Source organism: Pseudomonas viridiflava (assembly GCF_001642795.1).
GTDB lineage: Bacteria > Pseudomonadota > Gammaproteobacteria > Pseudomonadales > Pseudomonadaceae > Aquipseudomonas > Aquipseudomonas viridiflava.
The window spans coordinates 1-57,671 of record NZ_LKEH01000017.1 but is presented as its reverse complement, the minus strand read 5'-3'; the positions used below and the strand labels follow the sequence as shown (position 1 = coordinate 57,671).

Genomic DNA, 57,671 nt, shown 5'->3' with positions numbered 1-57,671 from the left:
TGTTGCTGATTCTGGTGGCAAGCATCTGGCTGGTACTCGGCACCCAAAGCGGCAGCCAGTGGGCACTGGCCCGCGTGCCAGGCCTGCAACTGGAGAACTTTCAAGGCCGGCTGGGCGGGCAGTGGAGCGCCGACCGGTTGCTCTGGCTGCAAGGTGAGGACCGCGTCGAGGTCCAGGCGCCGTCATTCGACTGGACGCCGGGTTGCCTGCTCAAGATGACGCTCTGCATTGATCGACTGAACGCCGAGAAAGTCATGCTGCACTTTGCCCCCGGCACCGAGCCAGCCAAAGAAGGCCCCATCACGTTACCCAATCTCACGTTACCGCTGGCTATTCAGCTCAAGGATGTCCAGCTTGGCAGTCTGCAACTCGACGGCATCGAACAATTGCGCGACCTCAGGCTTGCTGCGCACTGGACGGCTCAGGGGTTGCAGATCGACAGTGCGCATCTGCAACGTGACGAACTGGTGCTGGATCTCAACGGCCTGCTCGACCCTGCTGGCGACTGGCCGCTGACCCTTGACGGGCAATTGCAATTGCCGCCGCAGGACGGCAAACCCTGGACGCTGGCCGTGGATATTCAGGGCGATCTGCTCAAGACCCTGCACCTCAAAGCCGACAGCAGCGGGTACCTGACGGGGGGTCTGAGTGGAGAGTTGCAACCGCTCGCCGAACATTTGCCTGCTCGCCTGAAACTGACCTCGGATCGTTTCAGGCCCAGCGCCGGATTGCCGGAAACGATACAGCTCGATCAATTGCTACTGACCGCCGAAGGTAATCTGGACAGTGGTTATCAGATCAACGGAACGGCCAGCCTGCCTGCTGAAAAAAGCCCCATGACTCTTGTGCTGCAAGGGCTGGCAGATGCCAAGGGCGCCACCATTGACGCGCTGAATCTCGCCGCCAGCGAGCAACAGCGCCTGTTGCTCAATGGCAAGCTGAACTGGGAAACCGGTTTCAGCGCAGACGCTTCCGTCGACTGGCTCGATTTCCCGTGGCAGCGGCTTTACCCGCTTGAAGCGGAGCCTCAAGTGGCGCTGCATGCATTCAAGGGTGATGTGTCCTACACCGACGGCAAGTACCTGGGGAATTTCAATGCCGGTCTCAAGGGGCCGGCCGGCGCGTTTACCGTCGTCAGCCCGTTCAGTGGCGACCTGCAGCGGATCTATCTGCCGCAACTGGAAATGGTAGCCGGGCAGGGCAAGGCCAGCGGTCATCTGAACCTGCAATTCGCCGATGGCATGGGCTGGGACACGGCACTCGACCTGAGCGCGCTGGATCCCTCGTTCTGGGTGGCTGAACTGCCCGGCACGCTGGCCGGTCCGTTGCGCAGCAAGGGGCACTTCAAAAACGAGCAACTGGAGCTGACCGCCGATCTGGATCTGAAAGGTCGCCTGCGCGGGCAACCCGCGGTGTTGCAGGCCAAGGCCGACGGTCGGGGTCAGCAATGGAATCTGGCCGGTCTGAGCATGCGCCTAGGTGACAATCGGATCGAGGGGCGCGGCAGTCTTGATCAGCGCCTGCAGGGCCAACTGGATCTGAATCTGCCGCGACTGGGCCAGCTGTGGCCACGCCTGCAGGGCCAGGCGAAAGGTCGCCTGGATCTGGCGGGCACCTTGAAGGCGCCGCAGGGCCAGCTCAATCTGCAAGGCAGCCAGCTCGCGTTTCAGGACAACCGTCTGCAAAGTCTGGTTGCCAGCGCTAAACTCGACCCGGCGCAACGCGCGACGATCAACGTCAAGGGCTCGGGTATTCAGGCGGGCGATACGGCGCTGGGGACGTTGACGCTGGACGGCCAGGGCACCCTCACGGCGCAGCAGTTGAAGCTTGATTTGCAAGGGCCGTTGCTCAAGCTGGCGCTCGCGCTGGATGGCACGCTGGATAACGGCAACTGGCGTGGCCGTCTGGCCAGTGGCAACGTCCAGAGCGGCGGGCAGGCCTGGCGTCTGCAACAGCCTGCAAAGATCGAACGACTGGCTGATGGCAAACTCAATTTTGGTGCGCATTGCTGGTTGTCCGGTAACGCCAGCCTCTGCGGTGAGGATCAGCGACTGATGCCCGAGCCTCGCTTGCGCTATCACCTCAAGAACTTCCCGCTCGACAGCTTGGCCCAGTGGATGCCGAAGGACTTTGCCTGGAAAGGATCGCTCAACGCCGACGTTCAACTGGATGTGCCAGCAGCTGGCCCCAATGGCCAGATCACGGTCGATGCCGGTGGCGGCACCTTGCGGGTGCGTGATAAGGACCAATGGCTCGACTTCCCCTATCAGACGCTCAGGCTGACCAGCACGTTGACCCCCAAGCGTATTGATTCGCGCCTCGATTTCGATGGCGCGAAGCTGGGACGTCTGCTGCTGACAGCGCAGATCGATCCGCTGTCCAGCAACAAAGCGCTGTCTGGCGATTTCAGCTTGTCGGGTCTGGACCTGTCGGTCGCGCGTCCGTTTGCACCCATGGTCGAGAAACTCAACGGTCGCCTGAACGGCAGCGGTCGTCTGTCGGGCGGGCTGTTGGCGCCGCTGGTCAATGGCAGCGTGACGCTGCAGGGCGGCGAAGTGTCGGGTCCAGAGTTGCCGATGGAATTGCGTGATCTGAATGTCCAGGCGCTGATCGCGGGGGAGAGCGTTCAGGTGAGCGGCGGCTGGAAAAGCGGCGCAACGGGGCAGGGCTCTCTGACCGGACAAGTGGCCTGGGGACAGGCATTGGTGGTTGACCTGAGCCTGAAAGGTTCGCGGCTGCCTATTCAGGTTGAGCCTTACGCCGAAGTCGAAGCGGCGCCTGACCTGAAAGTTTCGATGCAGGGCGAGCGGCTGGCGGTCTCCGGCAAGGTCCTGATCCCCAAAGGCACTATCACTGTTCGCGAGCTGCCACCTTCAACCGTCAAGCTGTCCGGCGACACTGTGATTGTCGGCCAACAGACCGAGGAGGGCGCGCCGCCGCTTGCGGTTGCCATGGACATCGACGTGGAAGTCGGCCAGGACAAGCTCAGCTTCAACGGCTTCGGCCTAACTGCCGATCTGGTCGGGCGTGTCCACATAGGTGACAACCTCGATACCCGTGGCGAACTCAATCTCAACAACGGGCGTTATCGGGCGTACGGGCAGCGCCTGACCATTCGCAAGGCGCGGCTGCTGTTTGCAGGGCCTGTGGATCAGCCTTATCTGGATATCGAAGCGATTCGTCAGACAGACGATGTGATCGCCGGTATTCGCCTGACCGGTAGCGCCGAGCAGCCAACCACCGAAGTGTTCTCGGAGCCTGCTATGAGTCAGGAGCAGGCGCTGTCCTATCTGGTGATGGGCCGTCCGCTGGGCAATTCCGGTGAGGACAACAACATGGTTGCGCAAGCCGCGCTGGCACTGGGCGTTGCAGGCAGCGCTTCCACAACTGGCAAACTGGCCGATAATCTGGGCATCAAGGACTTCGAACTGGACACTTCCGGCACGGGCGACAAGACCAACGTGGTGGCCAGCGGCAAGATCACCGACAAACTGAGCCTGCGCTACGGGGTTGGCGTGTTCGAGCCTGCCAATACCATCGCGTTGCGCTACCTCCTCAGCAAGCGGGTCTATCTGGAAGCGGCCAGTGGGATCGCCAGCTCGCTGGACATTTTTTACAAGCGCGACTTTTGATAGCGGCGCTGTCACGGAAGGCTGAAAAGATGTCGCGCTCGACAGAACAGGCAAGAACCCGCTAAAAGGTTTCTTCTTATTGGCTGACCCAGAAAAGCGGAATACCGGTAATCATGGATCGATTCAACGCCATGCGCGTTTTCACCCGCATCGTCGAGCTTGGCGGTTTTGCCAGAGCCGCCGAGAGCCTGCAGATGCCCCGTGCGTCGGTGACGATCCTGATCAAGCAGCTGGAAGCGCATCTGGGCGTCCAGCTCCTGCAACGCACCACGCGCCAGGTCAGTGCCACGCCTGATGGCAACGCTTACTACCAGCGCTGCCTGAGTCTGCTCGCTGATCTGGAAGATGCCGAGTCAGCGTTCTCGTCCCTAAACGCCGGGCCCAAGGGCCTGCTGCGGGTTGATCTGCCCATGAGTCTGGGGTGCATGATCGTGATGCCTTCGCTGCCCGAGTTCACTCGACGTTATCCGCAGATCGAGCTGGAGATCGGCATGAGTGACCGGCAGGTCGATTTGATACGCGAAGGCGTCGATTGCGTGCTGCGCGCCGGAAGCTCCCATGACGAGGCGCTGGTCGCCAGGCCGCTGGAAAACCTGACGCAGATGACCTGTGCCAGTCGGGCGTATCTGGATCAGCATGGCTCGCCGTTGGACCTTGATGAGTTGGCGCAGCATCAGGTGATCGAATATTTCTCGACCGGGACCAACAAACGTTACGGGTTACAGTTCATGGTGCGCGGGCAACTGCATGAGCCCCGTCTGCCTCGTTCAATTGCCGTCAATAGCGCCGAGGGCTATGTCGCCGCGTGCGAGGCTGGATTCGGACTTATTCAGGCACCGCGCTACCATATTGCCGACAAGTTGCGTAGCGGTACGCTGGTGGAGGTGCTGCGTGAATATCGACCGCCTGCGTTACCGTTGATGGCGTTGTATCCGCCCCATCGACAGCTGTCGCGGCGGGTGAGGGTGTTTGTCGACTGGCTGGCTGAATTGTGTGCCCGACCCGAGATCAGGGACCGGCTCAATTCCTGAGCGAATTCGGAATTATCCGATATAGGCCATACTGCACTTTCGTGTTTAACTTCTGGTTCTTATCTAAACCCACTGAAAAAGGACATCGTTTCATGGCTCAAGTGACTCTCAAAGGCGGCCCTGTTCAAGTCAATGGCGAACTGCCAAAGAACGGCAGCGCTGCACCTGCTTTCACACTGGTGGGTGCCGGTCTGGCTGAGGTGACTCTGCAGGAGTTCGCCGGCAAGCGCAAAGTGCTGAACATCTTCCCAAGCGTCGACACCACGACCTGCGCGACGTCGGTACGCAAGTTCAACGCTCAGGCGAACGATGTGGCCAACGCCGTCGTACTGTGCATTTCTGCTGACCTGCCTTTTGCCCAGGCTCGCTTCTGCGGCTCCGAAGGTCTGGAAAACGTCAAGAACCTGTCCACCTTCCGCAGCGCCGATTTCAGCGAAAACTACGGCGTCGCCATTGCCGACGGTCCTCTGAAAGGCCTGACTGCACGCGCCGTTGTGGTTCTGGATGAAAACAACAACGTGCTGCACAGTGAACTGGTTTCCGAAATCGCTGAAGAACCGAACTACGAGGCTGCACTGGCAGTATTGAAGTAACGTTCGGCAACACATCGACGGCCTGAACCCGTTCAGGCCGTTTTTATTTGTGCTTCAACCGTTTAATGAAAGTAAGCGCTTGGTAAAGGCGCTTTGCTTGCAGCTCATCTGTGCTTATTGTTCAGCCTCCAAAGTAGCCCTCACCTGTAATGGTTGATTTATTCATGCAATCGTCTGGCCCCCGTAAATCCCGTCGCTGGTTGATCAGTTTGTTGGTTCTGTTGCTCATTGTCGGCCTGTGCTGGTGGTTCTGGCCCGGCTCTGCGTCGACGACCGGCACAGACACGGCTGGCAAAGCCACGCACACCAGCAAATCGAGTGGCATGGTCAGGCCAGGGTTTGGCGGCTCGGCTGCTGCCGTTCCAGTGCGCGTCGCGCCGGTGACACAGGGCGATTTCCCGATTTATTACAAGGCGCTGGGCACTGTTACTGCAACCAATACCATCAATGTGCGCAGCCGGGTTGCGGGCGAACTGGTCAAGCTCAACTTCCAGGAAGGCCAGATGGTGAAGGCGGGCGATCTGCTGGCGGAAATCGATCCGCGCAGTTATCAGGTCGCACTGCAGCAGGCCGAAGGCACGCTGGCAACCAATCAGGCACTGCTCAAAAATGCCCAGCTCGACGTTCAGCGCTATCGCGGCCTTTACGCCGAGGACAGCATCGCCAAGCAGACGCTGGACACCGCCGAGTCGCTGGTCAATCAGTACCAAGGCACCATCAAGACCAATCAGGCAGCGGTGGCCGAAGCGAAGCTCAATCTGGACTTCACCCGTATCCGCGCGCCGATTGCCGGCCGGGTAGGGCTCAAGCAACTCGACGTCGGCAATCTGGTGGCGGCCAACGACACCACCGCGCTGGTCGTGATTACCCAGACCCAACCGATTTCCGTCAATTTCACGTTGCCCGAGAAAGACCTGTCCAGCGTCATTGCCCGCTATCGCACCGGCGACAAGCTGCCCGTCGAAGCCTGGGATCGCGGCGACGTCAAGATGCAGGCCTCCGGCGTACTCGCCAGCCTCGACAACCAGATTGACGTGGCAACAGGCACCCTGAAGTTCAAGGCGCGTTTCGAGAATCGTGACGAAGCCCTGTTCCCCAATCAGTTCGTCAACGTCCGGCTGCGGGCCGACACGCTGACCCAGGCCATTCTGGTGCCCACCGCTGCGGTCCAGTTCGGCACCAACGGAACGTTCGTGTATGTCATGGACGGTGACAAGAAGGTCAAGATCAACCTGCTCAAGACCGGCCCGAGCAACGAGACGTCCACGGTTATCACCGAAGGTCTGGCTGCCGGAGCCCGTGTAGTGCTGGAAGGCACCGACCGTCTGCGTGACGGCGCCGAGGTCGAAGTGGTCAGTGACAGCAAGGACGTGCCCGCAGGGCCGGGCCAGAAACTGCAGGGCAAGCCTGACAGCGGTACCGATAAATCGGCGTCGGTCCTGAAGGCGGATAAACCAAGCGTATGAACATGTCCCGCCTGTTCATCCTGCGCCCGGTCGCCACCACGCTCAGCATGCTGGCAATTGTGCTTGCCGGTTTGATTGCCTATGGCCTGCTGCCGGTTTCGGCGCTGCCTCAGGTGGATTACCCGACCATTCGCGTGATGACGCTGTATCCGGGCGCGAGCCCGCAGGTGATGACCAGTGCCGTCACGGCGCCGCTGGAACGTCAGTTCGGTCAGATGCCGGGGCTGACCCAGATGGCCTCGACCAGCTCGGGCGGCGCTTCGGTCATCACGCTGCGCTTCAGCCTGGAAATCAACATGGACGTGGCCGAGCAGGAAGTGCAGGCCGCCATCAATGGCGCCACCAACCTGTTGCCGACTGACCTGCCTGCGCCACCGGTCTACAACAAGGTCAACCCGGCAGATACGCCTGTACTGACCCTGGCGATCACTTCCAAAACCATGCTGCTGCCCAAGCTCAACGATCTGGTCGACACACGCATGGCGCAGAAGATCTCGCAGATCAGCGGCGTCGGCATGGTCAGCATTGCCGGTGGACAGCGGCAGGCCGTACGAATCAAGGTCAACCCCGAGGCACTGGCTGCCAACAGCCTGAACCTCGCGGATGTGCGCACACTGATCAGCGCCTCCAACGTCAATCAGCCCAAGGGCAACTTCGACGGTCCGACCCGGGTTTCGATGCTGGATGCCAACGACCAGCTCAAGTCGCCCGAGGAATACGCCAACCTGATTCTGGCCTACAAGGATGGCGCGCCACTGCGCCTGAAGGACGTGGCGCAGATCGTCGACGGTGCCGAGAACGAAAGGCTGGCGGCCTGGGCCAATCGAAATCAGGCCGTCCTGCTGAACATCCAGCGTCAGCCGGGCGCCAACGTCATCGACGTGGTGGATCGGATCAAGACCCTGCTGCCCGGCATCACCGATAACCTGCCGGCCGGACTCGACGTGACGGTGCTGACCGATCGCACCCAGACCATCCGCGCCTCGGTCACCGACGTCCAGCACGAATTGCTGATCGCCATCGTGCTGGTGGTGCTGGTCACGTTCCTGTTCCTGCGTCGCCTGAGCGCGACGATCATTCCGTCGATTGCCGTGCCGTTGTCCCTCGTCGGTACGTTCGGGGTCATGTATCTGGCCGGTTTTTCCATCAATAACCTGACCCTGATGGCGCTGACCATTGCCACCGGTTTTGTGGTGGACGATGCCATCGTCATGCTGGAAAACATTTCGCGCCACATCGAAGAAGGCGAAACGCCTCTGCAGGCCGCGCTGAAAGGGGCAAAACAGATCGGTTTCACTCTGATCTCCCTGACCCTGTCGCTGATCGCGGTACTGATTCCGCTGTTGTTCATGGCCGACGTGGTGGGGCGGCTATTCCGCGAGTTCGCCATCACGCTGGCGGTCGCGATCCTGATTTCCCTCTTGGTCTCGCTGACCCTGACGCCGATGATGTGCGCGCGTTTGCTCAAGCGCGAACCCAGGGAAGAGGAGCAAAGCCGTTTCTACCGCGCCAGCGGTGCGTGGATCGACTGGCTTGTCCATGTCTACGGGGGCGGTTTGCGCTGGGTGCTCAAGCACCAACCGCTGACACTGCTGGTGGCCATCGGTACGCTGGGTCTTACGGTGCTGCTCTACATCATTGTGCCCAAGGGCTTTTTCCCGGTGCAGGACACCGGCGTCATTCAGGGCATTTCCGAAGCTCCACAGTCGGTGTCCTTCAAGGCGATGAGCGAGCGCCAACAGGCACTGGCCGATATCATCCTGAAAGATCCATCGGTGGTCAGTCTGTCCTCTTACATTGGTGTGGATGGCGACAACGCCACGCTCAACAGCGGCCGTTTCCTGATCAACCTCAAGCCCCACGGCGAACGCGACCTGACCGCTGCCGAAATCATTCAGCGCATACAGCCGGAAGTCGACAAACTGTCGGACATTCGCCTGTTCATGCAGCCGGTGCAGGACCTGACCATCGAAGATCGCGTCAGCCGGACCCAGTATCAATTCAGCATGTCCTCCCCTGACGCTGAGCTGCTCAGCGAATGGAGTGTCAGGCTGGCAGATGCACTGGCTCAGCGCCCCGAGCTGACGGATGTCGCCAGCGACCTGCAGGACAAGGGTCTTCAGGTGTATCTGGTGATTGACCGGGATGCGGCCAGCCGGGTCGGCGTCAGCGTCGCCAACATCACCGACGCACTGTATGACGCGTTCGGTCAGCGCCAGATTTCAACCATCTATACCCAGGCCAGTCAGTACCGGGTCGTGCTGCAGTCGGCGTCCGCCAGCGAGCTGGGGCCGGAAGCACTGGAACAGATTCATGTGAAAACCACTGACGGTGCGCAGGTCAAACTGTCGAGCCTGGCGCGGGTCGAGCAGCGTCAGGCGCAGTTGGCCATCGCCCACATCGGGCAGTTCCCGGCGGTCATGATGTCGTTCAATCTGGCGCCGAACATCGCGCTGGGCGAGGCGGTCGAGGTCATCGAGCAGGTGCAGAAGGACATCGGCATGCCGATTGGCGTGCAGACCCAGTTCCAGGGCGCGGCGCAGGCATTCCAGGCATCCTTGTCCAGCACGCTGCTGTTGATTCTCGCAGCCGTGGTGACGATGTACATCGTGCTGGGCGTGCTGTACGAGAGCTACATTCACCCGATCACCATTCTCTCGACCCTGCCTTCCGCTGCGGTCGGCGCGTTGCTGGCGCTGCTCATCAGCGGTAACGACCTGGGCATGATTGCCATCATCGGCATCATTCTGCTGATCGGTATCGTCAAAAAGAACGCCATCATGATGATCGACTTCGCGCTCGACGCAGAACGCAATCGTGGTGTCGATCCCGAGACGGCGATCTACGAAGCGGCCTTGCTGCGTTTCCGGCCGATCCTGATGACGACTCTGGCAGCGCTGTTCGGCGCCATTCCGTTGATGCTGGCCACCGGTTCCGGCGCAGAGCTGCGTCAACCGCTGGGTCTGGTGATGGTCGGCGGCCTGCTGCTGAGCCAGATTCTGACCCTGTTCACCACGCCGGTGATCTACCTGTATTTCGACCGGCTGGGTCGCCGATGGAGCCGCAAACCTGACGCCCCGGTTCGACTGGAGAAGGCTGACGCATGAACCTGTCAGCACCCTTCATTCGTCGACCGGTCGCCACCGTTCTGCTGAGCCTGGCAATCATGCTGCTGGGCGCCGTCAGTTTCCGGCTGCTGCCGGTGGCACCTTTGCCGAACATGGATTTTCCCGTCATCGTCGTATCGGCCAGTTTGCCGGGCGCCAGTCCGGAAATCATGGCGTCGAGCGTTGCCACGCCGCTTGAGCGGTCGCTGGGCACTATCGCCGGGGTCAACACCATGACCAGCAACTCGAGCCAGGGCACGACGCGGGTGATTCTGCAGTTCGATCTGGATCGGGACATCAACGGTGCGGCCCGTGAGGTTCAGGCTGCCATCAACGCATCGCGCAATTTGCTGCCCAGTGGCATGCGCAGCATGCCGACCTACAAGAAGGTCAACCCGTCCCAGGCACCGATCATGGTGCTGTCACTGACGTCGACCGTGCTGGAAAAAGGCCAACTGTACGATCTGGCGTCCACGATCCTGTCGCAGAGCCTGTCCCAGGTCACGGGCGTGGGTGAAGTGCAGATCGGCGGCAGTTCGCTGCCTGCGGTGCGTATCGAACTGGAGCCGCAGTTGCTTTCCCAGTACGGCATCTCGCTGGACGAGGTGCGCACTGCGATCACCGGCAGCAACGTCAGGCGACCCAAGGGCTCGGTGGAAAACGATCAACACAACTGGCAGGTCCAGGCCAACGATCAGTTGGAAACGGCCAAGGATTACGCGCCGCTGATCATTCGCTATCAGGATGGCGCAACGCTGCGACTCAAGGATGTTGCCAAGGTCAGCGATGCGGTCGAGAACCGCTACAACAGCGGTTTCTTCAATGACGACAGGGCCGTGTTGCTGGTCATCAACCGGCAGGCCGGTGCCAACATCATCGAGACCGTGGCGCAGATCAAGGCCCAGTTGCCTGCGTTGCAGGCCGTATTGCCTGCCAGCGTGAAGCTCGACATCGCCATGGATCGTTCCCCGGTGATCACTGCAACCCTGCATGAAGCCGAAATGACTCTGCTGATCGCCGTGGTGCTGGTGGTGCTGGTGGTGTTCCTGTTTCTGGGCAGTTTGCGCGCTTCGCTGATTCCAACCCTGGCGGTACCGGTCTCGCTGGTGGGCACCTTCGCCCTCATGTACCTGTGCGGATTTTCCCTGAACAACCTGTCTCTGATGGCGCTGATTCTGGCCACGGGGCTGGTGGTGGACGATGCCATCGTGGTGCTGGAAAACATCTCAAGGCACATCCATAACGGTCTTGACCCCATGAAAGCGGCTTTTCTGGGGGCCAAGGAGGTCGGCTTCACGCTGCTGTCGATGAACGTCTCGCTGGTCGCCGTGTTCGTTTCGATTCTGTTCATGGGGGGGCTGGTCGAAAGCCTGTTCCGCGAGTTTTCCATCACGCTGTCGGTGTCGATCGTCGTCTCGCTGGTCGTTTCCCTGACGCTGACACCCATGCTCTGCGCCCGTTGGCTGAAGCCGCGTGAGGCGGAGCAGGAGAATGCGTTTCAGCGCTGGAGCGAGCGGGTCAATGACCGGATGGTGGCCGGCTACGATCGTTCGCTTGGCTGGGTGCTGCGTCACCCGCGCCTCACGCTGGTGAGCCTGCTGATCACCATCGTGGTCAATATCGCGCTTTACGTCGTAGTGCCCAAGACCTTCCTGCCGCAACAGGACACCGGGCAACTGATGGGCTTCGTTCGCGGAGACGACGGCCTGTCGTTCAAGGTCATGCAGCCGAAGATGGAAATCTTCAGGCGCGCCGTGCTGGCGGACCCGGCAGTGCAGAGCGTCGCAGGCTTCATCGGCGGCAGCGGCGGGACCAATAACGCTTTCATGATCGTGCGCCTCAAGCCCATCGGCGAGCGCAAGCTGTCGGCCGAGAAGGTGGTCGAGCGGCTGCGCAAGAACCTGCCGCATGTGCCGGGCGGCCGTCTGTTTCTGGCCCCGGATCAGGACCTGCAGCTGGGCGGCGGGCGCGAACAGACCAGCTCCCAATATCAGTACATCGTGCAGAGCGGCGATCTGGAAGTCCTGCGCGAGTGGTACCCGAAAATCGTCGCCGCGCTCAAATCGCTGCCGCAACTCACGGCCATCGATGCGCGGGAAGGGCGAGGGGCACAGCAGGTCACGCTGATCGTCAACCGCGACACCGCCAAGCGGCTGGGCATCGACATGAACATGGTCACCGCAGTGCTGAACAATGCCTACAGCCAGCGTCAGGTTTCCACAATCTATGACAGCCTGAACCAGTATCAGGTGGTGATGGAGGTCAACCCCAAATATGCGCAGGATCCGGTGACCCTCGAGCAGGTGCAGGTCATCACGGCCGACGGGCAGCGAGTGCCGTTGTCGAGCATTGCGCACTACGAACGCAGCCTGGAGAACGACCGCGTTTCTCACGACGGTCAGTTTGCCTCGGAGAACATCTCGTTCGATCTGGCCGAGGGCGTCAGCCTCGATCAGGCGACCCTCGCCATCGAGCGTTCCGTCGCAGCCATCGGCTTGCCCTCCGGGATCATTTCGAAGATGGCCGGGACTGCGAACGCGTTTGCAGCGACCCAGAAAAGCCAGCCCTGGATGATTCTCGGTGCCTTGCTGGCGGTGTATCTGGTGCTGGGGATTCTTTATGAAAGCTACATTCATCCACTGACCATCCTTTCGACCTTGCCGTCGGCGGGCGTGGGCGCCTTGTTGACCATCTATGTGCTGCGCAGCGAATTCAGCCTGATCTCGCTGCTGGGCCTGTTCCTGTTGATTGGTGTGGTCAAGAAGAACGCGATCATGATGATCGATCTGGCGTTGCACCTGGAGCGGGATCAGGGCATGACGCCTCAGGAGTCCATCCGCAGCGCCTGTCTGCAGCGTTTGCGGCCCATCCTGATGACCACCATGGCCGCCATTCTGGGCGCACTGCCGCTATTGCTGAGCACCGCCGAGGGCGCCGAAATGCGCCGCCCGCTGGGCCTTACCATCATTGGCGGTCTGGTGTTCAGTCAGGTGCTGACGCTCTACACCACCCCGGTGGTTTACCTTTATCTCGACCGCCTGCGTCACCGTTTCAGCCGGTGGCGGGGCCGTCGTACCGATGCAGCTCTGGAAACTCCGTTATGACTGATCGCCTCGCCTTCACAACCCATCACCGATGGCTGGTCAGGCCGCTTGCCATGGGGCTCTGCGTCTTGCTGCTGAGTGCCTGTGCGGTCGGCCCGGATTATCACAAGCCGGACATGGCCACACCTGCCAGCTTCAAGGCGGCAGCGGGCTGGAAGCAGGCGACGCCACGCGATGACGCAATGGCCAGAGGCGCATGGTGGGAGGTCTACGACGACAAGGCGCTCAACGCACTGGTGGAACGCTTGAACGCCTCCAACCAGACCGTGGCACAGTACGAAGCTCAGTACCGTCAGGCCCAGGCGTTGATTCGCAGCTCGCGAGCAGCGTTCTTCCCGACCCTTGATCTCTCCGTCGGCAAGACCCGCTCCAGTCAGGGAACCGGCAGCAGTACGTCTGGAAGCAGTAACCTCAACTCCGGCATCCGCGAGACCCACAGTGCTCAGTTGGGTGTCAGTTGGGAGGCCGATGTCTGGGGCAAGCTGCGTCGCGGCCTTGAGGCCGACACGGCCAATGCACAGGCAAGTCTTGCGGATCTGGCGGCCATGCGTCTGAGCCTGCAGTCGGAACTGGTGCAGAACTACCTGCAGTTGCGCGTCATCGACGAGCAGAAGCGCTTGCTGGAAGCCACGGTCGATGCCTATCAGCGCTCATTGACGCTGACCCAGAATCAGTACCGTGCCGGTATCTCGGGGCGTGATGCGGTGGCTCAGGCGCAGACCCAGCTGAAAAGTACCCAGGCCGATCTGATCGATCTGGCGTGGCAGCGTGCGCAATTTGAAAACGCCATTGCCGTGCTGATGGGCATGGCGCCAGCGGACTTCAATCTGCAGGCGACCACCTCCATCCCCAGGCTGCCGCAGATTCCTGTCGGCTTGCCGTCCCAGTTGCTCGAACGCAGACCCGACATCGCTGCCGCCGAGCGTTCGGTGATGGGTGCCAACGCCAATATCGGTGTTGCGAAGGCGGCTTATTACCCTGACTTCACCCTGAGCATGAGCGGCGGCTATAACAGCAGTACGTTTGCCAACTGGATCAGTTTGCCGAATCGCTTCTGGTCGGTCGGTCCGCAACTGGCCATGACCCTGTTCGACGGGGGGCGACGTTCTGCTGAAGTTGAACGTACCGAAGCCGTCTACGACCAGACCGTTGCCCAGTACCGACAGACCGTGCTCAACGGTTTCCAGGAGGTAGAGAATTACCTCGTTCAGCTCAAGGTCTACGAAGAGGAAGCCGATGTTCGTCAGGAAGCCCTGGTGGCTGCCCGCGACTCCCTGCGCCTGACCAGCAATCAGTACAAGGCCGGTCTTATCGGCTATCTGGATGTGGTCAACGTACAGGCCACGGCACTGAGCAACGAACGCACGGTGCTGAACGTGCTGCAAAGCCGCCTGATCGCCAGTGTGCAGTTGATCGCCGCGCTGGGTGGCGGCTGGGATGCGCAAACGGGTCTGGCGTCCCAGGACCGTTGACGGTCCAGGCAAGGCAGGCAGGCGCAGGGCGGCAGCGCGGTCCTGCCTGCAATCGAGCGATGAGATGAATAAAATATTTCTATGAAGCGATTGATTAAGATAATGGCGCAATGCCATATTTTCCGACCGTTCGCCGCGACAAACCTTTCCAACTGCGTACAATAGCGCTCATCAGATCGGCAGGGACGCGCTCTTCGAGTTTCAGGTGCGTTCATGTTGGTCGGCAGCTTTACCCCTTCGCTTGTCATGATCTCCGTGTTGATCGCGGTGCTCGCGTCCTATACTGCGCTCGATCTTGCCGGCCGTGTCGCATCGGCCAAAGGCCGCGCGGTCCATTGCTGGATTGCCGGCGGCGCAATTGCCATGGGCATCGGCATCTGGTCCATGCACTTCATCGGCATGCTGGCTTTCGTGCTGCCGTTCAAGCTTGGCTATGACATCCCGCTGACGCTCTGCTCGTTGCTGATTGCCATGCTGTCCTCAGGCTTTGCCCTCTGGCTGGTCAACCAGCCGCAGATGCCGGTTCTGCAGTGGGGGCTGGGTGCGCTGTTCATGGGGCTGGGCATCAGCGCCATGCACTACACCGGTATGGCAGCCTTGCGCATGCAGCCGGGGATCGACTACGATCCGGGGCTGTTCGGCCTGTCACTGATCGTGGCTGTCAGCGCATCGGGCGCTGCGCTCTGGATCGCATTCCGGCTGCGTCATGGCGCTCCCCGTGTGCATCTGGTCCGCGCAGGGGCGGCGGTCATCATGGGCCTGGCGATTGTCGGCATGCATTACACCGGCATGGCAGCAGCCGGTTTTGCCGAAAGCAGTTTCTGCGGCGCTCTGGGCGATGGGTTGAGCGCTGACGGGCTAGACAAGCTGGTGCTGGTCACCAGTCTTGCGGTCCTGAGCATCGCGCTGGCGGTCTCTGTACTCGATGCGCGGCTCGAAGCGCGTACGACGGTACTGGCCAACTCCCTGATCGAAGCCAATCTGGAGCTCAGGCACCTGGCGCTGCACGACAACCTGACCGGCTTGCCGAACCGGATCCTGCTGACGGATCGTATCGAGCAGGCAATGAAGAATATCAACGAGCGGGGCGGCTGCTTTGCGTTGATGTTCATGGACCTGGATGGCTTCAAACCGGTGAACGATGCCTTTGGGCACCACATCGGCGATCTGTTGCTGCGTGAGGTGGCGTCACGCCTGCGCGGAAACCTGCATCGGCAGGATACGCTGGCCAGAATTGGCGGCGATGAATTCGTGTTGTTGATCGAACTGGAAGGTCCGGAAGACGCCATGAGTGTCGCAGCGCGACAGGTGAGTCTGATTACCCAGCCTTTCGAGATTGGCGATCGCCTGCTGCAAATATCGATGAGCATCGGTATCAGTCTGTATCCCGGCAACGGCCGAACGCAGCATGAGCTGCTGGTCAACGCGGATGCCGCCATGTATCACACCAAGAGCGCCGGCAAAAACGGCTACAGCTTTTTCGATGTCTCGATGAACAGTAACGCCCGTAATCAGTTGCAGTTGTCTCAGGACCTGCGGGCTGCACTCCGGCATCGGCATTTCTGTCTTTATTACCAGCCAAAATTCGATGCGGTCTCGGGGATGCCGACCGGGGCGGAGGCCCTGTTGCGCTGGAACCATCCCGAACAGGGCCTGCTGAGCCCTGCGACCTTTATCGGTCTTGCCGAGAAAACCGGTCTGATCATCCAGATTGGCGAATGGGTACTGGATGAAGCCTGCCGACAGATGCGCGAATGGTTCGACGAGGGCTACACCCAGTGGCGTATCGCGGTAAACCTGTCGGCCTTGCAGTTCTGCCATGTCGGGCTGGTCAAGACCGTATCCGACACCCTGGCTCGCCATCAGTTACCGGCCAATTGCCTGACGCTGGAAATTACCGAGACCACTGCCATGCATGACGCCGATGCCAGTCTTGCGGTTCTCAAGCAACTGTCGGCGATGGGTGTGGACCTGTCCATCGACGATTTCGGCACCGGCTATTCGAGTCTGATGTACCTGAAGCGTCTGCCTGCCAATGAGATCAAGATTGATCGCGGGTTTGTCCGCGATCTGGAGCATGACAGCGACGACGCGGCCATCGTGTCTGCGATCGTTGCCGTCGGCCAGGCGCTGAATCTACGCATTGTCGCCGAGGGTGTGGAGACCGCCGTACAGCAAAACTTCCTGACTCGGCTGGGCTGCGACGCTCTGCAAGGTTTTCTGCTTGGCCATCCGCTACCGGCGCAGCGATTCATCGAGGATATTCGCAGTGGTCAGGCTCGCCTCCAGGCCCAGTCCGCTGCCGGTGAGGCGGGCGGAAACTGAAACACGGTGATGGCGTCTGATTCCAAACACTGGCAGGATCAGTGCTCACCGCAGGCACGTGCCCGGTGTTCACGGTCAGTTTGAGAAACACAAGAGAGCCATCCATGGAAAAAGTTCTCATCATCACGGGAGGCTCCAGGGGGATTGGCGCAGCCACGGCCATTCTTGCTGCGTCTCAGGGCTACCGCATCTGCATCAACTACCTGTCTGATCATGCCGCTGCCGAAAGAACCTGCGCGCAGGTCAGGGCTCAGGGCGCCCAGGCCATCACCGTACAGGCGGACGTCAGCAACGAAGACGAAATCATCCGACTGTTCGCCCGTGTCGATGCCGAGCTTGGGCGCGTGACGCATCTGGTCAACAACGCCGGTACGCTGGCTCAGGCCTGCCGGGTCGAAGAAATGTCGGAATTCCGCATGCTCAAAATGATGATGAGCAACGTGGTCGGCCCCATGCTCTGCAGCAAGCATGCGTTGCTGCGCATGTCTCCGCACCATGGCGGGCAGGGCGGCAGTATCGTCAATGTGTCGTCGGCAGCGGCCAGACTGGGGTCGGCCGGGGAATATGTCGATTACGCGGCTTCCAAGGGAGCGCTGGACACCTTCACTCTCGGCCTTTCCAAAGAGGTCGCTCCAGACGGCATACGCGTCAATGCCGTCAGGCCGGGTTTCATCTTCACAGACTTCCATGCGCTCAGTGGCGATCCCTTCCGCGTGAGCAAGCTTGAAGGCGCGCTGCCGATGGGGCGTGGTGGCACCGCCGAGGAAGTTGCCGAGGCGATTCTGTGGCTGCTGTCGGACAAGGCTTCCTACGCCACCGGTACGTTCATTGATCTGGCGGGCGGTCGCTGACCGGCACTCTGTCACATCGTCGAGGTCAATAACGTCGGTCCTTTTTTCAAGGAGCGACGATGAACGCATGGTGGCAGGAAGTCGTGACAACGCTGCAGTCGGAATTTTCGGACGTTACCGACGCATCACAAATGACACGGGTGGCAGTCCGTCTGACGGTGGCCGCACTGTTGGGCGGTATTCTCGGTTTCGAGCGCGAGAACCGCGGCAAGGCCGCTGGCGTGCGCACCCACATGCTGGTGTCGATGGGCGCAGCGCTGTTCGTTCTGGTGCCACGCCTGGGCGGCGCCGATGACGACGCGTTGAGTCGGGTGATTCAAGGGTTGGTCGCCGGGATCGGTTTTCTGGGCGCTGGAACCATCCTCAAGGAAAACGCGAGAAACGTGGCGCAGGTCAAAGGCCTGACCACGGCGGCCGGTCTGTGGATGACTGCCGCAATTGGCGTGTCGGCGGGAATGGGCCGTGAGATGACCGCCATACTCAGCACCTTTCTGGCCCTTGGCATTCTTCGCTTCGTGCCGCACATCATCGAGCGGACTGACCCGTCCAAAGGCATTCCTGCCAGGAAGAACGGGTCGGAGGATCCCTAGTCGCGGGCCGGAGACCGATCAGATAATGACTGGCGGCTCCTGAACAGGCGGATCACCGGCAGGCGGGTCGATGACCGGAGGCACTGTCGTCGGAGGCTCCTGTTCAGGCGGTGGTACTTCTGTAGGGGGAACCGGGACGGGAGGGGCATCGATGTTCGGGTCGTACGGTTCCGGTGGCGTTGGAATATTCATGGCTTCAGCCTCCTTGTTGGCCTGTTGGCTTTTCTTCGACTGCCATGCTTTACCGATGATTCAATCCAATCGCAACGCTGCCGTGGGCTGTGGGCATATCGTCTGACGAGGTTGACTTGTCCATTGCTGGGCTATGCTCTGAAACGTCGTCACCCCTCTGCTCAAAACCTTTGAACTTTAGTCACGCAGACCGCTCGGAACCTAAGCAGCCGAATCAGGCGAGTTGTCAGCGCAGGGGGGATTTGTGCTGCCGTATCGTTAATTTTTCAATTGCATGGAATGCACAGGAGCGTCCCTGGGGCGTGAAGGAGTGATGCTCGATGAATGAACAGTCATACGGCCCGGATTCCCTGGCCTCAGAAGTTCCGCACCCAAGTCGTCCCTTGTCATTGACCCAAGCCCTGCAGTTGCCCCGCATCGTGATCGAAGACACGTTGCCGGTGATCGATGGCGGGTTGTTTGCGGCGAAAGGTATCGTCGGCCAACCGGTGACGGTCACCAGCAAGGTCTACGCAGACGGTCACGACAAGATGGCCGTCAACATTGTCTGGCGCGCTGCAGATGAAGAACACTGGCACAGTGCGCCAATGCGCGAACTGGGCAACGACAGTTGGGTCGGTGAGTTCACGCCGACCTCCGTGGCCCGCTATGTCTTTCGCCTGGAAGCCTGGATTGATCAGTTCGGCAGCTACCGCTACGAGCTGGAAAAGAAATTCGGCGCGGGCGTGCCCATTGAACTGGAGCTGGAGGAAGGTCGCATCCACCTCGTTCATGCAGCGGAACGTAGCCAGGATGAGCAACGTCATGCCATCGAGCGTGTGTTGCAGCGTCTGGGCGAGTCGGACAACGACGAGAAGGTTGCCCTGTTGCTGCACAGCGAAACCGCAGGCCTGATGAAACAGGCTGACAATCATGCGTTCCTCAGCCGCAGTGCAGAGTTCCCGCTCGACATTGAGCGTGAGCTGGCCCAGTTCGCCAGTTGGTACGAGCTGTTCCCGCGCTCCATCACCGATGACAAGGCCCGCCATGGCACGTTCAACGACGTGCATTCGCGCCTGCCGATGATTCGTGACATGGGCTTTGATGTCCTTTATTTCCCGCCGATCCATCCGATCGGTCGCGCACACCGCAAAGGCCCCAACAATTCCCTGACCGCAGGCCCCGATGATCCGGGCAGCCCTTACGCCATCGGCAGCGAGGACGGCGGTCATGAGGCGATCCACCCACAACTGGGCAGCCGTGAAGACTTCCGTCGCCTGGTTGCCGCTGCAGCGGATCATGGTCTGGAAATCGCCCTGGATTTCGCCATTCAGTGTTCTCAGGATCACCCGTGGCTCAAGCAGCATCCGGGCTGGTTCTCGTGGCGTCCAGACGGCACCATTCGTTACGCGGAAAACCCGCCGAAGAAATACCAGGACATCGTCAACGTCGACTTCTACGCACCCGACGCCATTCCCGGTCTGTGGCTGGAACTGCGTGACATCGTGCTGGGCTGGGTCGAGGAGGGCGTGAAGATTTTCCGCGTCGACAATCCGCACACCAAGCCGCTGCCGTTCTGGCAATGGATGATCGGTGAAGTGCGCAGTCAGCATCCTGACGTGATGTTCCTCGCTGAAGCCTTTACCAAGCCTGCGATGATGGCCCGCCTGGGCAAGGTGGGTTACTCGCAGAGCTATACCTACTTCACCTGGCGCAACACCAAGGCCGAGCTGTCCGAGTACTTCACCCAGCTGAACGAGGTGCCATGGCGTGATTGCTACCGGCCGAACTTCTTCGTCAACACACCGGACATCAACCCGCGATTCCTGCATGAGTCAGGGCGGCCCGGATTTCTGATCCGTGCGGCACTGGCAACCATGGGCTCGGGGCTGTGGGGCATGTATTCGGGCTTCGAACTGTGCGAAGCCGCGCCTATCCCCGGCAAGGAAGAATACCTGGACTCCGAGAAGTACGAGATTCGGGTTCGTGACTTCACCGCGCCGGGCAACATCATTGCCGAGATTGCCCAGCTCAACCGTATTCGCCGCCAGAACCCGGCGCTGCAGACCCATCTGGGCCTGAAGCTGTTGAATGCCTGGAACGACAACATCCTGTATTTCGGCAAGCGTTCGGCTGATGGGAGCAACTTTGTGCTGGTCGCGGTCAACCTCGACCCGCACAACGTTCAGGAAGCGAACTTCGAGTTGCCGCTTTGGGAAATGGGCTTGCCAGACGATGCAGTGACGTCCGGTGAGGATTTGATGACCGGTCACCGCTGGAACTGGTACGGCAAGGTGCAGTGGATGCGCATTGACCCGTCGTATCAACCTTTCGGTATCTGGCGTATCCAGGTCGCACAGTAAAACTGCAAGGAGTCAGCCATGGCAAAAAAGCCCGATGACGCGGCATTCATCAAAGATCCGCTCTGGTACAAGGACGCGGTGATTTACCAGGTGCATGTGAAATCGTTCTACGACTCCAATAACGATGGGATCGGCGATTTCGCGGGCCTGATCGACAAGCTCGACTACATTGCCGCGCTTGGAGTCAACACGATCTGGCTGCTGCCGTTCTACCCATCGCCGCGTCGGGACGATGGCTACGACATTTCCGAATACCGCGACGTGCACAGCGACTACGGCACGATGGCGGACGCCAAGCGTTTCATCGCTCAGGCCCACAAGCGCGGCTTGCGTGTCATCACCGAGCTGGTCATCAACCACACCTCGGATCAGCATCCGTGGTTCCAGAAGGCCCGGCATGCCAAGCGCGGCTCCAAGGCACGTGATTTCTATGTGTGGTCGGATACCGATCAGAAATACGACGGCACGCGCATCATCTTTCTGGACACTGAAAAGTCCAACTGGACTTGGGATCCGGTGGCGGAGCAGTATTTCTGGCACCGCTTCTATTCGCATCAGCCGGACCTGAATTTCGACAATCCGGCGGTGATGAACGCCGTGCTCGAAGTCATGCGTTTCTGGCTGGATATGGGCATCGACGGTCTGCGTCTGGATGCGATCCCTTATCTGATCGAGCGCGATGGCACCAACAACGAGAACCTGCCGGAGACCCATCAGGTTCTCAAGCGGATTCGGGCCGAGATCGACGCCAATTACCCGGACCGCATGTTGCTGGCGGAAGCGAATCAGTGGCCGGAAGACACCCAGTTGTACTTCGGTGACAGCAAGGGGCCTGACGGCGATGAGTGCCACATGGCCTTTCACTTCCCGTTGATGCCACGCATGTACATGGCGCTGGCGCAGGAAGACCGCTTTCCGATTACCGACATCCTGCGTCAGACCCCGGAAATTCCGGAAAACTGCCAGTGGGCGATTTTCCTGCGCAACCACGATGAACTGACCCTGGAAATGGTCACGGATCGTGAGCGTGACTACCTGTGGAATTACTACGCTGCGGATCGTCGTGCGCGGATCAACCTTGGCATCCGCCGTCGTCTCGCCCCTCTGGTGGAGCGTGATCGTCGTCGGGTCGAGTTGCTGAACAGCATGCTGTTGTCCATGCCGGGCACACCGACCCTCTATTACGGCGACGAGATCGGGATGGGCGACAACATCTATCTCGGCGACCGGGATGGCGTGCGTACGCCGATGCAGTGGTCCATTGATCGCAACGGCGGTTTCTCCCGCGCCGATCCGGCCAGCCTTGTGTTGCCGCCGATCATGGACCCGATGTACGGCTTTCAATCGGTCAACGTCGAAAGTCAGGAGCGCGATCCGCATTCGCTGCTTAACTGGAATCGCCGCATGCTGGCTGTGCGCAAGCAGCAGAAAGCATTCGGACGCGGCACGCTCAAGATGCTGTCGCCTTCCAATCGCAGGATTCTGGCGTACCTGCGCGAATACACCGGACCCGATGGCCACAGCGAAATCGTGCTGTGCGTGGCCAACGTCTCCAGCGCAGCCCAGGCCGCAGAACTTGAACTGTCGGCCTATGCCGGCACCGTTCCCGTCGAGATGCTGGGTGGCAGCGCATTTCCGCCGATTGGCCAGCTGAGTTATTTGCTCACGCTGCCGCCTTACGGTTTTTACTGGTTTCTATTGGCTTCGGAGAATCAAATGCCCAGTTGGCACGTCGAACCGGCACAAAGCATGCCGGACTTCCCGACCCTGGTGCTCAAGAAGCGTCTGGAGGAGCTGCTCGACGAGCCGCTCCGCAGCACCATGGAAAACACCTCACTGGCGGTCTACATGCCCAAGCGCCGGTGGTTCGCAGGCAAGGACAAGCCCATCGAGCGGGTCAATATTGCCTACGCGGTTCGTTTTGGCGATCCGGCACATCCGGTCCTGCTGAACGAGATCGAAGTTACTGCAGGCGAACAGACCGAACGCTACCAACTGCCGTTCGGCCTGCTGGCGGAAGAGGAAATCAACAGCGCACTGCCCCAGCAACTGGCGCTGGCCAGGGTCCGCCGTGGCCGTCAGGTGGGGTTGATCACCGATGCCTTCACGCTTGAAACTTTCATTCGCGCAGTGATTCAAGGCATGCAGGCCGACACCGTGATCCCTTGCAATGACGGCGAGCTGCGCTTTGAACAAACCGCGCAACTCGCGCCGCTGGGGCTGAACAACGAATCCGAAGTGCGTTACCTGTCGGCCGAGCAGTCCAACAGCTCGGTGGTAGTGGGCAGCGGTCTGGTTCTCAAGATGATCCGTAAAGTCAGCGCCGGTACCCACCCGGAACTGGAAATGGGCGCGTTCCTGACCAATGCAGGCTATCGCAACATCTCGCCGCTGCTGGGCTCTGTGGTCCGCGTAGGGCATGACGGTGAGCCGCATCTGCTGATGATCGCCCAAGGTTATCTGAGCAATCAGGGTGATGCATGGGAGTGGACCCAGAACAATCTGGAGCGCGCCGTTCGTGATGAACTCGCGCATGGTGTTTCCGAGCAGGAGCAGCACTACAACGCGCTGCTTGAATTGGCCGATTTCTCCCGCAGCCTGGGGCAGCGTTTGGGTGAGATGCATCAGATTCTGGCCGCAGCGACCGACAACCCGGATTTCGCCGTGGAAGTGACCCGCCAGGAAGATGGCGACGCCTCGGCAAAAAGCGTGGTGGCTCAGTTGGATCGAGCCTTGCAACTGCTTGAGCAGCGCAAAGACGACCTCGGTGCCGATGATCAGCAGCTGGTGGACGATCTGGTCGCCCAGCGTAAGGCCATCGCGCAGCATGTTGCGCGTCTCGCCAAGCGCTCGGTAGGCGGTCTGCGCATCCGCGTCCATGGGGACTTGCACCTGGGTCAGGTGCTGGTCGTCAAGGGTGACGCGTACCTGATCGACTTCGAGGGCGAGCCTGCGCGTGCGTTGAGCGAGCGTCGCGCCAAGCACAGCCCGTTCAAGGATGTCAGTGGTGTGCTGCGCTCGTTCGACTACGCTGCCGCCATGGCCGTACGCAGCGCGCAAAGCGTGGACACTTCCGAGGAGGCTGCTGCCGCCCGCAAACGCGTTGCCAGTACGTATTTGTCTCAGGCCCGTGAGGCATTCATCGAAGGTTATCGCGCAGCGACCACCGAGATGGCCCACACCTGGAAAGATTCAAACGGGGAGGACGCCGCGCTGGAACTGTTCACCCTGGAAAAAACCGCTTATGAAGTAATCTACGAAGCCGAGAATCGCCCGACCTGGCTGGCTGTGCCGCTGCAAGGCTTGCGTGGATTGCTGCACCTGTCTGATGGAGAGCCAACATGAATGCACCTGACAAAACCGGTATGCGTCGCCAGGCGATGCCCGCCGCAGTGGACATGGATGCGTTGATCCGTGCTGAACATCGTGACCCTTTTTCGATTCTCGGCCCGCATGGCGATGGTGGCAGCGGGCAGTTCGTCCGCGCCTACCTGCCGGGCGCCCTGAGTGTGCGTCTGCTCGCGCCGGATGACGGGCGCGAACTGGGCGAGCTTGAGATGAGCGAAGTCCCGGGTTTCTTCATCGGTCATCTTGAACACGCTCAGCCCTACCAGTTGAAAATCAACTGGGCAGGCGGCGAACAGATCACCGAAGACCCTTACAGCTATGGCCCGTTGCTCGGCGAAATGGACCTGTATCTGTTTGCCGAAGGCAATCATCGCGACCTGAGCAGTTGCCTGGGTGCGCAGGTGACCAACGTCGGTGGCGTGGACGGTGTGCGTTTTGCCGTCTGGGCACCGAATGCCCGGCGCGTCTCGGTGGTCGGCAGTTTCAACAACTGGGACGGCCGTCGTCACCCGATGCGTCTGCGTCACCCGACCGGTGTCTGGGAAATTTTCGTCCCGCGCCTGCAACCGGGCGAAGTCTACAAGTACGAGATTCTCGGCCCTCACGGCATTCTGCCGCTCAAGTGCGACCCGATGGCGCTGTCCACGACGCTGCCGCCGGATACGGCCTCCAAGGTGTCCGCACCGCTGCATTTCAACTGGAACGACAACCATTGGATGGAGACGCGGGCCAGCCTTCACGACGTGAGCGCGCCATTGTCGATCTATGAACTGCACGCCGGTTCGTGGCAGATGGAGCAGAACGAGGAAGGCGAGTGGCGTCAATACAACTGGCGTGAGCTGGCAGACCGTCTGATCCCGTACATCAAGGAACTGGGTTTTACCCACATCGAGCTGATGCCGATCATGGAGCACCCGTTTGGTGGTTCGTGGGGCTATCAACTGCTTGCCCAGTTCGCACCGACTGCACGCTACGGCTCGCCTGAAGATTTCGCGGCGTTTGTCGACGCCTGTCACCAGGCGGGCATTGGTGTGATTCTGGACTGGGTGCCTGCGCATTTCCCGACCGACACGCACGGTCTGGCTCAGTTCGATGGCACTGCCTTGTATGAATACGCCGACCCCAAGGAAGGCTTCCATCAGGACTGGGACACGCTGATCTACAACCTGGGCCGCACCGAGGTTCACGGCTTCATGCTGGCGTCGGCGCTGCACTGGCTCAAGCATTACCACATCGACGGCCTGCGCGTGGATGCGGTCGCTTCAATGCTGTACCGCGACTATTCCCGCAAGGCGGGCGAGTGGGTGCCGAACCGGTTTGGCGGTCGCGAGAACCTCGAAGCAATCGATTTCCTGCGCCACCTCAATGACGTCGTCGCGCTGGAAGCGCCGGGCACCATGGTCATCGCCGAAGAGTCCACGGCGTGGCCGGGTGTCAGCCAACCGACCCAACAGGGCGGTCTGGGCTTCAACTACAAGTGGAACATGGGCTGGATGCATGATTCGCTGCACTACATGGAGCAGGACCCGATCCATCGTGAGCACCATCACGGCGAATTGAGCTTTGGTCTGATGTACGCATGGTCCGAACGCTTCATCCTGCCGATTTCCCACGATGAAGTGGTACACGGCAAGCACTCGCTGATCGACAAGATGCCCGGTGATCGCTGGCAGAAATTTGCCAACCTGCGCGCCTACCTGACATTCATGTGGACCCACCCCGGCAAGAAGCTGCTGTTCATGGGTTGCGAGTTCGGCCAGTGGCGCGAGTGGAACCACGACGAGCAACTGGACTGGTACCTGCTGCAGTACGCGGATCATATCGGCGTGAAGAAGCTGGTCAGCGACCTGAACCGTATCTACCGCGAAGAAAAGGCCCTGCACGAACGTGATGCAGAGCCGATGGGATTCCAGTGGCTGATCGGTGACGACAAGACCAACAGCGTGTATGCCTATTTGCGCTGGAGCAAGGAAGGCGAGCCGTTGCTGGTGGTCGCCAACATGACGCCGGTTCCGCGCATGGACTACCGCATCGGTGTGCCGTTCGATGGCAAATGGGTCGAACTGCTCAACAGCGATGCCGAAATGTATGCAGGTTCCAACATCGGCAATGGCGGAGGGGTAGTGGCTGATGATCAGCAGGCACACGGACAGCCTGTGTCGCTGAGTCTGAATCTGCCACCGTTGGCGGTGCTGATTCTCAAGCCTGTGGGACGTCAGGACTGAAAGTAGTGCCCTGTCGTGGGTCATAGGGCATGTGGGAGGCGGCTTGCCGGCGATGCGTTCTGTCAGTCGACTTTTCTTGACTGGCTTTACGCAATCGCCGATAAGCCGCCTTCTTCTTTCAAAGGTTTTGTGCGGCAGGGCGCTGGCTGCAACTCGGTTACCAACTCAGCCTGATCCCGACGCTGAAGCCTGTTTGTTGTGTGTCACTTCCGCTCAGCTCCCGCCTGTGATCCGCGCTCAGGTAAACACCCAGGTTTTCAGATGGCTGTGCTACCAATCCGGCACCCAGACTCGCGGTTTTCGAATCATGTTCTGTTCTGATTCTGTCGGCGCTTTGATAAATAACGGTGTCGTGGCCATTGGCGTCGCGCCAGAGATCGGTCCTCATATAGGGCTCTACGGGCACTCCCCAGGGTCTGTAACGACCCTTTAACCGTATGCCCAAACGCCCCGTGTTTCGGGACGGGCTATCAAATTCGAGAGAGGATATCCCGTCGTGCTGATCGTCCAGATCGACACGCTGGTGAATGACCTGTACCTGCGGTTCTGCCACCCAGTTGGCGCCAACAGGCAAGGGATAACCGGCCTCTATCGACAGACTCACTAGGTGACCGTCGAGATCAACGCGCACGCCACGCTCGGAGCGGCTTGAGCCGTCGAGGCGGGTGCCCATCGCCACAGCGTCCACATAGCCTTGGCGGGGACCGATCAGCGTCCAGTACGCGCCGATGCTGTCGCCTCGAAGGCTCAATCGGCCGGTACGAGTGTCCTCGAATCCGCCCGCGAAGCCCTTGATGCGTCCTTTCAGGCGATTGTTCGCCACGAAGATGCCGACCCGCTGGATAGCGCCATCGCCAGGCTGCCAGGCAAACAGGTCGTGGCCGATCTGATAGCCCTCAAGCGAAGCGTCAAGGCTCGGGCTGACCGTACCGGACCAGTGCTGTTTGAGATCACTGCCAAATACACGTGCCCAGCCTGCCGGTCTCGCACCCTGTTGATTCAGCAAATGCTGATCGCCCTGGCGTTCGTGGAAAGTGCCTAACGAGGACATCGCCAGAAGGGCAGCGGCAGGCGCTATGACGGAGTAGTTCGGCACCTCCTGCCGATAAAGCGCGACAGGAGCCGCACCGCGCAGGGGCTCGGGCAGTGGCGGTGTGCCCACGGCCGGAACGGGCAGGGTGGCTGCAGGTTGCGGGATGGTTGGTTCGGGTGTTGGTGGAACAGGTTCGGCAGGAGATTCAGGCTCAGGTGGTGGCGTTGGCGTTGGCGTTGGCGATGGTGGTGTAGGTGCTGGCTCCGGCGCTGGATCAGGCTCGGCAGGCAGGCTCGCAATCGTCAGTGGTGGTGAAAGCACGGAGGAACGCAGGAACCAGCTGTTCTCGCTGCCCGCCGTGGCACCGCCCTTGAACAGGTAATACTGGTACGCCCCGACCGACAGCGAGTTCTCCAACGAGAATGCGCCGTTGTCACTGGTTGCCCCTTGAATGGCCTGGACCACTTCGATGCCGTTGCTCTGGGTCAGCGCGCCCGGACCACCTTCGTTGATGACGGTCATGCGCGTGGCTCCGCCGATTCGACCCTGGGCGATCACCAGCCTGTCACTGTCGGCGCTGTCGTCGCCCAGCACCGACTGCAATAACAACTGCCCGTTGAGACCGGTGTAATTACCTTGCACCGTCAGGGTGTCCCGAGCGAATCCGCTGCTCAGGTCCAGGGTGCCTGCATTGTTCAGCGTGGCGGGCGTGGCGCTGTTGAATGACCTGATCGCGCCTGACGCGGATGACAGGCGACTGCTGGCATCCATGTTCAAAACCCCGGTTCCGCTGGCGCTGTCTCCCAACGTCAGGTCGCCCGCCAGGTCCATCCGTGAACCGTTGTTCAGATTCACTGTTTCCCACTGCCGGTAGCGGGCGGGCACTGCCGAGGTCGTGTTGTCCAGCGTCAGCGTATCGCTGCCCGTTCCGCCATCGAGCACGCTGCTGGTGCTGAGGTAATACTCGCTCAGGTTGTACAGGCGGGCGATGTCGTCGCCTTCGGCCATCAGTACGCTGCCCGTCACGTTGCCGCCATCACGCCAGGTGAACTGGTCTTTGCCGAAGCTGGCCCTGATACCGCCGAGGATTTCGCCGCCACTGAGGATCAGTCGGTCATCACCGCCACTGACGCTGACTGCGCCACCGATTCTGCCGCCGGACACGTTGATGGTGTCGCGCCCGAAGCCGGTGACCAGATTGCCAATGATCGTGCCGCCGGAGAGATCGAACAGGTTGTCGTCCAGCTTCATGTCCACCCGCCCGATACTGCCGCCACTCATGGTCGCCCGGTCGCCATCCTCGAACGCTCTGGTGATGATGCCGCCCGTCATCTGGAAGGTATCGAGTCCGTCGCCCTGAGCCAGTGAGCCGATGCTGCCCCCGCTCATGATAAAGGTGTCCGGTTCCGCTCCCTGGCTGATATCGCCGGTGACGATGCCCGCGGACAGTGAGAACCGGTCTCTGCCAGCGCCTTGCATGACATTACCGGTAATACGGCCCGAGCTCATGTCGACGCTGTCCTGACCTGGGCCGAACGTGACGTTGCCATTGATCGAGCCGCTGCCACCGGCAGGTAAAATCAGCGTGTCGTTGGCTCCCGACCAGGTCACTGCGCCGCTGCTGCCGCTGTCACAGGTTTGCGTGTCACTGCCGGGCGTCGACACCAGATCGCACGCGCCATCGGCGTAGGGCGAAACGATCACCAATAGCGCGACGGTCAGAAGTTTGCCTTTGCCACATTGCGGGAACTGCTTGAGGGTCATGACTGCTCTCCCTGTGAAGTGGTCAGGGAGGCATGAAAAGGTTGCGTCGGGTGCCCGGCTGCCACGTCAGTGACGTCGCGCTGGAGGCTGGCGACGACTGCTCTGCCAGCCCACGGAAAGGGCCGCACCTTCAAGTCAAGGATGGATCCCGTTCAGCGTCAAGAAGTTGACCGACCGGCGGCAAAGGGATTGGCTGAATTCGCAACCTATGGAGCAAGAAGGTAAAAGCTTATAGCGTAATGAGCGTTTTCAGCCGGTTTTGCGAGCTCGACGAGACAGCCAGACAGTCAGCAACAAGGCGCTCACCGACAGCAGGGAGGCGTAGAAAAATATCCAGTCATAACCCTGACCGAGCGCGATGGCACCCATCACTGGGCCGGCAATCGCCAGCGCCAGATCAAAGAACACCGCGTAGGCACTCAAACCTGCGCCTCGACTGGGCGTCGGCACGCTCTTGATCGCTTCGACGCCCAGCGCCGGGTAGACCAGAGACAGACCGATACCGGTCAATCCCGCGCCAGCCAACGCGAAGCCGCTGCTCGGTGCAAGCCACAGTAATACCAGTCCACAAGTTTCCACCGCCATGCAGAGAATGGCCGCGTTGAACCCGCCGAGTCGATTGATGGCCCCGATGAATAGCAGCCGGGCAAGGATGAAGCACACCCCGAACATGCTCAGGCAATAGGCTGCGCCTTCCCAGCCACGGCTCAGGTAGAAGAGGGTGATGAAGGTGGTCAAGGTGCCGTAGCCGATGGAGGACAATGTCAGCCCCAAACCATAGGGCGCAATGCGGCCGAACACCGACCAGTAGGGCAGGCGTTCGCCGGTAATGATGGGCACTGAAGGCTTGTTGCGGATCAGCCACAACGCCAGGCCTGCCATGACGATCAGCGCAATACCCAGGCTGTTGAAGCCGACAGCGTCGATCACCACCACGCCCAGTGGTGCACCGATGGCGATGGCGCCGTAGGAGGCAATGCCGTTCCACGAAATCGACTTGGCAGTGTGTTCCGAACCGACCTTGCCGATGCACCAGCTGATGGTCCCGACGCCGATCAGTCCTTGGGAAACGCCCAGAAACAGGCGGGCCAGAATCAGAATCGACAGGCTCGCAGTGGGAAAAGGCTCAAGCAGAGTGGCCAGCAAGGTCATTGCGCCACTGATGCCAATGCCCCACAGGCCGAAGACAATCGCGCGTTTGCTGCCCAGTGTATCGGTGGCCCGACCGGCATAGGGGCGGCTGAGCAGGGTGGCGAGGTATTGCGACGCGATGGCCAGACCTGCGATCAGCGGACTGAAACCCAGCTGGTCATGAACATAGCCCGGCAGCACCGCGATCGGTAGGCCGATGCACAGGAAGGCGATGAAGGTGTAGAGAACGATGGAAACGATTTGCAGCGTGATCGTGATCGAACTGGGCTGCACGGCAGATTGTTCAGGTGAGGCAGGCATCGGGCTCGTTCGCTGGCAGGCGGTGGGCGTGCATCATCATGGCCCGCGTTGCCCATAAATGAAAGCACGCTAACGGTTTATCTATCGCTTCACGGCGCTGTTGCCGTTGCGTTTGGATAGTCATAGGATGACTGATCACAAACAATAACAAAAAGGTTTTCCATGAAAAAAATCCTCCTGCTGGCCGCCGCGGTCGGCTGCTCGTTCGGTCTGCCGGTCCAGGCATCGACCTTCGCTTATATCTCAAGCCCCGCTGATGGTCTCATCTCGCAGTACCAACTGGACGACGCCAGTGGTGCGCTCAGCCTGGTCGAGCAGACCAAGGCAGGCGATCAGGTCAACCCGATGGCGCTATCGCCCGACGGCAAGGCGCTGTTTGCAGCGTTGCGCGCCAAACCGTATCAGGTGGTCAGCTTCAGCATCGAGCCTGTGACCGGGCATTTGAAGCCCTTGGCTCAGGCGCCATTGGCAGAAAGCCTGGCGTACCTGTCCACCGACCGCAGCGGCCGCTTTTTGATGGGGGCTTCCTATGGCGCCGATTTGCTGAGCGTGCAGCCCATCGACGCCCAGCATCGCCCCAGCGACAGCATTCAGACCTACAAGACCGGTATGCACGCGCATTCGGTACGCACCGACCCCAGCAATCGGTTCGCCTATGCAGGCAACCTCGGCGTTGATCGCGTTCTGCAATACCGCCTGGAGCCCAAGGACGGCAAGCTGGTGCCGATCGGTGAGGGCTATGTGACGGTTCCGGAAAACACCGGGCCGCGCCACCTGGCGTTCGCACCGAATGGCAAATTCCTCTACGTCGTCGGCGAAATGAGCGGCACCGTCACGGCCTTTTCGATCGATGACAAGACCGGTGGCTTGAAGCAGGTCAACCAAGCCAACGGCATTCCCGCGCGTCTGAAGCTGGCTCCGGGGCAGGCGCGGGATGCGCGTAACAACGACTTGAAGGACGATCCGACACCGCGCATCTGGGCCGCTGACGTGCGTATTTCGCCAGACGGCAAATGGCTGTTCACGAGCGAGCGCACCAGCAGCAGTGTGTCGGTGTTCAAGGTTGACCCAGCCACTGGCAAGGTCACCTTCGTGGAAAACTATCCGGTTGAGGAAAAGCAGCCGCGCAACATCGCGGTGGCCCCGAACGGGCGCTGGTTGCTGGTGACCGGAGAGAAAGCCGAGAAGGTCGGCAGCTACAGCATCGCAGCGGACGGCGCATTGAAGCGCGTCAGTGAAGCGCCGTCAGGCAAAGGCGCATTGTGGATCGAAATGCTCAGCCAGCCTGCTCAGTAATACCACCCGTTTTGTTTGGGTGGTTCTGAAACGCAAAACCCCTGCCGCAAGGGCAGGGGTTTCAGGTACAGCAAGTGCGATTCGAGGCGTCTGGCTTAGAACGCCACGCCCTGGCTGCGCAGGTAGTCATCGTACGTACCGCTGAAGTCGATCACGCCGCTCGGGCTCAGCTCGATGATGCGCGTGGCGAGCGAGGACACGAACTCACGGTCATGGCTGACGAACACCAGCGTGCCGGGGTAATTTTCCAGCGCGAGGTTGAGGGCCTCGATGGATTCCATGTCCAAGTGGTTGGTCGGTTCGTCCATCACCAGCACGTTCGGCTTTTGCAGGATCAGCTTGCCGAACAGCATGCGACCCTGTTCACCACCGGAAATCACTTTGACCGACTTGAGGATCTCGTCGTTGGAGAACAGCATGCGGCCCAGAGTGCCGCGAACCAGCTGCTCGCCGCCCTGGGTCCATTGACCCATCCAGTCGAAGAGGGTGCTGTCGTCTTCGAAATCGTGAGCGTGGTCCTGCGCGTAGTAACCGATCTCTGCCGACTCGGTCCACTTGATCGAACCTGCATCCGGTTGCAGCTCGTTGACCAACGTGCGCAGCAGGGTGGTCTTGCCGATACCGTTCGGGCCGATGATCGCCACGCGCTCGCCGGCTTCAACGGTGAAGCTGAAGTCCTTGAACAGCGGTACACCATCAAAACCCTTGGCCATGCGCTCGACCACAACCGCCTGACGGTGCAGCTTCTTGGTCTGCTCGAAACGAATGAACGGGCTGACGCGGCTGGACGGCTTGACCTCGGCCAGCTGGATCTTGTCGATCTGCTTGGCGCGGGAGGTGGCCTGCTTGGCTTTCGAAGCGTTGGCCGAGAAGCGGCTGACGAACGACTGCAGCTCGGAAATCTGCGCTTTCTTCTTGGCGTTGTCGGATAGCAACTGCTCGCGGGACTGGGTCGCCACGGTCATGTATTCGTCGTAGTTGCCTGGGAACAGACGCAGTTCGCCATAATCCAGGTCAGCCATGTGGGTGCACACGCTGTTCAGGAAGTGACGGTCGTGGGAGATGATGATCATCAGGCTGTTACGCTGGGTCAGGATGTTTTCCAGCCAGCGAATGGTGTTGATGTCCAGGTGGTTGGTCGGTTCGTCGAGCAACAGCACTTCAGGATCGGAGAACAGCGCCTGCGCCAGCAGCACGCGCAGTTTCCAGCCGGGCGAGACTTCGCTCATCGGGCCGTTGTGCTGTTCGATGCCGATACCCAGGCCCAGCAGCAGTTCACCGGCGCGGGACTCGGCGGTGTAGCCGTCCATTTCCGCAAACTCGGTTTCCAGCTCGGCCACGGCCATGCCGTCGTCTTCGCTCATTTCCGGCAGCGAGTAGATGCGATCGCGCTCGGCCTTGACCTTCCACAGCTCTTCGTGACCCATGATCACCGTGTCGAGCACAGTGAATTCTTCGTAGGCGAACTGATCCTGGCGCAGCTTACCCAGACGCACGTTCGGCTCCAGCATCACCTGACCACCCGAAGGCTCGAGATCGCCGCCCAGGATTTTCATGAACGTGGACTTACCGCAGCCGTTCGCGCCGATCAGGCCGTAACGGTTACCGGCACCAAACTTGACCGAGACGTTCTCGAACAGGGGTTTGGGGCCGAACTGCATCGTGATGTTAGCTGTGGAGATCAATTACTTTACCTATCAATAGCTTATGGTGCGCTTATTTGGGCCGGGATCCATTCAGGGCCAATCAGGAGCCTTTCCGGTTCGCTCCAGTCCGGGCTCGAGTTGATCCATCGCGCATGCGTCGACAGCAGCATCAGCGCGTTATGGCCGAGCTGCCGGGAGATAAATGCGGGGGTTCATGCCAGACATAGCGCGCATTGTCGCATAGGTATGGCGACAGTTGTATGGCGGGCTGAAGTGGATGTCCAGATTCTCCACAAGACCGTGCCATTGAGGGGCCTTTCGTTCTACTGACGCACCATGACGAAAGCGATCAGGGTTTTACCTTGCGCCCAGCCATATGCTGTAAATACGCGATCAACTTCTCCAGATCCGCATCCGGCAATACCGCTTCCGAAAACCCCGGCATCTTTGCCTGCGGCCACTGCCGCAGATCCTGTGGATTGCGAATGTAGCGTTTGAGGAAGTCCGCTCCCAGGTACTCGGTCGGGTTGTAGGGGATATTCAAATCCGGTCCGAACTGCGCATCACCAGCACCGTTCAAGCGATGGCAGGCCAGACAGTTTCGCTGAAACAGGGCAAAACCCTGATTGATCGGATCGTCAACCTTCAGAGCAGGGGCCGGCAACAGCGCGGGGAAGCGTTCTGCAACCGAGGCCATGCGCTTGATGCTGGCCACCTCGAATGGCCATTGTTCCGGGCTGATGTTTCCAGCCTGCGGATCCGTCCATACCAGATAGAAAGGCCCCGCGCCGGGCTTGCCTTCAGCCAGTGGCGGCCACGGATGGGCGGGGTCCTCGATCGCCAGCCAGGCCCGTGCGCCTTGGTCATTGAGTAGCGGGGCGGCCGCCAGTTCGGCGGCAAACCCGTCCAGGGCCACGGCCTGCAGGTGATCGTCAGGCTTGATTCCGGTCAGCAATGCAGCCAAGGGCACTGCGCTATAGGTCATGTCCCGGTGGTAGGAGACATCGTCTTTTACAGTAATGGCCTGCAACTGGGGATGGGTAAGCAATTCTTCGGTTTGCCAGGTGCGGCTGCTCTCGCCGAGTTGCAGTTCCAGTTGAGCAGCATACAAAGGCATGCTCAACATCAGAGCGCCGAACACAATAAGTGTTTTCAAAGTTCCGCCCTCGCTTTTGTGTTATCGAGCGTAAGCCGGTTATACAAAGGCATGGTTTCGCGGTCCAGTGAAGAAATCGACAGGTGCCCATGCTGTGCTGTTTCGAACAGAGGTAGAGGGCTCTCGACGCTGTGGGGCGGGACGGGCATACCACATCGCGCCTGACAAAGGCTGCCGCCATGGCCGCTAAATGCAATCACACAGATCAAGCTTGGCACTTTGCAGCCGAAACAGTCGAACGGAGGAAAAACAGGCTACGGCAGGCTGCTACTGAATCATCTTCGGCTATTAGAAAACGTCACCTTCATAGAACGTTCGCCCGAGGTCGTTTTAACCAAAAGTGTGCAAGTCATGAGGTCTGCAATGCTTAGAAACGCCCCTTTGAGTACCAAACTGCTACTTATTCTGATGTTCCCTCTGCTGGGCTTTCTGGCCTTTGCGGGGATTTTCGTGGCTGACAAAAGCGATACGCTCGGTTCCATGAACCGGGCTGTTACCGCTACCAATGCTGCACAGAAACTGAGCGATGTCGTTACTACTATCCAGCGTGAACGCGGCGCCAGCGGTGTATTTCTGGGAAGTGGTGGCAAGTCCATGCAGAACGAGCTGAAGACCTTCCGCCAGGAAACCGACAAGGCGGTGGGCGTGATGCGAGCGCAAACGACCGAGGGTATTCCTGCGCCGGACAAGGTGCTTCGTGCGATGGATGATCTGATCGCGCTGCGCCTCAAGGTTGATTCGCAGGCAATCAACAATACTGAATCCGGTGCCCGCTTTACCGACCTGATCAAAGTCTTGATCGGCTTCAATTATTCTCTGGAAGCCAGTATTGATGATCCACAGATCCTGCGTGGGTTGAGCTCGCTCAACCAGTTCGTGGACATGAAGGAGCGCGCTGGCCGCGAGCGTGTATTGCTCGGTCTGGCGTTCAACCAGAACCGCTTTGACGCAGCGCTGTTGTCACGCTTCAGCCGCAACCTCGGTGAGTTCTCGGGCTATTTCGAAGCCTACCAGCGCTGGTCGCCTGTCGAATTCAAGAACAAGCTGGATGCCGTTCTGCAACAGCCCGGCTCACTGGAAGTGGCGCGCCTGCAGCGTCTGGGTTTCGATACGCCGCTGGGTGATCCACTCAACATCAAGCCGGAAGACTGGTTCAACCTGGCCACCGTTCGCATCGACCTGATGGCCAAGGTGGAGGCAGAGCTGGGGCAGATGGTGGTGGGTCTTGCCAGTGATGAGCGTACCGACGCCGAACGCAGTCTGTACGTGGCAATCGCGATCGTGGTCCTGATGTTGATTGCCGTGCTGTGGCTGGCATCGGTCATCATTCGCAACATCAAGATCGCCGTTGTTGATGTGAATCGCACCCTGATCTCGCTTTCGACCCGTGACCTGACAGCCAGGACTCTTTATACGGGCAAGGACGAGTTTGGAGAGATTGCCCGCAATCTTGACAACATGGCCCTGCAGATCAGCGAAGTCATCCGCGAGATTGGCAGCGCCACCGCACAGGTCGCCACCGCGGCCGAGCAATCATCTGCCGTAGCCCTGCAGACCAGCAACAACGTGGCGCAGCAACGTCAGGGCACTGACCAGGTCGCCACTGCCATCAGCGAGATGAGCGCTACGGTCAAGGACGTCGCACGCAGCACCACCGATGCCGCCGAGATGTCACAGCGCGTCAATGCCAGCACTCTGCAGGGCAAGACTGAAATCGAAAACACCATCAGCCTGATTCAGGGATTGGAGGTTCAGGCTGAACAGACCTCGCGGATCATTGGCGAGCTCAAGGGTGAAAGCGATTCGATCTCTTCGGTTCTGGATGTGATTCGTGGTGTTGCCGAGCAGACCAACCTGCTGGCACTGAACGCTGCCATCGAGGCTGCCCGCGCAGGCGAGCAAGGCCGTGGTTTCGCCGTGGTCGCCGACGAAGTGAGGAACCTGGCCAAGAAAACCCAGGATTCCACCGTCAGCATCCAGAACATGATTGCCAACCTGCAGTCCGGCTCTGATCGGGCCGCCAGTTCCATGCAGGAAACACTGGGCAAAGCAAAGGAGGGCGCGAGCAACGTGGTGCGTGCCGGTGAGTTGCTGGAAGAAATCGCCGAAGGCATTGCGTCGATCAGTGATCGCAATATTCAGGTGGCTTCGGCCGCCGAAGAACAAAGTCTGGTCGCCGAGGAGATCCACCGCAACGTCAACGACATCAACACGCTGGTGGTTCAGGTCAGCGCAGGTGCCGAGCAGACAGCCGTCACCAGCCGCGAGCTGGCTCGACTGGCCGAACAGCAGCAGGGGCTGGTCGGTCGTTTCAAGGTGAGCTGATCCAAAGGATCTGTTCTGATATCAAAGGCCTGTAAGCGTCAGCTTGCAGGCCTTTTTTGTTGGTCGTTGGCGCAGGTCATTCCGATGCCGCAACATCATCCGTTATAGCCCGAAAGCCCCAGCATGTGTCGAACACCCTCCAGGCTCAGCCTGGGGATGACGTCGTCCGGTACTCTGGATGTCGCCGACAGGTTGTAGACTTGAAAGTCGTCCCCCATCACCGAGTTCGCCATCAATTTCAGGGAAGGCAGGATTCGCGATTCATAGTGTTGGTCAAGTCCGCACGGGGACAGTCTGGCCCCAGGTGTTTCGTAGTAGCGGCCTGCCGATTGATTCATGTCGAAACCCACCAGAAACACCTTGCTGAAGCCAAGGTGATGGGCAAGTTGCAGGGCCAGGTACATGACGGTGCGGGCGTCGAAAAAGCCCAGGCTCATGTCCTTGCTGAAACCGATGTCCCTGCTGCGTCGGCTGAACAGTGAAAGCTTTCTGACCAGATCGGATCGCTGTTCGAAAAGGCTCGCGGCACCCAGCCGGTCGGCCTTCTTCAGCGCATAGACATTGCCCCTGGGCGAGCCTCGGAGCTTCCCGATCTGGCTGTCCCACAAGGCGATGTTGTCGCTGCTGCGCATGGCCTGGGCAAACAGTTCCGGCTGTTGCCTGGAGAAGTCCCGGTCCGAGCAGACGTAGAAGTGGGGACTGATTCCTGCCTTGGTAAACATGGAAATTGCCCCATTCATCGTAATCATGGGGATGCAGGAAAATTCCCTTATCGGGAAGTCTGCTGCCGAGGCGCCTGAACCCACCAGAAAGACCGGCCCCGCCGAGTTGCCCTTGCAGTTGCCGAAGTCTTGCTGATCACAAATATCATCGGAAACCTCGATGGCAACAGGCATAGGATAATCCGTTACTTTCGAAAAGTGTCTAATCATCGTGATGGCTTATTGATGTTATATGGTGCAGGTTAGTTACATACGCTGGTGTTGGATGATATCACCCTGCATCTAAAAATAGTTCACCACGTTAAATCGCTGTTTTAGTCATGTATCCGGATTGTATCTGTTAGTTGTCCGAAGTTGCAGATGAATATCGAATATGAGTACGGTTGATTGGCTCGCCATCGTGATGAGGTGTCCAGGCGTAATGCGATGAAATACATGGATTTAAGTCAGCATGATGTCGTTATGATATTGCTTTGTGATATCATTTTAACTTGATGATTATCCAGCAACGGAGTTGCAAAAATGCGCCCAGCGTCACCCCTCAAAATCTTCCTCTTTGCCATCGCGGCCTTTGCCGTTACCGGTTGTGCGAGCATTGTCAGCGATTCGAAATACCCGGTAGCGGTGACATCCAGTCCGTCCGGCGCCGCTTACGAGATCGTCAATGAGGGTGGCGTTTCCGTTCGCTCGGGCGTGACGCCTGACGAGGTGACGCTGAGGGCTGGAGCGGGTTATTTCGACGGCGAGAAATACACGGTCACCTATCGCAAGGACGGCTATACCAGCAGCACTCAAACACTCGAGTCAGGCATTGACGGTTGGTACTGGGGCAACATTGTTATTGGCGGGCTGATCGGCATGTTGATCGTCGATCCCGCAACCGGCGCCATGTACACGCTACCGGAGAAGATCAATTCGACACTGACGGTGGCGCCGGTTTCGGCAATCTCTGCTGTTGGGCAGTCTTCGGTGCAGGTTCAGTAGCTGCGGGCCGATACGCTCTTGTATCGGGCTTCAGGAATTCAAACGCCGCGCCTTCCCAGAAAGAGCGCGGCGTTTTTACGCGTGTCAGGGGAACTAGATGATGGCATTGCGAGACTATAGGTTCGCTTATGTTCGACAGGCTGTCTGATCGAGCACGCATTCTTATGATCTCGGAGATCCATGACATGAAGTCCTTTTTTCGTCCTGCTCTGCTGCTGGCTGTTGCGCTGCCCCTGGTACTGGCTGGTTGTGGTGACAAGGAGCCGGAGCAGCGCGCCGCGTTCACGCAGTTCCTGCAGACCCGCATTGTCGACAAGCCTGGCGTTCGGGTTCCCACGCTGACCGAGGATGAAAAGAAATCTTTCGGCGATTACAGTTCCCACTATGCCGTCATCTCGGATTTCAACGCAGGGATGGATGCTTCGGTCAAGCCATTGAATGAGCTTGTGCAAAAAGGCGCTATTCGTTCGTTGAATGACGTGATGGAGCGCCGCGCCGACCTGAAGGCTGTGCAGACAGGCCTCAACGATATGGGCGAGCAGCTGACCAAAGAGCAGGCCAAGGCTGATGCCGCTCATGAGAAGCTTAAGCAGCCGGACGATCTGAAAGCGGTCTACAACAAGGCCTATGACAAGACTGTCAGCGTGCCGGCCAATACCTTTCGCGAAATCCTGCCGCAAATCAATGGCACATTCGATAGCACGCTGAAGATTGCCGACTATGTCGATGCGCACAAATCGCAGATCGATCTGTCGGGTTCGGTTGCGAAAGTTAATGACCCAGTCGTGCAGACCGAACTCAACAAGTTGCTGCAGGACCTCAACGCACAGGCGAAAAACGTCCAACAGGCGCAAGCCCGCTTGCAGTCTGTCATGCTGGGTCGCTGATCCGGACTCTTGCCTGAAGGCTGATAGCCTTCAGGCCCATGATGAAACCGGTCGATCGAACAATCGACCGGTTGCGATTTGCCCGTCACCGCCTAGTCTGTCTGGCAGACAGTCTGACGCCCTGTCAGACCTTGCAGTGAGGAGGTATCCCATGTCGACAATACCACCACTTTTCAACGACGAAGTTCCTGCCTGGGATCGTTATGCGGCGGCTGCGCTCAGCACGACGATCACGTGCACCGAGACGGCAGAGGAGGCGGTAGTCGCTGCTGCCGACCTTGCAGACAAACTCGTCAAGGAACGCGAGAAACGGATCAAGGCTGCCAAAGAACAGCTTTTCCAGCATTGAACTTCACTTCGAGCCTGGTCCTGGACCGGGCTCGCTGGCCGATAAAGGGGCCTTCCTGATGTATGATCCGGAGTTCGTCGTTCACCTTTTCCGGCCAGTCGCTCAATGATTAATACCACCTCATTTGATTTGGTCCTGCGCGAAGCCGTGGTCGAGGATTCGTTGTGTGTGGCGGTATTGGGGCTGCAGGTGTTTCTGGATACTTATGCCACTGAGGGCATTCGTGATTCGATTGCTCGTGAGGCGCTGGAAGCCTTTTCCCAAGCGTCCATTGCCGGGATCATTGCTCAGCCCGGTACATTCGTTATCGTTGCCGAATCTCATGGGCATCTGGTGGGATTTGCCCAAGTGGCGCTGCTGACTGCGCACGAAATGATCGACACTGCGCAGGCGGCCGAACTGCAGCGTCTGTATGTACAGGAACGGTTTACCGGGCTGGGAGTAGGGAAGCGCCTGCTCAGGGCTGCCGAACAGCAGGCCGCACTCGGCGGCGCGCTTCTGCTTTGGGCGACGGTCTGGGTGGGCAACGATCGCGCGCTGGGTTTCTATCCGCAAATGGGCTACAGGCTCGAGGGCGCGCCGATGTATGTGTTACAAGGCGAAGAACACGAGAATCGGCTATACGCCAAACGGCTGAATGGTTTTGAACCGAAGGACATGGATCCGCAATAAGGACATTGAATGTTACGCATATTGGGCAAGGCGTCTTCCATCAACGTGCGGAAGGTATTGTGGGCATGCGAGGAACTGGCAATACCGTTCACCCAGGAAGACTGGGGCAGCGATTTCAGATCGACCAACAGTGCAGCGTTCCTCAGGCTTAATCCCAACGCCATGGTGCCAGTCATCATTGACGGTGATTTCGTGCTGTGGGAATCCAACACCATCATCCGTTATCTGGCCGGTCAGTATGGCGGCGAGCACCTTTATTCCAGGGCGCCGAAGGCACGGGCACGGGTTGATCAGTGGATGGACTGGCAGAGCTCTGACCTCAACACGTCATGGACTTATGCCTTCATGTCACTGGCACGCCGCTCGGCCAATTTTCAGGATGCAGACGCAGTTGCTGCGTCGCTTTCCATGTGGTCCAGGCACATGCAAGTGCTGAACAGCCAGCTCGAAAAGACCGGTACTTATGTGGCTGGCGAGCAGTTTTCTCTGGCTGACATTGCTGTCGGGCTTTCAGTCAATCGCTGGTTCGAAACGCCCTTCGAGCATCCCGACCTGCCTGCAGTCAATGGGTATTACGAACGGCTCAGTCATCGGCCGGGCTATCTGTTGTACGGACGAAACGGTATCTCGTGACGTCTGATGGCGTCAGTGTTTATCCTTCACGCCCACCTGATAATCATCAAAGGAAACGCGGCAGTGACCCTCATTAAAATAACCGCTGGCGGCTATTCGTTTCTGGCCGAAACCAATCCGGACGCGCCCAAGACTGTCGCTGCGTTCTTGAAGCTGCTGCCTTATAAGCAGAAGTTTATTCATGTGCGCTGGAGCGGCGAAGGTTGCTGGGTGCCGCTGGACGATTACGAATTGAAGCTCGACGACACGTTGGTCGGCTTTGAAAACGCCACCAGTCATCCTTCGGTGGGCGATATCCTGTTTTATCCCGGCGGCTACAGTGAGACGGAGATCATCCTGGCGTATGGGTCGTGCTGCTTTGCCAGCAAGATGGGGCAGTTGGCGGGTAATCATTTCCTGACGATCACCGAGGGCAAGGAAAACCTGCGCAAGCTGGGTGTGAAAACACTCTGGGAAGGGGCGCAGGACGTGGTGTTCGAGCTGGCTTGAGCGTTGCGTTCGACAAAATGCTGGCGAGATGCCGATTCGCCAGTATTTTTTGGAACCGCTGATCTTCGCGAAGGGTCTAGTCAACAATGCTTCCACAACCCGGAAGTCGAACTGGAGATCAGTCCTTGAATATTTTCGAAGCACTACGCGAAAGCCATGATCGTCAACGCGGCTATGCCGATGCACTGATCCAGACCAGCGGCGATTCAGAAGCAAGGGCTCAGGCCTACAAGCAACTCAAGGAAGAACTTCAGGCGCATGAAACCGCTGAAGAACGTTTCTTCTATATTCCGTTGATGGAGCACGACAACGGCATCGATCTGAGCCGTCACGCCATTTCCGAGCACCACGAAATGGACGAGATGATGGAAGAGCTGGACGAGACCGAAATGTCGAGCCCGGCCTGGCTGGCGACTGCAAAAAAGCTCTCCGAGAAAGTGCACCACCATTTGAAGGAAGAAGAGCAGAAGTTCTTCCAGATGGCTGGCAAGCTGCTCGACGAAAAGCAGAAGCAGTCCCTGGCGGGCAAGTACGTGAAAGAGTACGAAGAGCAAATCGCCGAAGGTTGACGGGTGACCGCGGTGCTAGAATCGGTTTTTTATCAGCGAAGGCATGACATGAAGTTAGCGATTCTGGTGATTGCGGCAGCGGTGTTGGTCGGATGCGCGGCGCCGTCGAATTCGGCACGTTCAGGCGGACCGTTCAAGATTCTCTCAAGCACCAAACCAGCGGCTGCCGTCGCCCAGTGCATTCAGGTGACCTGGCAGAACGAAGCCATGTTCGGCAGCTCTGCTGACGTGTTCATGGACAAGCTGTCTGGAGGGGGCTTCACTGTGTTCACCACAGAGACCCGTTACTTCGCGGACGTGCGTCCCCAGGGCGCAGCGTCTTCTGTCGATTTCTATGCCGCCCCGAGCGACACCCAGACAGGCCTGCGCTCCGCCGCCATCGCCACCTGCCTTTAAGCATCGCCCTTCAGGCCTGCCACTCTGGCGGGCCTTTGCTTGCAAAAAGCAACGCCAGTCCCGTCTTTTCAACCTTTGACCTCTGTGCGCCCACTTGCGGCGCGCACGCCCAGGTATGGGGCTTTGTTACCGAAATGTTTCTCTCAGTAGCGCCATCGTGTCCAAAGCGTTGAATGGCCCTATCGCAAAGCGATTCCCAGCCCTTTGATTCGCCTCATTTTTTTCGCAACCGGTTTTTGCCGGGCATTCTGTGGCACACTTTCTGCTCTCTATTCCGTTGTTACATACCTATATCCGCTATAGCGGAATAAAGACAACCCGGTGGAGTTCATGTGATGCGCTACGGACCTTCTTTTCTGAAAACCTGTGTATTTGCTTTTGCAGCGGCCGTCACCCTGGTCAATCCGGCAATAGCAGCAGAGGGCAGCAAACTGGACGCGGTATTGAAACGCGGCAATCTGGTGGTCGGCACGGGCAGCACCAATGCGCCGTGGCACTTTCAGGGGGCGGACGGCAAGTTGCAGGGGTTCGATATCGACATCGGCAGGATCATCGCCAAAGGCCTGTTCAACGATCCGAGCAAGGTCGAGTTCGTCGTCCAGTCGTCGGACGCGCGCATTCCCAATCTGCTGACGGACAAGGTGGACATCAGCTGCCAGTTCATCACCGTCACCGCCAGCCGTGCCCAACAGGTTGCGTTCACCTTGCCGTACTACCGGGAAGGCGTCGCGCTGCTGTTGCCTGCCAATAGCAAATACAAGGAAATCGATGACCTGAAAGCCGCAGGCGACGGCGTAACGGTTGCCGTGCTGCAGAACGTCTACGCCGAAGAACTGGTTCATCAGGCGCTGCCCAAGGCCAAGGTCGATCAGTACGACAGCGTTGACCTGATGTACCAGGCCATCAACTCCGGCCGTGCCGACACCGCTGCGACCGACCAGTCCTCGGTCAAGTACCTGATGGTGCAGAACCCTGGCCGCTATCGTTCGCCAGCCTTCGCCTGGAGCCCGCAAACCTATGCCTGCGCGGTCAAGCGTGGCGATCAGGATTGGTTGAACTTCGTCAACACCGCGCTGCATGAAGCCATGACCGGTGTCGAATTCCCGGCCTATGCCGCCTCGTTCAAGCAATGGTTTGGCGTAGACCTGCCAGTGCCTGCGATTGGCTTCCCGATGGAATACAAGTAAGTCGGATCGAACCTCTTGAAGGGCAGGGTGAGCTGAAATGCCAACCCTGCCGGGTACAGGTAACCATGAACTATCAGTTGAATTTTGATGCCGTCTGGCGCGATTTTCCGAGTCTGCTGGCGGGGCTGGGCCTCGGTCTGGAACTGGCCCTGATCTCGATTGCCATCGGCTGTGTGATCGGTCTGATGAACGCGTTCGCGCTGCTGTCGCGTTACCGCGCGTTGCGTATCGTGGCGTCGATCTACGTGACGGTGGTGCGAAACACACCCATTCTGGTGCTCATTCTGTTGATCTACTTCGCGCTGCCGGGCCTGGGCATTCGTCTGGACAAGCTGCCGTCGTTCGTCATCACCCTGTCGTTGTACGCAGGCGCTTATCTGACCGAAGTGTTTCGCGCCGGTCTGCTGAGCATTCACAAGGGCCAGCGTGAAGCGGGGCTGGCTATCGGTCTTGGCGAGTGGCAGGTGAGGGCGTACATCGTGGTTCCGGTGATGTTGCGTAACGTGCTGCCAGCGCTGTCCAACAATTTCATTTCACTGTTCAAGGACACCTCGCTGGCCGCAGCCATCGCAGTGCCGGAACTGACCTACTACGCACGCAAGATCAATGTCGAAAGCTACCGGGTGATCGAAACCTGGCTGGTGACCACTGCGCTCTATGTGGTGGCCTGCTATGCGATCGCCATGCTGCTGCGCGCCCTCGAACAACATCTGGCGATTCGCCGTTAGGAGGCTGTCATGTATCAACCCCCTGGCTGGCTGCAGGAAGTGTGGAATGCCCGTGAAGTGCTGTGGTCGGGTTTTCTGACCAGTATTCAGTGTTCGGCGCTGGCCATTCTGTTCGGCACCCTGATCGGCATGTTCGCCGGTCTGGTGCTGACCTACGGCGGATTTTTTGCGCGCCTGCCGATTCGGCTGTACGTCGATCTCATTCGCGGCACGCCGGTGTTCGTGCTGGTGCTCGCGGTGTTCTACATGGTGCCCGCGCTGGGCTGGCAGATCAGTGCCTTTCAGGCCGGTGCGCTGGGACTGACACTGTTCTGCGGCTCACACGTGTCGGAAATCGTACGCGGTGCCCTGCAGGCGATTCCGCGCGGACAACTGGAGGCAGGCAAGGCAATCGGGCTGCGGTTCGGCCAGTCGCTGCGCTACGTGCTGTTGCCGCAGGCCATGCGCCAGATCCTGCCGACCTGGGTCAACTCCTCGACCGAGATCGTCAAGGCTTCGACCCTGCTGTCGGTGATCGGCGTGGCCGAACTGCTGCTCAGCACCCAACAGGTGATCGCCCGGACCTTCATGACGCTGGAATTCTACCTGTTCGCCGGTTTTCTGTTCTTCCTCATCAACTACGCCATTGAGCTGCTTGGGCGACACATCGAAAAACGGGTGGCCTTGCCATGACACAAACCCAGACCAAAACGCTTTCACCCGCGTTGCTCAGCATCGAGGGCCTGCACAAATCCTACGGCACTGTCGAAGTGCTCAAGGGCGTCGATCTGCGCATGCAAAAAGGCAATGTCGTGACCCTGATCGGCTCCAGTGGCTCGGGCAAGACCACGCTGCTGCGCTGCGTCAACCTGCTGGAAGAGTTCCAGGGCGGACACATCCGGCTGGAAGGCCAGGACATCGGTTACAGCGAAATCAATGGCAAGCGCACCCGTCATCCCGAGCGCCTTATTGCTCAACACAGAGCCATGACGGGTATGGCGTTCCAGCAGTTCAACCTGTTTCCGCATTTGAGTGCGCTGCAAAACGTGACGCTCGGGCTGCTCAAGGTCAAAAAGATGCCCAAGGACCAGGCCGTGGCGCTGGCCGAGAAATGGCTGGATCGGGTTGGCCTGTTGTCGAGGCGCGATCACTTCCCCGGCCAGTTGTCTGGCGGTCAGCAGCAGCGCGTGGCAATTGCCCGAGCCATCGCCATGAATCCCAGTCTGATGCTGTTCGATGAAGTGACTTCGGCGCTGGACCCGGAACTGGTCGGCGAAGTGCTGAATGTCATCAAGGACCTGGCGGAAGAGGGCATGACCATGTTGCTGGTCACCCATGAGATGCGATTCGCTTACGAAGTGTCCGATCAGATTGTGTTCATGAATCAGGGCCGTATCGAGGAGCAGGGCCCGCCCAAGGCGCTGTTCGAGCAACCCAAGTCAGCGCGCCTGAGCGAATTTCTCAAAAACATCCGGTTTTAATATTTTCAAGAAGGAGAACCCCATGAGCATTACCCGTTATGGTGCTGGCAGCACTGCCGGGGGCGGCCAGCCCCGTCCATTTGCCCGCGCCGTCGAAGCCGATGGCTGGCTGCACGTCTCCGGGCAGGTCCCGGCGGTGGACGGCGAGATCATCGTCGGCGGTATCGTCGAGCAGACCCATCAGACCATGCGCAACCTGATCGCCATCCTGGAAGAGGCCGGTTACGAGCTCAAGGATGTGATCCGCGTCGGCGTCTGGCTGGAAGATCCACGCGACTTCTGGAGCTTCAACAAGGTCTTCGGTGAGTACTTCACGCCGGAGCACGCACCCGCACGCGCTTGTGTACAGGCCAACATGATGGTGGACTGCAAAGTCGAGATCGATTGCATCGCCTATCGGCAGAAGTAGCGGCTCAGATTTGCCGCCAGCCCGCGCTGGCGGCTCAACACTATGGATAGCAGCAGATGACCGACGTGACTCAAGCGAGCGAAGACACCATCAAGCGCCGTGCCCGCGGGCTGGACCGGGCGTTCGACATCCTCGACTTCCTCAAGGAAAAAGCCACGCCCATGCGGCCCAATGAGATTGCCAGCGGCATCGGCAGCCCCAAGTCCACGATCTACGAGCTGGTGGCTTCACTGCTGGAGCGACGGATTCTGGAGCCGGTCGGCAAGGACGGACATGTGTACCTCGGTCGCCAGCTGTATTTTCTGGGCCAGGCGCACTTGCGGCATTTTGATTTCACTCGCGAAGCAGAGGTGTGCCTGGGTGAGATTGTCAGCCAGACCCGGGAAACTGCGCAGATGTGCCTGCTCAATGGCCGTAAGTACACCGTGGCGCTGATGAAAGAAGGCGAGCGGCATTTCCGGATATCTTCGGACATTGGTGAAAACGCGCCGATTCCCTGGACGGCTTCCGGGCGCCTGCTGCTCAGCCACCTCAGTGACCAGGAGATCATCGACCTGATCGACCCGGAAGACTTCATTCTGCCGGGCGGCGAACGGCTGCCGCTGGACACCTTTCTGAGCGAGATCCGCAAGGCGGGTGAGGAAGGTTTCTTTTCCTTCGACAGCGTGGCCGACACCTTCACGCATTGCTTCGCCGCGCCGGTCAGGAACGAGCAGGGCCAATGCATCGCCACCCTGTGCATCGTTGCGCCGCGTGCCGATGCCAAGACTCATTACAGCGACTATCGCCGGGTGCTGATCGACAGTGCCAACGGCCTGGCTCGCCGAATCAACGAATAACGTGTTTTCAGCAGGAGATTACTGATGAGCATTGCCGTCATCGATAAGGGTTTCGCCCGGCCGGGAGACAGTCTGGTCAGCGACGTCAGCCTGCCTGCGCTGGTCGTTCACCAGCAGGCGCTTGATCACAACATTCGCTGGATGCAGACCTTCGCGACCAACAGCGGCGCCGAACTGGCACCGCATGGCAAGACCAGCATGGTGCCCGCGCTGTTCCGGCGGCAGATCGAGGAGGGCGCCTGGGGCATGACACTGGCGACCGCGGTACAGACCCAGGCCGCGTATGCCCATGGCGTGCGCCGTATCCTGATGGCCAACCAGTTGGTCGGCCAGCCCAACATGGCGCTGATTGCCGAGCTGCTGGCGGATTCGACCTTCGAATTTCACTGCATGGTCGACCATCCGGACAATGTCGCTGCACTGGGCGCATTCTTCGCCGAGCGTGGTCTGCGCTTGAACGTGATGATCGAGTACGGTGTGCCGGGCGGACGTTGCGGTTGTCGCACCGAAGCCCAGGTGCTCGAGTTGGCAGACGCCGTTCTGGCACAGCCTTCGTTGGCGTTGACCGGGATCGAGGGTTACGAAGGCGTGATTCATGGTGATCACGCCATCAGTGGCATTAAGGCATTTGCGGCTTCGCTGGTGCGCCTGGCGGTCGAATTGCAGGACAAGGGCGCGTTCGCGCTGGATCGGCCGATCGTCACCGCGTCAGGTTCGGCCTGGTATGACCTGATCGCCGAGGCGTTCGATGAGCAGGCGGTGCGCGAGCGGTTTCTCAGCGTATTGCGCCCCGGCAGTTATGTGGTGCACGACCATGGCATCTACAAGGATGCGCAATGCTGCGTGCTGGACCGGCGTGCCGAGCTGAGCGAAGCGCTACGACCGGCGCTGGAAGTCTGGGCCCACGTGCAGTCCATGCCGGAGCCAGGCTTTGCGGTCATCGCCATGGGCAAGCGTGATGTCGCCTATGACGCAGGCATGCCGAATCCGTTGCGCCGTTACAAGGCGGGTGTACTGCCTGCCAGCGGCGATGACGTCAGCGGCTGCAAGGTCACGGCTGTGATGGATCAGCACGCGTTCATGACCGTGGCGCCCGATTGTGAGCTGAAGGTGGGCGACATCATCGCCTTCGGCACATCGCATCCATGTCTCACCTTCGACAAGTGGCGTTCAGGTTGCCTGGTGGATGATGACCTGCGGGTGATCGAGCCCTTCAGCACGTACTTCTGATTCCACGCGTACAGAGGAGTGACCGCCACATGAGCCTTCCACGTGTCGCCTTGATCGGCGAATGCATGATCGAGTTGCAGCAGCATGCTGACGGCAGTCTGCGCCAGAGCTTTGGTGGGGACACCTTGAACACGGCGGTCTATCTGGCCCGCTTGCTGGGCAGCGGGCAGGTGGACTACGTCACCGCGCTCGGCGACGACAGCTTCAGCGATGCCATGTGCAAGGTCTGGTCGGAAGAGGGGATCGGTCTGGGCAAGGTGCAGCGCCTGCCAGGCCGCTTGCCGGGGCTGTACTGCATCCAGACCGATGCCAATGGCGAGCGACGGTTTCTGTACTGGCGCAACGAGGCAGCAGTGCGCGACTGCTTCATGACACCGGCAGCCGAGCCGATTCTCGCCGCATTGACCAGTTACGATGTGCTGTATTTCAGCGGCATCACCTTGGCGGTGCTGGGTGCCGAAGGCCGGTCGCGTTTGCTCATGATGCTCGCCAAGGCCCGCTCACGCGGTGCCAAGGTTGCCTTTGACAACAACTACCGGCCCCGGTTGTGGGCCAGTGTCGAGCAGGCACGTGAGGCTTATCTTGCCTGCCTGCCGTATGTGGACCTGGCATTGCTGACCGAAGACGACGAGCAGGCGCTGTACGGATATACCGACACCGACCAGTTGCTGACGGCCTATCGGCAGCGCGGGATTGATGAAATCGTCATCAAGCGGGGCGCACAGAGCTGCATCGTGGAAACCGACGGCAAGCGTTTCGAGATTCCCACGCAAAAGGTAGAGCGGGTAGTCGACACCACGGCCGCCGGGGATTCGTTCAGCGCTGCGTATCTGGCGGCCCGACTCAAGGGTGAACACCCACAGCAGGCGGCTGAAGCCGGGCATCGGCTGGCGGGTATCGTCATTCAGCATCCGGGTGCACTGGTGCCGAAATCCGTCATGCCGCAGTAATGGCATCTACCGCATTACATGCAGTTGATCGGCTAACGCACTGAGTGCAAAGCATTTCGCTGGAACCTGAGCGCGAATCCAGCCACCATAGGCGTCCTTTTTGCCCACGAGCCCATGACCGGAGTCTGCGTGCCCGACGACCTGCCTTCTGCGCTTCCCCATGACCTGGATGTCGATCTCAACCCTCCCGAGCAGTTGCCGTTCCTCAAGCGGCTGTTGGCACGGCTGCTCGGCCGCAGCCTGACCGGGCTGGGGTCGCAGCACATGCCGTCGTGGTTTCAGGGGCATGCCGATGGTTACCTGAACGGGCACATCGAAGGCGTCAGGGAAGGTTACGCCGACGGTTACATGGACGGTCAGCAGGAAGGCCGTCAGGTGCTGGTGATCAGCGACACGCGCCCGGCAAAGCACCGCGGCCCCAAGGTGGACGATCACCTGTTCGACGACTGGCGGCTGGCGCTCACGCCTGAACTGAAAAAACGCATCAAGAGTGATGTCGCCGAAAAACTCCCCGCGCATGCTCAGCCAAGTGCGGCACAGTGGAAAATGATCTTCAGCGACACGCCGTCTACCTATGTGATTGCCGGTGCAGGCGCAGGCAAATCCACGTCGCTGGTGCTGCGCATCCTGTTGCTTCATCACTACCTGGGCTACGAGCTGGATGCGATGACCGTGGTGACCTTCACCCGCGAGTCACGCAAGGACTTCATCAACAAGCTGATCGACGTCATGGCCCTGTGGGGGCATGCGTTGAGCCAGAAACAGGCGCGCGATGTGGTGCGTACCTTCCACTCACGCATTCTGCCGCTGGTACGCAGCCTGCCTGGCTTCGAACAGTTGCGAGCCTTCGAGACGCTCGACAGCCAGACGTCCACTCAGGAAGACGCCGACAGCAATCCGTTCGATCTGCGCATCAACGATGCCCAGCGCCATCAGATGAACCTCTGTTATCGCGACCTCTATGCCAGCAATGAGCGTTTCCGGGAGGTGATGGCGCCGTTGTATCGCCACGCCCTGCAGCTCAAGGAGCTGGACCGCGACCATCCCGATGTGCAGAAACGGGTGGCGGTGACGGAGCTATCTTCGAAACGGGACGAGGAGTGGTGCGATACCGTCGAGGACCTGTGGATACGCGCCAAGGCCTGGCCTATAAAAGGCATTGAGCCCATGCGGCAAACCGTTGAAATCAATGGTTTTCCGTTCCATTTCCACGGCTACATTGCCGAGCTGGATGCATGGGTCGTTCTGGGGCTGGATTCGAGTGAGGACCAGCAGCTCAAGCGACCCGGGGCGAAATTGCCGGTCTGGGCGGAAGGCGTCATCAAGCGCACCCTGTTTCAAGCTTTCTGCAATAAGCCATTGATATGGATGGATAATTACGATTCGGCGAACAAGGTCATGCAGTCGCTTGCCGGGTCCGCCGTTGCCGGTCCCGGTTTCGACTATCGGGTCAAGGGCGAACTCAGCGCCGGACCTTTGCTGGACTGTTTTGTGACGGCTGCAAGCTTCATCGAGAACCTGGGCCTGGACGTGCCGAGTGCCGTTGCCGAGATGAGCTTTGCCAGCGACGACCCGGACCGGTTTTTCTTCGAAGCCCTCAGCCTGTTCTGGAAAGCCTTCGAGCAGCACCTGCTGGCCCAGTCTCCACCGGTCATGACGTACAACCGGATGTTCGCGCTGTTCGGGGAAACCTCGCCGGAGAACCTCAGGCATGTCAGTGACCCTTTACTGCGTCCTCTGTCGCACCTGATGATCGATGAGTTTCAGGACGTCTCGCCGCAGATCGTTTCGTGGATTCGCACCTGTCTGCGCGAAATCCGCCGACGTGGACCGGCGATGCACGTCGGGCGTATTGCCCAGCATTCGTCACTGCTCTGCGTGGGCGATGACTGGCAGTCGATCTACGGCTGGCGCGGGAGTTCGCCAAAGTACTTCATGGAGTTCGCCAAGGAATTCCCGTCGCCGGCGACCACCAAAGTCATGCTCAGCGAAAACTACCGCAGCCATCAGCACATCATCGATGCGGCCGAGCATATCGTTCGGGCGGCGCCAGCGATTCCCGGCAAGAAAGCCCGGGCCAGCGGTGCGCCTCAGGAGTTGCTGCCAGTCAGCGTGCGTGATCGGGATGAGGACGAGCTTGCCGAGCGGGTCGCCGAGCATTACAACGACGGCGACTCGATCCTGCTGCTGTACCGCAAGGGCAGCGAAAAGGCCCGTTTCTCACAGCGGCTTCAGGCGCTGATCGACACTGACACCCTGCTCGGCACGCAGAACCGACGCATCAGGACGCTGACGTACCACAGCTCCAAAGGGTTGCAGGCCGATGCTGTGTTTCTGCTTGGCGATTGCCAGCACCTGACCGTTTCGCCCTACAAGAATCAGGTTTATCGCCTGGCGGGTCTTGGCGATGCCAATGACTTGCAACCGTTCGATTCGGCACAGAAGGATGAAGTGCTGCGCCTGGCCTATGTCGCCATTACGCGTGCAGCCCGGCATTGCTACTGGTATGTCGAAGAGAGTACCGGCGGCACTGACAGCGTTCAGACGCCCAAGGCATCGGACAGGGTCGCAGGTGACAAGCCCTTCTTCGAAGACGTGCGCCAGAAGTCACTGACAGGCAGTCAGTGACGCGCTGTTTGCATCGGAATTGATATCAGGAAAAGCCGACCAGTTGAGTGTGGGCACCGAACAATTCAAGTTCGGTCTCGATGGCCTCGATGATTCGTTCCACATCCGCAGCGTTCATGACCGTGGCGCAGGGCAGCCCGGCAATGGCCAGTACCGTCTCGCCACTGGCTCGGTCGAACAGTCGGGCGATCATGCTGCTGGGCGCGTCCATGCTGGCTTCAAAGCCTACCGGATGAAAATGCCAGCGCATGAGTTGGCATGCATTGGGGAACGTTACCTTGTTCATGGCTATATTCATGACGATGGCCCACCTGATTCAATCGAGCACTTCCGGGCTCCATAGGGTAGGGAGACCCACCGAGACTCAACCTGCAAAAGCCCGAGAGAGCGGGTAAGAATTACCGAGGTAATTCCTGGCCGCATCATGCTGCTTTCCTACGGTGTTATCAGAGCGGTCTGACCAGCACTAAAAATAGCACCCGACAACAGGGTCATGGAAAAATTTTTTATGACGCAGCAAGTTTTTTTCAGTTATTTGATGCGCATCAATATCGAGTATTCGTGAAGGGCGTTCTGTGCAGGTCTTGTGGCCTTGTCGTGCACTAGGGCAAGCTGTCGCCATTGACCCGAGGAAAAACAATAATGCTGAAAAAAGCCCTTGCTGCGCTGGTGTTGCTGGCTTCGACCAGCCATGCGGCGGAGACGGTCAATATCTACAACTGGACCGACTACATCGCGCCGGACACGTTGAAGAATTTCGAGTCCGCCACGGGCTTCAAGGCCGTGTACGAGACCTATGAAACCAATGAAGAGCTGAACGCGAAGCTGATGGCCGGGCATTCGGGCTATGACGTGGTTTTTCCGTCCGTTCACTTCATGGGGCGGCAGATAGACAAGGGCTTGTTGACCACGCTTGACAAGCGTCAGCTGCCGAACTGGAAGAACCTGAATCCGGTATTGCTCAAGGCGCTGGAAAGCAGTGATCCCGGCAACCAGCACGGCTTTCCGTATCTGTGGGGCAGTACCGGTATCGGCTACAACGTGGCTCAGGTGAAAGCGGTACTTGGAAAAGATATGCCGCTGGATTCGTGGGACCTGATTCTGAAACCCGAAAACATGAAGAAACTTGCCCAGTGTGGCGTCGCCATCCTGGACAGCGCGCCCGCCATGTTGCCCATTACCCTGAATTATCTGGGGCTTGAACCGCACAGTGAAAACCCTGCCGATTACAGCAAGGCGCAGACTGTGTTGAACAGCGTACGCCCGTACATTCGTGATTTCAGTTCATCGCAGTACATCGCGGATCTGGCAGAAGGCAAAATCTGTGTCGCCGTGGGCTACTCGGGGGACATCTCCCAGGCTCAGGAGAAGGCAGAGCAGGCGGGCAACAAGGTCACCGTCCACTACATGGTTCCCAAAGAAGGCGCGCCGATGTGGTTCGACATGGTCGCCATACCGGCCGATGCTCCCGACCCGAAAGCCGCCTATGCGTTTCTTAACTACCTGCTGCGCCCGGAAGTCATTGCCAGAATTACCAATGTCGTGCACTACGCCAATGGTAACGAAAAAGCCGACGCCTTGATCAGCCCTGCGTTGTGGACGGACACCGATATCTATCCTGACGCGGAAACGCTCGGGCGCATGTTTGCCATGAGCCCGTTGCCGACCAAAATCGATGCGTTGCGGGTCGGTATCTGGAATGACATCAAGGCGGGCAAGTAGTACCTCGCGACCGCGCTCAGATCAGATGGGCCTGCTGCAACTCGGTCAGGGCCTGGGCCTTGAGGCTGGCCAGCCGCGGGTCACGTCGATCCCGTGGCGTGTTCAGGTCCACCGTCAGTTCGTGCACTATTCTGCCGGGGCGGCTGCCCATGACCAGCACCCGGTCACTCAGGTACAGCGCTTCATCCACGTCGTGGGTCACCAGCAGCAGGGTGATGGCGTGGCGGCTGGCCAGTTGCAGCAACAGGTCCTGAAGCTTCATGCGGGTAAACGCATCCACGGCACTGAACGGTTCGTCCAGCAGCAGAACGGCCGGATGGGAGTACAGGCCGCGGGCGATCGCCACGCGTTGCGCCATGCCACCGGACAGCGCCTTGGGCAGGGCCTCGGCAAAGCCGGTCAGGCCCACTTCATCGATCAGTTGCCGGACCCAGACACGGTCGTAATGCCCGTCATCACTGAAGCCGATGTTCTGCTCGACGGTTAACCATGGCATCAGCCGCGGCTCCTGAAAAACAAACGCCACTTCACCCAGCAGCCTGTTTACCTTGCCCTGAAAGTCGCGCTCAAGGCCGGCGGCGATTCTCAGCAGGGTGCTTTTGCCACAACCGCTTGGACCAAGCAGACTGACGATTTCACCCGCCTGCAACGACAGATCGATGTCCCGCAGGACAGTGCTCTCGGCAAAGGCCTTGTGTGTAACGCGAATTTCCATCAATGCAGCAGCCATTGATCAACCCTCCTGGCTCTGGCCGTTGAATGCGTCGCGCCAGCTCAGACAACGTCTTTCCAGCCTCGCCAGTAAGCCGTCACTCAACTTGCCCAGGCTTGCCAATACGACAATGGCGGCCAGAACGATGTCGGGGCGCGAGGTTTCGCGGCCGTCGCTGAGCAGGTACCCCAGGCCTTTTGTGGCGGCGATGAGTTCGGCCGCGACCAGAAACATCCACGCCAGGCTCATGCCGCTGCGCAGTCCGGTGAACAGGCCGGGCAGGGCGGCTGGCAGAAGAATCCGCCGTGTCAGGCGATAACGGCTGAAGCCGTACATTTGCCCGACCTCCACCAGTTTGCGATCAATGCCGCGAATGGCTGCCACGCCATTGAGGTAGACCGGAAAAAACGCGCCGATGGCAATCAGCACGATCTTGGAAGTTTCTCCGATACCCAGCCACAAGAGCAGCAATGGCACCCACGCCAGGCTCGGGATCGAGCGCAGTCCGGCAAACGTGGGTTCCAGATAGGCCTCGGCTTCACGGCTCAGGCCCACCCAGGCAGCGAACAACAGCGCCAGGCTCGCACCGATGGCAAAACCACTGAGTACACGCAGCAGGCTGGCACCGATGTGCTTCCACAACGAGCCCTCGGCCAGATCACCCAGGGTCATCACGATCTCGCTGGGCGCAGGCATCTGGTAGGAAGGCAGCCAGCCGATCCTCACGACCAGCTCGAGAAACACGATAATCAGGGCAGGTAATACCAACCCTTTACCTAGTGCTTTATGTTTTCCCCATACTCCGCGTTTTGGCTCGGTGAACAGGGCAGGCTGCGCACCCGGCAGCGTTTTTTCTGCACGATTCATTGATGAGCGATCACGGAAGCCGAAAAGTCAGGCGTGATCAACTGCTCGACGACCTGCTCGACGTTCACGCCTTTGCGCACCAGCTCTTCGGAGACCAGAATCGGCGCTGCGGCCTTGGAGGACTCGACATCCTTTGCGCTCAGTTGCGGCGCACTCAGGTCAGTCCGTGACAATTGCAGGCGGGCCACTTCCAGTGGCAGGCCAGACTCCTGGGCCAGCAATCTGGCCAGTTCATCCGGGTTCTTGACTGCCCAGTCCCGCGCTTTCTCATAAGCCGTCAGGACCGTTTTTATCGCCTCAGGGTGCTCTTTGGCGTACGTCTCGGTGACACTCAGCACGCCATAACTGTTGAAATCCTTGTTGCGATACAGCAGCCGCGATCCTGCCTGAATCTGGCTGGCGGCCATGTGCGGATCAAGACCTGCCCAGGCGTCCACGTCGCCTTTCTCCAGAGCGATACGGCCATCCGGGTGTTGCAGGTGCAGCAGTTCCACGTCGTCTTTCTTCAGGCCGGCCTGTTGCAACGCGCGCAGGGTGAACAGGTACGGGTCGGTGCCTTTGGTGGCAGCGATCTTCGTGCCTTTGAGGTCTGCCACTGTTTGCAGAGGCGAATCCTTGCGCACCACGAACGCCGTCCATTCCGCTCGGCTGTAGACATACACCGACTTGATAGGGCTGCCATTGGCACGAGCCAGCACTGCCGACAGACTGGCCGAAGAGGCGAAGTCGACACTGCCGCTGTTGAGGTATTCCAGTGAACGGTTGCTGCCCTGGCTCAGGACCCAGGTCACCTTCGATTGCGGCAATGCCTGCTCCAGCCAGCCGAAATGTTTGAGCGCAAGGCTCACGGGTGAGTAGTAGGCATAATCCAGATGGATTTCCGCAGGCATTGTTTCAGCCGCCTGGGCCATCGGCTGCAGCGCAAAGGCCAGCGCGAGACTGGTCAGCAACCCCTTGGCGAGCACATGGGGAGTCTTCAGGCGAAACGCAGAACGAAGTGATGGCATGGGTAGGTGTCCGGATCAGGAAGAGGGGCGTCGCCGAGCCTGTTATTTCCAATTCAGCAGTTGGATGCGTATCAGGTGCTTAAAAGGGAATATGCAGCCTCTGTGCCAGATGCAATCCGGGGTGATGCAGCGTGGTTTGTCGCGATCCTGGCTGCTGGTAGTGTTGCCTGAAGCACAGGATTGTTCGCAGACTGTTGCTCCACCAACAGTCGAAACCGGATGCGCAGGACCTGCCTTGTTTGGGTTTTTTGTAGAAAAATCAGGCTTTTTTCAGCCTCAAGTGCAACAGAAAGGGATTTTCGGACTCCTATCGTCCGTATTCTTCATTCCGCAACATTGCAGTACTAGTCTTTATCCGTGATCAAGGGACACGTATTCGACTGATCCGCAGGGACAGAAAAAGGGTGGCGAACCCGCTATGGCAAGCGCCTTCGCATCAGCAACACGCTGAATTTTCCCTTAACCGCGTACCGGACTCAGACAATAATGAATATTCCCAAACTCTCATTGAGCAGCCGACTTCAGCGGCGTATTGCCTGGATTACCCTTCCTTCCGTACTGATGGTTTCAGCCGTGCTGCTGTTTTCCATGGGCAAAGGCGTGTATGCCGACCCGAAAAACGGCACTCAGACTCTGGTTTTCCTGCGTCATGCCGAAAAGCCCTCCATGGGCCTTGGGCAGTTGAATTGTCAGGGTCTCAATCGCGCCATCGAACTGTCCGAACTGCTGCCGAAGGAATTCGGCAAGGCCGACTTCATCTTTGCCGCCAATCCAAGCAGGCACGTGGAAGAGGGTGATGGCGACCTTTCCTACAGTTACGTTCGCCCCCTGATGACCGTTGGCCCGAGTGCAATCAAGCTGGGCCTGCCGATCAACATCGACTTCGGTGCCAACGACACCAGCGATCTGGCTGACGAGTTGATGCACGACAAGTACCACAACGCAATCATCTACACCGCCTGGTCACATGGCTATCTGCCGGAACTGATCAACAAGGTGGCCAAGGAAGCGTCCGGCAAGGACGTCAAGCTGGTCAACGATTGGGAAGGCGATGATTTCGACTCAGTGGTCGTCGTGACCCTGAAGTGGGTCGACGGCAAGGCCACGCTGGAATACAAGAACCACAAACAGGGCCTGAACAACGGAACCGAAGCGTGTCCGCAGTCGACGTGAGAACGTCGCCGATAAGTTGCTGAGTACATGGGATCATTGTGGGAGGCGCCACCACGTCTTCGACGTAGCGCTGTCGCGCATCAAACTGGTTCATCGTAAAGTTGAAGG

The 57,671-nt window shown here is 59.4% G+C and carries 44 protein-coding genes and 2 pseudogenes (1 of these 46 running past the window's edge); 35 read left to right on the top strand and 11 right to left on the bottom strand.

Features of this window, described 5'->3' with window-relative positions; translation table 11 throughout:
* The 10 genes from AO065_RS01440 to AO065_RS01395 form a co-directional block, all read left to right on the top strand.
* Positions 1–3,632, top strand: the 3' portion of a protein-coding gene (locus AO065_RS01440) for a translocation/assembly module TamB domain-containing protein (RefSeq protein ID WP_004884451.1). It extends 49 nt beyond the left edge of the window; the window shows 3,632 of its 3,681 coding nt (coding positions 50–3,681); its start codon lies off the left edge, out of view; its stop codon occupies positions 3,630–3,632.
* 113 nt (positions 3,633–3,745) lie between these two features.
* Positions 3,746–4,663 carry a LysR family transcriptional regulator gene (locus AO065_RS01435; protein WP_004884452.1) on the top strand — a complete coding sequence of 306 codons (918 nt, stop codon included), beginning with the start codon at positions 3,746–3,748 and terminating at the stop codon, positions 4,661–4,663.
* A gap of 92 nt (positions 4,664–4,755) precedes the next feature.
* Positions 4,756–5,256, top strand: coding sequence for a thiol peroxidase (gene tpx, locus AO065_RS01430; RefSeq protein ID WP_004884453.1), 501 nt, complete (start codon positions 4,756–4,758; stop codon positions 5,254–5,256).
* A 149-nt stretch (positions 5,257–5,405) separates the two neighbouring features.
* Positions 5,406–6,722, top strand: coding sequence for an MdtA/MuxA family multidrug efflux RND transporter periplasmic adaptor subunit (locus tag AO065_RS01425; RefSeq protein WP_004884454.1), 1,317 nt, complete (start codon positions 5,406–5,408; stop codon positions 6,720–6,722).
* Entirely contained in the window at positions 6,719–9,829 is a 3,111-nt protein-coding gene (locus AO065_RS01420) for an MdtB/MuxB family multidrug efflux RND transporter permease subunit (RefSeq protein WP_004884455.1), read from the top strand. The genes AO065_RS01425 and AO065_RS01420 overlap by 4 nt, the downstream gene beginning before the upstream one ends.
* Positions 9,826–12,933, top strand: coding sequence for a multidrug efflux RND transporter permease subunit (locus AO065_RS01415; protein ID WP_004884456.1), 3,108 nt, complete (start codon positions 9,826–9,828; stop codon positions 12,931–12,933). Before AO065_RS01420 ends, AO065_RS01415 begins: the two co-directional genes overlap by 4 nt.
* Positions 12,930–14,405 (top strand): efflux transporter outer membrane subunit, encoded by a 1,476-nt coding sequence (locus tag AO065_RS01410; protein ID WP_004884457.1) that lies wholly within the window; start codon positions 12,930–12,932, stop codon positions 14,403–14,405. The genes AO065_RS01415 and AO065_RS01410 overlap by 4 nt, the downstream gene beginning before the upstream one ends.
* Before the next feature lie 213 nt (positions 14,406–14,618).
* The gene (locus tag AO065_RS01405) at positions 14,619–16,730 is read left to right on the top strand and encodes a putative bifunctional diguanylate cyclase/phosphodiesterase (RefSeq protein WP_004884458.1); all 2,112 of its coding nucleotides are present in this window, start codon (positions 14,619–14,621) and stop codon (positions 16,728–16,730) included.
* 104 nt (positions 16,731–16,834) lie between these two features.
* Entirely contained in the window at positions 16,835–17,581 is a 747-nt protein-coding gene (locus AO065_RS01400) for an SDR family oxidoreductase (RefSeq protein WP_004884459.1), read from the top strand.
* Positions 17,582–17,640: 59 nt separating this feature from the next.
* Positions 17,641–18,171, top strand: coding sequence for an MgtC/SapB family protein (locus AO065_RS01395; RefSeq protein WP_004884460.1), 531 nt, complete (start codon positions 17,641–17,643; stop codon positions 18,169–18,171).
* Positions 18,172–18,189: 18 nt separating this feature from the next.
* Here AO065_RS01395 and AO065_RS27235 read toward each other — a convergent pair whose 3' ends face one another.
* On the bottom strand, positions 18,190–18,363 hold the full coding sequence (locus tag AO065_RS27235) for a hypothetical protein (RefSeq protein ID WP_162999879.1): 174 nt from the start codon (positions 18,361–18,363) through the stop codon (positions 18,190–18,192).
* 320 nt (positions 18,364–18,683) lie between these two features.
* On the opposite strand from AO065_RS27235, the gene AO065_RS01390 reads away from it, so the two are divergent.
* From AO065_RS01390 to glgB, 3 genes are read left to right on the top strand one after another with little or no spacing between them, the layout of a single operon-like run.
* Positions 18,684–20,705, top strand: a complete 2,022-nt coding sequence (locus tag AO065_RS01390; protein ID WP_004884462.1) for an alpha-1,4-glucan--maltose-1-phosphate maltosyltransferase — start codon at positions 18,684–18,686, stop codon at positions 20,703–20,705.
* 18 nt (positions 20,706–20,723) lie between these two features.
* On the top strand, positions 20,724–24,050 hold the full coding sequence (treS, locus tag AO065_RS01385) for a maltose alpha-D-glucosyltransferase (protein WP_004884463.1): 3,327 nt from the start codon (positions 20,724–20,726) through the stop codon (positions 24,048–24,050).
* Positions 24,047–26,278: a 1,4-alpha-glucan branching protein GlgB gene (glgB, locus tag AO065_RS01380; protein WP_004884464.1), complete on the top strand. Its 2,232-nt coding sequence runs from the start codon at positions 24,047–24,049 to the stop codon at positions 26,276–26,278. Before treS ends, glgB begins: the two co-directional genes overlap by 4 nt.
* A gap of 157 nt (positions 26,279–26,435) precedes the next feature.
* Here the strand turns inward: glgB and AO065_RS01375 are convergent, their stop codons facing one another.
* Both AO065_RS01375 and AO065_RS01370 read right to left on the bottom strand, forming a co-directional pair.
* Complete coding sequence (locus AO065_RS01375) at positions 26,436–29,075, bottom strand: autotransporter family protein (RefSeq protein WP_004884465.1); 2,640 nt, start codon at positions 29,073–29,075, stop codon at positions 26,436–26,438.
* A 249-nt stretch (positions 29,076–29,324) separates the two neighbouring features.
* A complete protein-coding gene (locus AO065_RS01370) occupies positions 29,325–30,527 on the bottom strand; it encodes an MFS transporter (protein ID WP_004884466.1) in 1,203 nt (400 codons plus the stop codon).
* Positions 30,528–30,689: 162 nt separating this feature from the next.
* Here AO065_RS01370 and AO065_RS01365 point away from each other — a divergent pair, with 162 nt between their 5' ends.
* The gene (locus AO065_RS01365; protein WP_004884467.1) at positions 30,690–31,823 is read left to right on the top strand and encodes a lactonase family protein; all 1,134 of its coding nucleotides are present in this window, start codon (positions 30,690–30,692) and stop codon (positions 31,821–31,823) included.
* Between the two features lie 95 nt (positions 31,824–31,918).
* Here the strand turns inward: AO065_RS01365 and AO065_RS01360 are convergent, their stop codons facing one another.
* The 3 genes and pseudogenes from AO065_RS01360 to AO065_RS01355 all read right to left on the bottom strand — a co-directional run bounded on the left by AO065_RS01360 (position 31,919) and on the right by AO065_RS01355 (position 34,595).
* On the bottom strand, positions 31,919–33,508 hold the full coding sequence (locus AO065_RS01360; RefSeq protein WP_004884468.1) for an ABC-F family ATPase: 1,590 nt from the start codon (positions 33,506–33,508) through the stop codon (positions 31,919–31,921).
* A 20-nt stretch (positions 33,509–33,528) separates the two neighbouring features.
* Positions 33,529–33,748, bottom strand: a pseudogene (locus AO065_RS27675) (hypothetical protein); the annotation flags it as partial.
* Positions 33,749–33,818: 70 nt separating this feature from the next.
* A complete protein-coding gene (locus AO065_RS01355) occupies positions 33,819–34,595 on the bottom strand; it encodes a c-type cytochrome (protein ID WP_043302787.1) in 777 nt (258 codons plus the stop codon).
* A 381-nt stretch (positions 34,596–34,976) separates the two neighbouring features.
* Here AO065_RS01355 and AO065_RS27670 point away from each other — a divergent pair.
* Positions 34,977–35,828: pseudogene (locus AO065_RS27670) on the top strand (nitrate- and nitrite sensing domain-containing protein); the annotation flags it as partial.
* Positions 35,808–36,950, top strand: a complete 1,143-nt coding sequence (locus tag AO065_RS27665) for a methyl-accepting chemotaxis protein (protein ID WP_411828634.1) — start codon at positions 35,808–35,810, stop codon at positions 36,948–36,950. The pseudogene AO065_RS27670 and the gene AO065_RS27665, both read left to right, overlap by 21 nt.
* Before the next feature lie 95 nt (positions 36,951–37,045).
* Here the strand turns inward: AO065_RS27665 and AO065_RS01345 are convergent, their stop codons facing one another.
* Positions 37,046–37,846, bottom strand: coding sequence for a hypothetical protein (locus AO065_RS01345; RefSeq protein WP_004884471.1), 801 nt, complete (start codon positions 37,844–37,846; stop codon positions 37,046–37,048).
* A 348-nt stretch (positions 37,847–38,194) separates the two neighbouring features.
* Between AO065_RS01345 and AO065_RS01340 the strand changes: the two genes are divergently transcribed.
* The 17 genes from AO065_RS01340 to AO065_RS01260 all read left to right on the top strand — a co-directional run bounded on the left by AO065_RS01340 (position 38,195) and on the right by AO065_RS01260 (position 52,082).
* On the top strand, positions 38,195–38,656 hold the full coding sequence (locus AO065_RS01340) for a hypothetical protein (RefSeq protein ID WP_004884472.1): 462 nt from the start codon (positions 38,195–38,197) through the stop codon (positions 38,654–38,656).
* 185 nt (positions 38,657–38,841) lie between these two features.
* Positions 38,842–39,543: a DUF3053 domain-containing protein gene (locus AO065_RS01335; protein WP_004884473.1), complete on the top strand. Its 702-nt coding sequence runs from the start codon at positions 38,842–38,844 to the stop codon at positions 39,541–39,543.
* 151 nt (positions 39,544–39,694) lie between these two features.
* A complete protein-coding gene (locus tag AO065_RS01330; RefSeq protein WP_004884474.1) occupies positions 39,695–39,892 on the top strand; it encodes a hypothetical protein in 198 nt (65 codons plus the stop codon).
* Positions 39,893–39,997: 105 nt separating this feature from the next.
* Positions 39,998–40,564 (top strand): GNAT family N-acetyltransferase, encoded by a 567-nt coding sequence (locus AO065_RS01325; RefSeq protein ID WP_004884475.1) that lies wholly within the window; start codon positions 39,998–40,000, stop codon positions 40,562–40,564.
* 9 nt (positions 40,565–40,573) lie between these two features.
* Positions 40,574–41,197, top strand: a complete 624-nt coding sequence (locus tag AO065_RS01320; protein ID WP_004884476.1) for a glutathione S-transferase family protein — start codon at positions 40,574–40,576, stop codon at positions 41,195–41,197.
* A gap of 63 nt (positions 41,198–41,260) precedes the next feature.
* Entirely contained in the window at positions 41,261–41,686 is a 426-nt protein-coding gene (locus AO065_RS01315) for a DUF3830 family protein (RefSeq protein WP_004884477.1), read from the top strand.
* Positions 41,687–41,811: 125 nt separating this feature from the next.
* Positions 41,812–42,255, top strand: coding sequence for a hemerythrin domain-containing protein (locus AO065_RS01310; RefSeq protein ID WP_004884478.1), 444 nt, complete (start codon positions 41,812–41,814; stop codon positions 42,253–42,255).
* A gap of 48 nt (positions 42,256–42,303) precedes the next feature.
* Positions 42,304–42,651, top strand: coding sequence for a hypothetical protein (locus tag AO065_RS01305; RefSeq protein ID WP_004884479.1), 348 nt, complete (start codon positions 42,304–42,306; stop codon positions 42,649–42,651).
* A gap of 335 nt (positions 42,652–42,986) precedes the next feature.
* Positions 42,987–43,838, top strand: coding sequence for a transporter substrate-binding domain-containing protein (locus AO065_RS01300; protein ID WP_004884480.1), 852 nt, complete (start codon positions 42,987–42,989; stop codon positions 43,836–43,838).
* Between the two features lie 65 nt (positions 43,839–43,903).
* Entirely contained in the window at positions 43,904–44,566 is a 663-nt protein-coding gene (locus AO065_RS01295) for an amino acid ABC transporter permease (RefSeq protein WP_004884481.1), read from the top strand.
* Positions 44,567–44,575: 9 nt separating this feature from the next.
* Positions 44,576–45,238 carry an amino acid ABC transporter permease gene (locus AO065_RS01290; protein ID WP_004884483.1) on the top strand — a complete coding sequence of 221 codons (663 nt, stop codon included), beginning with the start codon at positions 44,576–44,578 and terminating at the stop codon, positions 45,236–45,238.
* Positions 45,235–46,026 carry an amino acid ABC transporter ATP-binding protein gene (locus AO065_RS01285; protein ID WP_004884484.1) on the top strand — a complete coding sequence of 264 codons (792 nt, stop codon included), beginning with the start codon at positions 45,235–45,237 and terminating at the stop codon, positions 46,024–46,026. The genes AO065_RS01290 and AO065_RS01285 overlap by 4 nt, the downstream gene beginning before the upstream one ends.
* A 22-nt stretch (positions 46,027–46,048) precedes the next feature.
* A complete protein-coding gene (locus tag AO065_RS01280) occupies positions 46,049–46,435 on the top strand; it encodes a RidA family protein (RefSeq protein WP_004884486.1) in 387 nt (128 codons plus the stop codon).
* Positions 46,436–46,491: 56 nt separating this feature from the next.
* The gene (locus AO065_RS01275) at positions 46,492–47,274 is read left to right on the top strand and encodes an IclR family transcriptional regulator (RefSeq protein WP_004884487.1); all 783 of its coding nucleotides are present in this window, start codon (positions 46,492–46,494) and stop codon (positions 47,272–47,274) included.
* A gap of 24 nt (positions 47,275–47,298) precedes the next feature.
* On the top strand, positions 47,299–48,504 hold the full coding sequence (locus AO065_RS01270) for an amino acid deaminase (protein WP_004884489.1): 1,206 nt from the start codon (positions 47,299–47,301) through the stop codon (positions 48,502–48,504).
* Between the two features lie 29 nt (positions 48,505–48,533).
* Positions 48,534–49,454 (top strand): 2-dehydro-3-deoxygluconokinase, encoded by a 921-nt coding sequence (gene kdgK, locus AO065_RS01265; RefSeq protein WP_004884490.1) that lies wholly within the window; start codon positions 48,534–48,536, stop codon positions 49,452–49,454.
* Positions 49,455–49,583: 129 nt separating this feature from the next.
* The gene (locus tag AO065_RS01260; RefSeq protein ID WP_032651718.1) at positions 49,584–52,082 is read left to right on the top strand and encodes a UvrD-helicase domain-containing protein; all 2,499 of its coding nucleotides are present in this window, start codon (positions 49,584–49,586) and stop codon (positions 52,080–52,082) included.
* Positions 52,083–52,107: 25 nt separating this feature from the next.
* Here the strand turns inward: AO065_RS01260 and AO065_RS01255 are convergent, their stop codons facing one another.
* Complete coding sequence (locus tag AO065_RS01255) at positions 52,108–52,368, bottom strand: DUF1652 domain-containing protein (protein ID WP_004884495.1); 261 nt, start codon at positions 52,366–52,368, stop codon at positions 52,108–52,110.
* Between the two features lie 356 nt (positions 52,369–52,724).
* On the opposite strand from AO065_RS01255, the gene AO065_RS01250 reads away from it, so the two are divergent.
* A complete protein-coding gene (locus AO065_RS01250; protein ID WP_004884497.1) occupies positions 52,725–53,804 on the top strand; it encodes a polyamine ABC transporter substrate-binding protein in 1,080 nt (359 codons plus the stop codon).
* Between the two features lie 16 nt (positions 53,805–53,820).
* Here AO065_RS01250 and AO065_RS01245 read toward each other — a convergent pair whose 3' ends face one another.
* Genes AO065_RS01245 through AO065_RS01235 form a run of 3 tightly spaced genes read right to left on the bottom strand, consistent with a single transcriptional unit; the run spans position 53,821 to position 56,390 of the window.
* Positions 53,821–54,534, bottom strand: a complete 714-nt coding sequence (locus tag AO065_RS01245) for an ABC transporter ATP-binding protein (RefSeq protein ID WP_004884499.1) — start codon at positions 54,532–54,534, stop codon at positions 53,821–53,823.
* A gap of 3 nt (positions 54,535–54,537) precedes the next feature.
* Positions 54,538–55,383 carry an ABC transporter permease gene (locus AO065_RS01240; RefSeq protein ID WP_004884501.1) on the bottom strand — a complete coding sequence of 282 codons (846 nt, stop codon included), beginning with the start codon at positions 55,381–55,383 and terminating at the stop codon, positions 54,538–54,540.
* Positions 55,380–56,390, bottom strand: coding sequence for an aliphatic sulfonate ABC transporter substrate-binding protein (locus AO065_RS01235; protein WP_004884502.1), 1,011 nt, complete (start codon positions 56,388–56,390; stop codon positions 55,380–55,382). The genes AO065_RS01240 and AO065_RS01235 overlap by 4 nt, the downstream gene beginning before the upstream one ends.
* A 486-nt stretch (positions 56,391–56,876) precedes the next feature.
* On the opposite strand from AO065_RS01235, the gene AO065_RS01230 reads away from it, so the two are divergent.
* Positions 56,877–57,563 carry a hypothetical protein gene (locus AO065_RS01230; RefSeq protein ID WP_029241855.1) on the top strand — a complete coding sequence of 229 codons (687 nt, stop codon included), beginning with the start codon at positions 56,877–56,879 and terminating at the stop codon, positions 57,561–57,563.
* The last annotated feature ends 108 nt before the right edge of the window (positions 57,564–57,671 follow it).

What these genes read in the sequence shown, in the direction of transcription:
- AO065_RS01250 (WP_004884497.1), top strand. Translation starts at nt 52,725, where the DNA reads ATGCTGAAAAAAGCCCTTGCTGCGCTGGTGTTGCTGGCTTCGACCAGC.
- kdgK (WP_004884490.1), top strand. Translation starts at nt 48,534, where the DNA reads ATGAGCCTTCCACGTGTCGCCTTGATCGGCGAATGCATGATCGAGTTG.
- AO065_RS01280 (WP_004884486.1), top strand. Translation starts at nt 46,049, where the DNA reads ATGAGCATTACCCGTTATGGTGCTGGCAGCACTGCCGGGGGCGGCCAG.
- AO065_RS01230 (WP_029241855.1), top strand. Translation starts at nt 56,877, where the DNA reads ATGAATATTCCCAAACTCTCATTGAGCAGCCGACTTCAGCGGCGTATT.
- tpx (WP_004884453.1), top strand. Translation starts at nt 4,756, where the DNA reads ATGGCTCAAGTGACTCTCAAAGGCGGCCCTGTTCAAGTCAATGGCGAA.
- AO065_RS01290 (WP_004884483.1), top strand. Translation starts at nt 44,576, where the DNA reads ATGTATCAACCCCCTGGCTGGCTGCAGGAAGTGTGGAATGCCCGTGAA.
- AO065_RS01420 (WP_004884455.1), top strand. Translation starts at nt 6,719, where the DNA reads ATGAACATGTCCCGCCTGTTCATCCTGCGCCCGGTCGCCACCACGCTC.
- AO065_RS01335 (WP_004884473.1), top strand. Translation starts at nt 38,842, where the DNA reads ATGAAGTCCTTTTTTCGTCCTGCTCTGCTGCTGGCTGTTGCGCTGCCC.
- AO065_RS01245 (WP_004884499.1), bottom strand. Translation starts at nt 54,534, where the DNA reads ATGGCTGCTGCATTGATGGAAATTCGCGTTACACACAAGGCCTTTGCC.
- AO065_RS01425 (WP_004884454.1), top strand. Translation starts at nt 5,406, where the DNA reads ATGGTTGATTTATTCATGCAATCGTCTGGCCCCCGTAAATCCCGTCGC.
- AO065_RS01415 (WP_004884456.1), top strand. Translation starts at nt 9,826, where the DNA reads ATGAACCTGTCAGCACCCTTCATTCGTCGACCGGTCGCCACCGTTCTG.
- AO065_RS01330 (WP_004884474.1), top strand. Translation starts at nt 39,695, where the DNA reads ATGTCGACAATACCACCACTTTTCAACGACGAAGTTCCTGCCTGGGAT.
- AO065_RS01285 (WP_004884484.1), top strand. Translation starts at nt 45,235, where the DNA reads ATGACACAAACCCAGACCAAAACGCTTTCACCCGCGTTGCTCAGCATC.
- treS (WP_004884463.1), top strand. Translation starts at nt 20,724, where the DNA reads ATGGCAAAAAAGCCCGATGACGCGGCATTCATCAAAGATCCGCTCTGG.
- AO065_RS01390 (WP_004884462.1), top strand. Translation starts at nt 18,684, where the DNA reads ATGAATGAACAGTCATACGGCCCGGATTCCCTGGCCTCAGAAGTTCCG.
- AO065_RS01410 (WP_004884457.1), top strand. Translation starts at nt 12,930, where the DNA reads ATGACTGATCGCCTCGCCTTCACAACCCATCACCGATGGCTGGTCAGG.
- AO065_RS01305 (WP_004884479.1), top strand. Translation starts at nt 42,304, where the DNA reads ATGAAGTTAGCGATTCTGGTGATTGCGGCAGCGGTGTTGGTCGGATGC.
- AO065_RS01405 (WP_004884458.1), top strand. Translation starts at nt 14,619, where the DNA reads ATGTTGGTCGGCAGCTTTACCCCTTCGCTTGTCATGATCTCCGTGTTG.
- AO065_RS01325 (WP_004884475.1), top strand. Translation starts at nt 39,998, where the DNA reads ATGATTAATACCACCTCATTTGATTTGGTCCTGCGCGAAGCCGTGGTC.
- AO065_RS01435 (WP_004884452.1), top strand. Translation starts at nt 3,746, where the DNA reads ATGGATCGATTCAACGCCATGCGCGTTTTCACCCGCATCGTCGAGCTT.
- AO065_RS01270 (WP_004884489.1), top strand. Translation starts at nt 47,299, where the DNA reads ATGAGCATTGCCGTCATCGATAAGGGTTTCGCCCGGCCGGGAGACAGT.
- AO065_RS01365 (WP_004884467.1), top strand. Translation starts at nt 30,690, where the DNA reads ATGAAAAAAATCCTCCTGCTGGCCGCCGCGGTCGGCTGCTCGTTCGGT.
- AO065_RS27665 (WP_411828634.1), top strand. Translation starts at nt 35,808, where the DNA reads ATGGCCAAGGTGGAGGCAGAGCTGGGGCAGATGGTGGTGGGTCTTGCC.
- AO065_RS27235 (WP_162999879.1), bottom strand. Translation starts at nt 18,363, where the DNA reads ATGAATATTCCAACGCCACCGGAACCGTACGACCCGAACATCGATGCC.
- AO065_RS01255 (WP_004884495.1), bottom strand. Translation starts at nt 52,368, where the DNA reads ATGAACAAGGTAACGTTCCCCAATGCATGCCAACTCATGCGCTGGCAT.
- AO065_RS01235 (WP_004884502.1), bottom strand. Translation starts at nt 56,390, where the DNA reads ATGCCATCACTTCGTTCTGCGTTTCGCCTGAAGACTCCCCATGTGCTC.
- AO065_RS01355 (WP_043302787.1), bottom strand. Translation starts at nt 34,595, where the DNA reads ATGTTGAGCATGCCTTTGTATGCTGCTCAACTGGAACTGCAACTCGGC.
- AO065_RS01275 (WP_004884487.1), top strand. Translation starts at nt 46,492, where the DNA reads ATGACCGACGTGACTCAAGCGAGCGAAGACACCATCAAGCGCCGTGCC.
- AO065_RS01340 (WP_004884472.1), top strand. Translation starts at nt 38,195, where the DNA reads ATGCGCCCAGCGTCACCCCTCAAAATCTTCCTCTTTGCCATCGCGGCC.
- AO065_RS01370 (WP_004884466.1), bottom strand. Translation starts at nt 30,527, where the DNA reads ATGCCTGCCTCACCTGAACAATCTGCCGTGCAGCCCAGTTCGATCACG.
- AO065_RS01375 (WP_004884465.1), bottom strand. Translation starts at nt 29,075, where the DNA reads ATGACCCTCAAGCAGTTCCCGCAATGTGGCAAAGGCAAACTTCTGACC.
- AO065_RS01295 (WP_004884481.1), top strand. Translation starts at nt 43,904, where the DNA reads ATGAACTATCAGTTGAATTTTGATGCCGTCTGGCGCGATTTTCCGAGT.
- AO065_RS01395 (WP_004884460.1), top strand. Translation starts at nt 17,641, where the DNA reads ATGAACGCATGGTGGCAGGAAGTCGTGACAACGCTGCAGTCGGAATTT.
- glgB (WP_004884464.1), top strand. Translation starts at nt 24,047, where the DNA reads ATGAATGCACCTGACAAAACCGGTATGCGTCGCCAGGCGATGCCCGCC.
- AO065_RS01345 (WP_004884471.1), bottom strand. Translation starts at nt 37,846, where the DNA reads ATGCCTGTTGCCATCGAGGTTTCCGATGATATTTGTGATCAGCAAGAC.
- AO065_RS01400 (WP_004884459.1), top strand. Translation starts at nt 16,835, where the DNA reads ATGGAAAAAGTTCTCATCATCACGGGAGGCTCCAGGGGGATTGGCGCA.
- AO065_RS01300 (WP_004884480.1), top strand. Translation starts at nt 42,987, where the DNA reads ATGCGCTACGGACCTTCTTTTCTGAAAACCTGTGTATTTGCTTTTGCA.
- AO065_RS01320 (WP_004884476.1), top strand. Translation starts at nt 40,574, where the DNA reads ATGTTACGCATATTGGGCAAGGCGTCTTCCATCAACGTGCGGAAGGTA.
- AO065_RS01240 (WP_004884501.1), bottom strand. Translation starts at nt 55,383, where the DNA reads ATGAATCGTGCAGAAAAAACGCTGCCGGGTGCGCAGCCTGCCCTGTTC.